The 54,991-nt window shown below is 71.8% G+C and carries 25 protein-coding genes; 16 read left to right on the top strand and 9 right to left on the bottom strand.

The window, feature by feature from the left end; translation table 11 throughout:
• On the bottom strand, nt 1-811 hold an 811-nt coding region (locus tag D7X12_RS04945; RefSeq protein WP_439329350.1), incomplete at its 3' end, for a FadR/GntR family transcriptional regulator.
• 353 nt (nt 812-1,164) lie between these two features.
• On the opposite strand from D7X12_RS04945, the gene D7X12_RS04940 reads away from it, so the two are divergent.
• Nucleotides 1,165-3,057, top strand: coding sequence for a glycoside hydrolase family 18 protein (locus tag D7X12_RS04940; protein WP_120624113.1), 1,893 nt, complete (start codon nt 1,165-1,167; stop codon nt 3,055-3,057).
• A gap of 21 nt (nt 3,058-3,078) precedes the next feature.
• Here the strand turns inward: D7X12_RS04940 and purL are convergent, their stop codons facing one another.
• Nucleotides 3,079-6,975 carry a phosphoribosylformylglycinamidine synthase gene (gene purL, locus D7X12_RS04935; RefSeq protein ID WP_120624112.1) on the bottom strand — a complete coding sequence of 1,299 codons (3,897 nt, stop codon included), beginning with the start codon at nt 6,973-6,975 and terminating at the stop codon, nt 3,079-3,081.
• Nucleotides 6,976-7,218: 243 nt separating this feature from the next.
• On the opposite strand from purL, the gene D7X12_RS04930 reads away from it, so the two are divergent.
• The 3 genes from D7X12_RS04930 (at nt 7,219) to D7X12_RS04920 (ending at nt 10,941) form a co-directional block, all read left to right on the top strand.
• Nucleotides 7,219-9,126 carry a M4 family metallopeptidase gene (locus tag D7X12_RS04930; RefSeq protein WP_120624111.1) on the top strand — a complete coding sequence of 636 codons (1,908 nt, stop codon included), beginning with the start codon at nt 7,219-7,221 and terminating at the stop codon, nt 9,124-9,126.
• A gap of 150 nt (nt 9,127-9,276) precedes the next feature.
• On the top strand, nt 9,277-9,834 hold the full coding sequence (locus D7X12_RS04925; RefSeq protein ID WP_120624110.1) for a DUF2378 family protein: 558 nt from the start codon (nt 9,277-9,279) through the stop codon (nt 9,832-9,834).
• 12 nt (nt 9,835-9,846) lie between these two features.
• On the top strand, nt 9,847-10,941 hold the full coding sequence (locus D7X12_RS04920; protein WP_120624109.1) for a hypothetical protein: 1,095 nt from the start codon (nt 9,847-9,849) through the stop codon (nt 10,939-10,941).
• 16 nt (nt 10,942-10,957) lie between these two features.
• Here D7X12_RS04920 and D7X12_RS04915 read toward each other — a convergent pair whose 3' ends face one another.
• Both D7X12_RS04915 and D7X12_RS04910 read right to left on the bottom strand, forming a co-directional pair.
• Nucleotides 10,958-11,788 carry a hypothetical protein gene (locus D7X12_RS04915; protein WP_120624108.1) on the bottom strand — a complete coding sequence of 277 codons (831 nt, stop codon included), beginning with the start codon at nt 11,786-11,788 and terminating at the stop codon, nt 10,958-10,960.
• 169 nt (nt 11,789-11,957) lie between these two features.
• The gene (locus tag D7X12_RS04910; protein WP_120624107.1) at nt 11,958-12,401 is read right to left on the bottom strand and encodes a DUF2383 domain-containing protein; all 444 of its coding nucleotides are present in this window, start codon (nt 12,399-12,401) and stop codon (nt 11,958-11,960) included.
• A 288-nt stretch (nt 12,402-12,689) separates the two neighbouring features.
• Here D7X12_RS04910 and xdhC point away from each other — a divergent pair, with 288 nt between their 5' ends.
• The 4 genes from xdhC (at nt 12,690) to D7X12_RS04890 (ending at nt 19,456) form a co-directional block, all read left to right on the top strand.
• Nucleotides 12,690-13,508: a xanthine dehydrogenase accessory protein XdhC gene (xdhC, locus tag D7X12_RS04905; RefSeq protein ID WP_120624106.1), complete on the top strand. Its 819-nt coding sequence runs from the start codon at nt 12,690-12,692 to the stop codon at nt 13,506-13,508.
• Nucleotides 13,505-17,350, top strand: a complete 3,846-nt coding sequence (gene xdhB, locus D7X12_RS04900) for a xanthine dehydrogenase molybdopterin binding subunit (RefSeq protein WP_120624105.1) — start codon at nt 13,505-13,507, stop codon at nt 17,348-17,350. The genes xdhC and xdhB overlap by 4 nt, the downstream gene beginning before the upstream one ends.
• Nucleotides 17,351-17,431: 81 nt before the next feature.
• A complete protein-coding gene (locus tag D7X12_RS04895; protein ID WP_120624104.1) occupies nt 17,432-18,298 on the top strand; it encodes an MbnP family copper-binding protein in 867 nt (288 codons plus the stop codon).
• A gap of 12 nt (nt 18,299-18,310) precedes the next feature.
• Nucleotides 18,311-19,456 carry a methanobactin export MATE transporter MbnM gene (locus D7X12_RS04890; RefSeq protein ID WP_120624103.1) on the top strand — a complete coding sequence of 382 codons (1,146 nt, stop codon included), beginning with the start codon at nt 18,311-18,313 and terminating at the stop codon, nt 19,454-19,456.
• Nucleotides 19,457-19,469: 13 nt separating this feature from the next.
• Here the strand turns inward: D7X12_RS04890 and D7X12_RS42280 are convergent, their stop codons facing one another.
• Both D7X12_RS42280 and D7X12_RS04885 read right to left on the bottom strand, forming a co-directional pair.
• Complete coding sequence (locus D7X12_RS42280; protein WP_147443529.1) at nt 19,470-19,655, bottom strand: hypothetical protein; 186 nt, start codon at nt 19,653-19,655, stop codon at nt 19,470-19,472.
• Nucleotides 19,656-19,675: 20 nt separating this feature from the next.
• The gene (locus D7X12_RS04885) at nt 19,676-20,392 is read right to left on the bottom strand and encodes a YcnI family copper-binding membrane protein (protein WP_120624102.1); all 717 of its coding nucleotides are present in this window, start codon (nt 20,390-20,392) and stop codon (nt 19,676-19,678) included.
• A gap of 694 nt (nt 20,393-21,086) precedes the next feature.
• Here D7X12_RS04885 and D7X12_RS44930 point away from each other — a divergent pair.
• The 8 genes from D7X12_RS44930 to D7X12_RS04845 all read left to right on the top strand — a co-directional run bounded on the left by D7X12_RS44930 (nt 21,087) and on the right by D7X12_RS04845 (nt 50,200).
• Entirely contained in the window at nt 21,087-26,552 is a 5,466-nt protein-coding gene (locus tag D7X12_RS44930; RefSeq protein ID WP_158619966.1) for a non-ribosomal peptide synthetase, read from the top strand.
• 36 nt (nt 26,553-26,588) lie between these two features.
• A complete protein-coding gene (locus tag D7X12_RS04875) occupies nt 26,589-31,277 on the top strand; it encodes a type I polyketide synthase (protein ID WP_120624100.1) in 4,689 nt (1,562 codons plus the stop codon).
• A gap of 38 nt (nt 31,278-31,315) precedes the next feature.
• Nucleotides 31,316-37,297 (top strand): type I polyketide synthase, encoded by a 5,982-nt coding sequence (locus tag D7X12_RS04870; protein ID WP_120624099.1) that lies wholly within the window; start codon nt 31,316-31,318, stop codon nt 37,295-37,297.
• A gap of 1 nt (nt 37,298) precedes the next feature.
• On the top strand, nt 37,299-40,634 hold the full coding sequence (locus tag D7X12_RS04865; protein WP_244224349.1) for a non-ribosomal peptide synthetase: 3,336 nt from the start codon (nt 37,299-37,301) through the stop codon (nt 40,632-40,634).
• Nucleotides 40,627-45,171 carry a type I polyketide synthase gene (locus D7X12_RS04860; RefSeq protein WP_158619965.1) on the top strand — a complete coding sequence of 1,515 codons (4,545 nt, stop codon included), beginning with the start codon at nt 40,627-40,629 and terminating at the stop codon, nt 45,169-45,171. The genes D7X12_RS04865 and D7X12_RS04860 overlap by 8 nt, the downstream gene beginning before the upstream one ends.
• A gap of 94 nt (nt 45,172-45,265) precedes the next feature.
• A complete protein-coding gene (locus D7X12_RS04855) occupies nt 45,266-46,675 on the top strand; it encodes an MFS transporter (RefSeq protein WP_120624097.1) in 1,410 nt (469 codons plus the stop codon).
• The gene (locus D7X12_RS04850) at nt 46,672-49,104 is read left to right on the top strand and encodes a penicillin acylase family protein (RefSeq protein ID WP_120624096.1); all 2,433 of its coding nucleotides are present in this window, start codon (nt 46,672-46,674) and stop codon (nt 49,102-49,104) included. The genes D7X12_RS04855 and D7X12_RS04850 overlap by 4 nt, the downstream gene beginning before the upstream one ends.
• Nucleotides 49,105-49,519: 415 nt before the next feature.
• A complete protein-coding gene (locus D7X12_RS04845; RefSeq protein WP_120624095.1) occupies nt 49,520-50,200 on the top strand; it encodes a Crp/Fnr family transcriptional regulator in 681 nt (226 codons plus the stop codon).
• 12 nt (nt 50,201-50,212) lie between these two features.
• Here the strand turns inward: D7X12_RS04845 and D7X12_RS04840 are convergent, their stop codons facing one another.
• From D7X12_RS04840 to D7X12_RS04830, 3 genes are all read right to left on the bottom strand, one after another.
• Nucleotides 50,213-51,769: an adenylate/guanylate cyclase domain-containing protein gene (locus D7X12_RS04840; protein WP_120624094.1), complete on the bottom strand. Its 1,557-nt coding sequence runs from the start codon at nt 51,767-51,769 to the stop codon at nt 50,213-50,215.
• A gap of 10 nt (nt 51,770-51,779) precedes the next feature.
• Nucleotides 51,780-53,786: a protein kinase domain-containing protein gene (locus tag D7X12_RS04835; protein ID WP_120624093.1), complete on the bottom strand. Its 2,007-nt coding sequence runs from the start codon at nt 53,784-53,786 to the stop codon at nt 51,780-51,782.
• A gap of 142 nt (nt 53,787-53,928) precedes the next feature.
• On the bottom strand, nt 53,929-54,795 hold the full coding sequence (locus tag D7X12_RS04830) for an NAD-dependent protein deacetylase (protein WP_120624092.1): 867 nt from the start codon (nt 54,793-54,795) through the stop codon (nt 53,929-53,931).
• Nucleotides 54,796-54,991: the final 196 nt, after the last annotated feature.

Below are 54,991 nucleotides of genomic sequence, written 5' to 3'. Positions count from 1 at the left end.
GTGCAGCCCCGGGCACCTCGACACAGGGCCGTGCCGCCAGCGCCTCTTCCTGCTGGGGGGCTGACGCGGGGTCGCCGAGGGGGCACTCCTGGGCGCGATGGGCTTCTGGGGCGAAGTTGTCGAGCACGCGCTCATCGCAGGTCCTCAGCAGCGCCAGCACCTGGAGTTGGAGCGCCCGCGTGTCGCGTACCCGCAGGGCCTCCATCGCACAGCCGGCCCACTGGCGCAGCGGCTCACCGCCCATGAAGGACAGGAGCCTCGCCGCGCCACCGTGCAAGGCCCGCTGCAGCGATTGAATGAGGAGCAGGTGACCGGGACGGGCCGCCGCCTGGCCTGCCAACCGCAGCAAGTCGAATTCCAACTGTGCGCACCGGGCCCCCGACTCCCAGCGCGCCGCGTCCCACAGCCTGAAGCAGGCTTCTTCCAGCTTGCCCAAAGCCGCCTGGGAAGCGCGCTCACAGCAGTCGGCCAGCAGGTCCACCAGCACCTGCCGCTTGAGGCAGAAGTAGCCCTCAAGCAGCCAACGGCCTTCCGGGGAGAGCTCCTCGTGAAGCGCCAGGCCCAGGTTCTCCAGCGTCAGCGGTTCGTTCAACGCCACCACACGCGCCATGCGTCCGGGGTGCTGCACCACCAGCCCCCGCGCCGCCAGCCGTCGCAGCGCCTCGCGCACGGTGCCCCGGCACACCCCGTAGCGACGTGCCAGCTTCTGCTCCGAGCCCAGCTGCCCGCTCTCCGGCAGCCTCCCCAGCGAAATCTCACGCTCGAGTTGCTCCTCCACGTACGCCACCAGCCCGACCCGCTCCATCGCCACCGCCCTCGTCGCCCCAGCCTCTCCCACCAAGCCACAGGGGTCTGACATGGACGCGAGGGCCACCCGTCCTCGTCATTTCCCGCCGGGCCGGCGCAGCCTGCGGCCCCATGTGGCACGAACCTGTCCGACAGTCGGACAGGTTGGGCGCGAAGTGCGCGCGGCGGGCGCCTCTACGTGCGGACCGCAACATGGGCGTCCGATCCAGCACTCCGTCGCGCCCTGACCTTGCGCTGCGCAAAGCGCGTCCTTGCGCGCGAACTTCGGGTCACAGGCGTTGTCGACGAACTTCTGACGACCTGCCCAGTCTCCCGAGGCAGGACGCGCCTCCGCTTCCTCTGCGAGGATGGGAGGCCATGCGACGACCTCCGGCCGGACTCCGGGTGCTGCTCACCGCGCTGTTGATGGGCGGTGTTTCCCAGGGGGCCCCGCCCTCGAAAGCCGCACCGCCCACGCCCCCTCAGGTGACGTGGCTCTACCAGGACCGGCTGGCGTCGCCCTGGGAGGACCTGACGTGGGCTGGCGCGCACGCGATGAGCGCCACCGCGCCAGGGGCCTCGGGCAGCCGCGCGATCTCCGTGACGATGGGGCCGTGGGAGGCGCTGTACTTCGGCCACCCGGGCTTCGACGTGTCACCGGAGGACACGCTGGTCCTCAAGGTGAACGGCGGGAAGGACGGCGCGAACGCGGCGGTGCGCGCGCGCGTCGTCATCGGCCCCGAGCAGCCCGTGGGCGTGCCCCTGGGCCCGACCTGCGAGGGCGGCGCCATCCCGGCCGGCAGGTGGACGACGTGCCGCGTGTCGCTGGCGAAGCTGCTGCCCGAAGGCCGCACGCGCATCACCGGCCTGTGGCTCCAGGAGGACAGCGGCAGGACGCTGCCGCCCCTCTTCTTCGACGACATCAGCATCGAGCAGGGCCCCAGGACGGTGAGCGTCACACTGGAGACGCCCGCGGTCTTCCTGGCTCCGGGCGCCACGCACGCCTTCCGCGCCACCGTGACGAACAGCACGGATACGGAAGTGACGTGGAGCGTGGAGCCCGGAAACGAGCGCGGCACCCTCAGCGCCACCGGCGTCTACACCGCGCCCCGCAAGCCGGGCACGTACCGGGTGATGGCCCGGAGCAAGGCCGACCCGAGCCAGATGGCCGTGGCCAGCGTGGTGGTGGGCGCGGCCCAGGCCGTGAGGGGTCCCCCGGGCCAGGGCGGCAGGTGGGTGTCGGGCTACTACACGGGCTGGAACGCGGACGACTATCCACCGGAGAAGGTGGACTTCAGCGCGCTCACGCACATCCTCGTGGGCCGCGTCACGCCGAAAGCGGACGGCACGCTGAGCACGAAGTTCGACAACGACCGGGGGCCGGAGATCGCCCGCACGCTGTCGAAGCGCGCGCACGCCGCGGGCCGCAAGGCGCTCATCATGGTGGGCGGCTCCGGTGAGCACGACGGCTGGGTGGGCGCGGCGTCCGACGCGAACCGCGCGAAGTTCGTCCGCTCGCTGCTGAAGGCGATGGATGACTTCGGCTACGACGGGCTCGACCTGGACTGGGAGCCCGTGGAGAAGGACGACCGGCCGAAGCTGCTGGCCCTGGTGAAGGCCCTGCGCGAGGCGCGGCCGAAGATGCTCCTCACCTTCCCGCTCCATTGGATCAACACCAACTTCCCCACCGACGCCGACCCCTGGTTCGCGGAGCTGGCGACGCACCTCGACCAGTTGAACCTCATGTCCTACGAGATGATTGGTCCGTGGGACGGCTGGAAGTCCTGGCACACGTCCGCGCTGAAGGGCGAACAGGGGCTGCACCCCACGTCCATCGCCTCCAGCCTGGAGCTGTGGGTGAAGGCGGGCATCCCCAAGGCGAAGCTGGGCCTCGGCATCCCCTTCTACGGCCTCGCGTGGCGCCACATCACCGGCCCCTACCAGCCCTTCACCCACTGGTCCGACTACGTGGGCGGGGACAACTCGTTCACCTACAAGAAGATCCTCCGCTATTCGAAGCAGGGCACGTACCACTGGGACGAGAAGGCCCAGGCCAGCTACGTGACGTTCGCTCCGGACAAGCTCGTGGAGGACGGCACGGTGACGTGGATCTCCTACGACAGCCCCCAGGCCATCGCCGCCAAGGGAGCCTTCGTGAAGCAGGAGGGCTACGGCGGAACCATCATCTGGACCCTGAACCAGGGCTGCGTCGACCCCGCCACCGGCGCCAACCCACTGCTGGACGCGGTGAAGGGGGCCTTCCTCCCGTAGCGGGAAGGCCCCGGCGTCCGCCTACCCCAACGCGGCGCGGGCGTTGCGGAACATGCGCATCCACGGGCCGTCCTCACCCCAGGCCGTCGGGGCCCAGGAGTGCTGCACGGTGCGGTGCACGCGCTCCGGGTGCGGCATGGTGATGGTGAAGCGCCCATCCTTCGTGGTGAGCCCCGCGATGCCATGCGGCGAGCCGTTGGGGTTGGCCGGGTACTTCGTCGCCACCTGCCCGCGGTTGTCCACCCAGCGCGTCGTAACGAGGCCCAGCCCGTTCACGCGCGCGGCCTCTTCGGCGCTGGAGAACTCCGCGCGCCCCTCGCCGTGCGACACGACGATGAGCATCCGGCTGCCCTCCATGCCCCGGTAGAACAGCGAGGGCGACGGGGAGATCTCCACCGTGCCCAGGCGCGCCTCGAACTGCTCGGATGCGTTGCGCACGAAGCGCGGCCACGCGTCCGCGCCGGGGATGAGGTCGCGCAGCTGCGCGAACATCTGGCAGCCGTTGCACGCACCCAGGCCGAAGCTGTCCGGCCGCGCGAAGAATTCAGAGAACGCGTCGCGCGTGCGCGGGTTGAAGAGGATGGACTTCGCCCAGCCGCCGCCCGCGCCCAGCACGTCGCCGTAGCTGAAGCCGCCGCACGCCAGCACGCCGTGGAAGTCTTTCAGCGACACGCGGCCCGCCAACAGGTCGCTCATGTGCACGTCCACCGCGGTGAAGCCCGCGCGGGTGAACGCCGCCGCCATCTCCTGCTGGCTGTTGACGCCCTGCTCGCGCAGCACCGCCACGCGGGGCCGCGCCCCCTTCCCGATGAAGGGCGCCGCCACGTCCACCGTGAGGTCGAACGTGAGCACCGGCGACAGGCCCGGATCCCCCGCGTCGCACTTCGCCGCGTACTCCTGCTCCGCGCAGGTGGGGTTGTCGCGCAGCTTCTGCATCTCGTAGCTGACGCGCGACCAGGTGCGCTTGAGCGCCACGGTGTCCTCGGCGAGCAGCTTCTTCTTGCCGTGCCGCACGCGCACCGTCTGCGCCACCGTCGGCCGGCCCAGTTCGTGGACGTGCGCGCCCAGGCCGTGCCGCGCGAAGACCTCCCGCACCCGGGCCACGTCGGCCGCGCGCACCTGCACCACCGCGCCCAGCTCCTCGTTGAAGAGGGCCGCCACGGCGTCACCGCCCAGGGGCGTCAGGTCCACGTCCACGCCGCAGTGGCCCGCGAAGGCCATCTCCGCGAGCGTGGCCCAGAGCCCGCCGTCGGAGCGGTCGTGGTAGGCGAGCAGCACGCCCGCCGCCTGGAGGTCCTGCACGCCGGTGAAGAAGCCCTTCAGGCGCGCCGGGTCGTCCACGTCCGGGCACTCGGGGCCCACCTGCTGGTGGCACTGCGCCAGCACGGAGGCGCCCAGGCGCTGCCGGCCCGCGGCCACGTCCACCAGCACGAGCCGCGTGTCGCCCGCCACGTCCACCGGCTGCGGCGTCAGCGCTCGGCGCGCGTCCAGCACCGGCGCGAACGCGGTGATGATGAGCGACAGCGGCGACGTCACCGCCTTCTTCGCGCCGTCGTCCTGCCACTGCGTGCGCATGGACATGGAGTCCTTGCCCACCGGGATGGCGATGCCCAGCGCGGGGCACAGCTCCATGCCCACCGCGTGCACCGCGGCGTAGAGGTTCGCGTCCTCGCCGGGGCTGCCCGCCGCCGCCATCCAGTTGGCGGACAGCTTCACGTCCGACAGCTTGTCGATGCGCGCCGCCGCCAGGTTGGTGAGCGCCTCGCCCACCGCCATCCGCGCGGAGGCCGCCGCGTCGATGAGCGCCACCGGCGTGCGCTCGCCCAGGGCCATGGCCTCACCGGTGGTGGAGAGGATGGACGACAGCGTCACCGCGCAGTCGGCCACCGGCACCTGCCACGGGCCCACCATCTGGTCGCGCGCGGTGAGGCCGCCCACGGTGCGGTCGCCAATGGTGATGAGGAACGACTTGTCCGCCACCGTCGGGTGCGCGAGCACGGCATGCGCCAGGGCCTTGAGGTCCCCGGGGAGGGCGAGCGGCGCGTGCTTCAGCGGGCGCGACACGTGCTCGCGGTGCATGCGCGGCGCCTTGCCGAAGAGCACGTCCATGGGCAGCGCGATGGGCGTGTCCCCCAGCTCGCGGTCGCTGAGCGTGAGCACCTCTTCCTGCGTGGCCTCGCCCAGCACGGCGAAGGGCGCGCGCTCGCGCTCGCACAGGGCGGCGAAGCGCGGCAGATCCTCCGGCGCCACGCCCAGCACGTAGCGCTCCTGCGCCTCATTGCACCAGATCTCCACCGGAGACATGCCCGGCTCATCGTTGGGCACGAGCCGCAGCTCCAGCCGGCCGCCCAGGCCGTTGTCGTGCGCCAGCTCCGGCAGCGCGTTGGACAGGCCGCCCGCGCCCACGTCGTGGATGGAGCGCACGGGGTTCGCGTCGCCCAGCATCCAGCACTGGTCGATGACCTCCTGACACCGGCGCTCCATCTCCGCGTTGTCACGCTGCACGGAGGCGAAGTCGAGGTCCGCCGCGCTCGTGCCCTGCGCCATGGAGGACGCCGCGCCGCCGCCCAGACCGATGAGCATCGCCGGGCCGCCCAGCACGATGAGCTTGTCGCCCGCGCGCAGCGGGGCCTTCTTCACGTGGCCCGCGCGGATGTTGCCCAGGCCGCCCGCCAGCATGATGGGCTTGTGGTAGCCGCGCACCTCCACGCCGTCCGGCGTGGGCACCTGCTGCTCGAAGCTGCGGAAGTAGCCGCACAGGTTGGGCCGGCCGAACTCGTTGTTGAACGCCGCGCCGCCCAGCGGTCCGTCCAGCATGATGTCCAGCGCGGACACGATGCGGTCCGGCTTGCCGTACGGCACCTCCCACGGCTGCTCGCAGCCGGGGATGCGCAGGTGGCTGACGGAGAAGCCCGTGAGCCCCGCCTTGGGCTTCGCGCCGCGCCCGGTGGCGCCCTCGTCGCGAATCTCGCCGCCCGCGCCCGTGGCCGCGCCCGGGTATGGGGAGATGGCGGTGGGATGGTTGTGCGTCTCCACCTTCATCATGATGTGCGCGGGCTCGCGCACGGCGCCCCACTCGCGCGCCGTCCCCTGCGGGAAGAAGCGCTCCACCTCGAAGCCCTCGATGACGGCGGAGTTGTCCTTGTACGCGGACAGCACGCCGCCGGGGCTCACGGCGAAGGTGTTCTTGATGGCCTGGAAGAGCGAGCGCTCCTGGGGCTTTCCATCCAGCGTCCACGACGCGTTGAAGATTTTATGCCGGCAGTGCTCGCTGTTGGCCTGCGCGAACATCATGAGTTCAACGTCGGTGGGGTTGCGCTGAAGCTCCGTGAAGCGCGCGACCAGGTAGTCGATCTCATCCTCCGCCAGCGCCAGGCCCAGCTCGCCGTTGGCCTTCACCAGCGCGGCGCGGCCTCCGCCCAGCACGTCCACGCGCGTGAGCGGCCGGGGCGCGTGCGTGGTGAAGAGCACCGCCGCGTCATCCAGCCGGGGCAGCACCGCCTGCGTCATCCGGTCGTGCAGCACCGCCTCCACGCCCGCGGCCTCGTCCGCCTCCAGCGCGCGGCCACCGGGGCCGGTGAGGAAGAACGCGATGCCGCGCTCCATGCGGCGCACCTTCTCCAGGCCGCAGTGGTGCGCGATGTCCGTCGCCTTCGACGACCAGGGGGACACCGTGCCCGGACGCGGCACGACGAGCAGCAGCGTGCCCATGCGCTCGCGCTTCGCCGCGTGGGGGCCGTACTCCAGCAGGCGCGAGAGCCGCTCCCCTTCCGCGTCCGTCAGCGGCGCCGACGTGTCCGCGAAGTGGACGTACTCCGAATAGAGGGTGGCCACCGTGGGCACCCGTTCCCGACAGCGGACGAGCAGCTTGGCGAGCCTGAATTCGGAGAGGGCCGGAGCCCCGCGCAGCGTGAGCATGGAGGACCTTGCGAACGGGTGACGGGAGGTAACAGCGGGGCCGTCCTTATCACTGCGCCCCGCGTCACAAGGCCCGGACTTCGCGTCTGGATGGCTGCCCCCCGGCCGGGGTGGGTGCAACGCCGCCGACGTGGGCGTGTTTCCGCCCCATCACTCTATGTACTTCCCGCATCGCGCGGGCAGTGCGTCATCCATGCTTTGCTTGGAAGGCTTCACAGAGCCGTTTTTCACAAGGGATGGTCCATGACGCGCAGTCACCGTTGGTTGCTGGCTGGCCTGACGCTCACGTTGTCCGCCTGCGGTGCGGGAGGGCCGGACGCGGAGGCACCCGCCTCCCCGCCGTCCCAGGGCGACGGGGTGTACCGCCTTGGGGACGTGGAGGCGGCACTTGGCGCGCTGCCCGGCGCCCGGGTGTTGGACGTCCATGCGGACGGAGTTCCGGCCTTGCTGAAGGGGGAGCTGGGGGCCACGGGTCGTCCCATCTCCGGAGCCTCGGCCTGGCAGGCGCATGCGCTGCTGGAGCCCACGCTCGCGCGCGTGCTGCCGGCCTTGCGGTTGAAGGCGCGGGACGTGGTGCCGGTGGGGATCCGCCGGGACGGGCTGGGCCACAGCCACGTGCGCTACGCGCAGACGAAGGCGGGCCTGCCCGTGGTGGGCGAGGCGCTGCTGGTGCACCTGGACGAGGCCGGCCGGGTGTACCTGGTGAACGGCACCGCGCGGGACGGCGAGCCCGTTCCGGAGGCGGCCCGCATCTCACCGGAGGTGGCGCGGCAGGCGGCCCTGGCGGCGACGCGTGGGGGCCGCGCGGCGGAGGCGCCCCGGGAGGTGTTCGTGCGCCCGACGCCGGACGCGGCCCTGGTGCGGGCCTTCGAAGTCGTGGTGTCGGGCGAGGACGCGGACGGCACGCCCGTGCGCGACCATGTCTTCCTCCATGCGGCGGACGGCACGGAGGTGCTGCGGACGTCGGACATCCGCCACGCGCGCAACCGCAAGGTGTGTTCGGTGGGGGGCCCGACCAGCGGCACGTGCCGGGTGGAGGGCCAGCTTCCCACGGGGGACTCGGGCATCGACACGGCGTACGACAACCTGGGCCTGTTCTACGACTGCTTCCAGCAGAACTTCGCCCGCGACTCGTTCAACGGCGCGGGTGCGCAGCTCCGGGCGGACGTGCACTACGGCTCGCAGTACGCGAACGCCTTCTGGAACGGCTCCACGATGGTCTGCGGCGACGGCGACGGCACCTCCATGGGTCCGCCGTGCTCGGATCCGGACATCGTGGTGCACGAGTTCTCCCACGCCGTGACGGAGTACGACTCCGACCTCATCTACTCAGGGCAGTCGGGCGCGCTCAACGAGTCCCTGTCGGACATCTTCGCCGCGACGTGCGGAAGCTGGGCGACGGGCACCTGGAGCACCGCGACGGGCATCTGGCGCATCGGTGACCTGTTCTGGACGCCGAACACGCCCGGGGACGCGCTGCGGTACATGGACGACCCCTCGCTCGACGGCGCGTCCCTGGACTACTACACCCAGCTCACGCCCGGCACGGACGTGCACTACGCCTCCGGGATCCCGAACCTCGCGTTCAAGCTCCTGTCCACCGGCGGCACGCACCCGCGGGGCAAGTCCGCGGTGAACGTGACGGGCATCGGCGTGCAGGCGGCCGGGCGCATCTTCTATTACGCCAACGCCAACCTCTTCCTCCCCAGCACCACGCTGGAGCAGGCGAAGGCGATGACGAAGCAGGCCGCGCAGAACCTGGGCTACAGCGCCGCCATCCAGGCCTCCGTGGAGGACGCGTGGACCGCCGTGGGCGTGGGCCTCCCGACGCCGCCCCCGCCGTGCACCCTGCTCCCGAACAACACCACCGTCTCGAGCCTCGCCGGGGCGTCGGGTTCGGCGCAGTACTACTGCCTGGACGTGCCCGCGAGCACGGCGTCCACCGTCACCCTCTCCGGCGGCACCGGGGACGTGGACCTCTACACGCGCTTCGGCAGCGCGCCCACCGCGTCGTCGTTCAACTGCCGGCCCTACCTGGGCGGCAACAACGAGACCTGCAACCTGGCCGCGCAGCCGGCGGCGAGCCGGGTGTGGATCCTCCTGAAGGGCTTCTCCGCCTACAGCGGCGTGTCCCTCTCCGTGCACTACTGAAGCGCCCGGGCCCTGCCTCCACCGCGTGTCGCGGCAGTGGAGGCGGGGCCTGATTCCCGGCAGGGGGGCCATCGGGGACTGGCCTCTTTCCGCCCGCTGGGCGAAGAATGCGCGCCTGGGCGACTTCGGCCCCCAGGGGGACACGAGGCCATGCGGGACGAGCGCGTCATCTTCGGCAACACGGTGGACAGCCTGTACCGCAAGACGCTGATGCCGGACCTGCCGGCCGCGTTGCTGGAGCGGCTGCGCGGCCGGGGGTTGGACCTCAAGGCCCCGCTGCTCGCCGCGTATCCGCTGGCGACGTGGGTGGAGTGTCTGGATGACGTGGCCCGCACGCTCCATCCGGACCGGCCCCTGGACGTGGCCCGGCGCCTGCTGGGCAAGCGGATGATGGAGGGCTACGCGGAGACGTTGATGGGCGGCGCGGTGCTCGCCCTGGCGCGCGTGGTGGGGCCCGTGCGGTCGCTGGAGCGGATGCAGCACAACTTCCGCAGCGGCAACAACTTCACGGAGACCCGCCTCACGGTGCTGGGGCCCACGGCCGCGGACCTCTGGTTCAACGAGCCGGAGGTGATGGAGGGCTTCGCGGAAGGGGTGCTGGAAGAAGGGCTGTTGCGCATCGGCGTGCACGGCCTCAACCTGCACCGCACCCGCCACTCGCCGGAAGCCGTCACCTATCACCTGGAATGGACCGCCCGGCCCTCCTGACTTCGCCACGCCATGTCCTCCATCCTCTCGACCCTGCCCGCGCTCTACCGGGACCTGCTCCCGTCCTTCTTCCAGCAGGAGGCGCCCACGGAGACGAAGGCCACGTGCGCGAAGTGCGCCATGAGCCGCACGTCCGCGCAGTCCACCGTGGAGTCGGTGGACGGGGTGGAGCACCTGTTCCGGCCGGACACCAAGTGCTGCACGTACTACCCGCGCCTGCCCAACTACCTCATTGGAGCGCTGCTGTCGGATGACTCGCCGGAGATGGCGGAGGGGCGCCGGCGCATCGAGCAGAAGATCGACAGCCGCATCGGCGTGAGCCCCATGTGGGTGAAGCCGCCGGCGAAGTTCAACCACCTGTACAAGAACTCGCACCAGTTCTTCGGCCGGGCCGCGACGATGCGGTGCCCGTACTACGCGCTGGACACCGGCGGCTGCACCATCTGGGCGTACCGCGAGTCGGTGTGCTCCACGTTCTTCTGCAAGTACGTGGCGGGCGCGGACGGCCGGCGCTTCTGGATGTCGCTGAAGACGTACCTGACGCTGGCGGAGTTCCAGCTGTCGCGCCACGCGCTGTTGCAGCTCATGCCGGAGTTCCTCCTGGACGGCCGCGACAAGGCGGAGGTCGCGACCGGCCCCCTGTCCGTGGAGGACCTGGACGACACGGCGCCGCCCCCCAAGGTATACGCGGCGCTCTGGAAGGAGCACGCGGGCCGGGAGCGCGACTTCTACCGCGCCTGCTACGACGTGGTGCGCACCGTGCCCGGGGACGGCCTGGAGCGGCTGCTGGGCATGGATGGCACCGTCGAGTTGAAGGTGCTGGAGAAGCTGCACACCCAGGCCACCGCGCCCCAGCTGCCGCGCGTGCTGCGCTTCAACCCGGATGCGACGGTGAAGTGGCTGCCGGATGGCAGCGTCGCGCTGGGCTCCTACAGCGAGTTCGACGCGGTGGCACTCCCCGGCGAGGCGTACGCGCTGCTGGTGGAGTTCACCGGCCAGAAGCCGGTGGAGGCGGTGCGCCAGCACCTGCGCGACCACAAGCAGGCGGACCTGGACGCGGACATCCTGCTGGAGCTGTACCGGCACCGCATCCTCGTGGAGCCGTAGGCCTCGCGCAGGCGGATCAGGGCTGCCCCGCGAAGGCGCCCACCTCGCGCAGCCAGCGCGCCGTGGCCTGGGTGCGCTCCCACGCGGGCGCGGACGCGACCAGGTGCTCCGCGAGCCAGGCGCTGAAGGCCGGGTCGCCCGCGCGCAGCCACGCGGCGGACTCGGCCAGCTCGTGGGCGGCGGACTCCCAGGCGCGGCGCACCGCGCTGGCGAAGGCCATCAGCTCCGCGATGCAGCGGGTGAAGGCCTCCACGCCCGTGCTCAGCTCGGTGGTGCTGGAGCCTCCAGCCAGGGACAGCGCACGCAGGCGGCCCAGGTCCTTGAGCAGCCCCTGCTCCAGCGCGGCGGCGGTGCCCAGCCGGGCCTGCGCGGCCCGCTGGAGCAGCTCCACGTCCTCGCTCAGGTGGCGCCAGGCCTCGTCGTCCCCCACGGGGAAGCCGCCGCGGCGGCGCAGCCGGACGCCCACGGCCTGCCAGAGGTTGCCGAAGACGAACACCTCGTCGACGCTCCGGCGCACGTGCGGAGGGATGTGGTCGAGGAAGTCCACCACGCACGCCCGCGCCTCGCGGAGGAACGCGTCCCCTCGCGGGGCCGCGTCCACCACGCCCCGGGCGAGCTGCAGCACGCGCCACGCCCACTGGAGGGCGCGCTCGGACGCGGTGAAGAGACACTCCAGGCCGGTGCCCAGGGCCCCCGCGGCGTGGCTGGTGTCGGCGAGCGTGGGGGAAGGGATGGAAGGCAGGCCGGAGCTGGGGCGCACTTCGGGCGTGCGGGGAGACGTCGTCCCCACGTCCTCGCTGTCGCGGGGAGACCCGTGTGGTCCTGGCGCCGTGTCCTCACGCCCCATGCACTCTTCTCCAAACCCTTGCTTCGCCGGCGGAAGTCCGCTTCCGAGTATCGCACGCCCCATCCCGACCTCCAGGCCTGGATGAGGGGACGTGCGCTGCACCACAAGGCGTCCCTCCCTGGAGCAGGAGGGGCGCCTCGCGGTGTCCGGCACCGCGCATCCGACACGCTCAGTGCAGGTTCGGGTTGTGCTTCAGGCGACTGAGCCGGCTGTGCGTCTGCTTCTGCGCCGGCAGCAGCTGCATGCGCACGAAGGTGCGCGCCTCGCCGTGGAGCTTCTCCACGTCGCGGTTGTAGTCCGCCAGGCCGTGGTCCTCGCCCTCTTCCAGCGCGTCGATGGCCCGCTTCTCTCCCAGCAGGTCCGCGCCCGCCTGGACGACCTTGGCGAAGATGCCCCAGACGCCGGAGCCCGAAGCGGGGCTGCCGCCCAGCTTCTCGATGCGCTCCTTGAGGGACGCCACGCGCGCCTCATGGTCGTGGAGGCAGGCCTCCACCTCCGTCTTCGCCACGGGGGTTTCAATGTGCTTCGCCGCGAGGCGGTAGGTCTCCACGGCGGAGATCTCACCGCGAAGGAAGGAGTTCAGCGTTTCGATTTCGGCGGCGGCTTGAGCCATGGGTTCTTCTCCTTGAGGAAGTTGAACGGAGTGCGTCCTGGCGCAAAGGTGGTGACCCTCGCCCCTCCGACAACGAAAGCCCCTCTCCTCGTCCGCCAGGCAGACGGCCGGCCGAGCCCCCGGGATGAAGCGGAAGGCGTCCCGGGTCAGCAGCCGGAGCGGCAATCCGACGAACAGCTCCTGGGCGAGAAGACAGGGATTCAATGCAAAACGGTTGATACATGCCCAGCCTCCCCCACCGACCGGACGACGGCGGGGCGACACTTCCGTGGCAAGCTGCGGTCCTTCATGTGGAACTGGGTGCACCAGCTGGCGGAGTGGGGACGGGCGGACGTTCCATTCGCCGTCGTCACGGTGACGGAGTGCAAGGGCAGCACGCCCGCGGCTCCCGGCGCGAAGCTGCTGGTGCGCGCGGACGGCACCTTCCACGGCACCATTGGCGGAGGCCATCTGGAGCAGTTGGTGCTCCAGGACGCGCGTGGGTGCCTGGATCGGGGCGAGGCGCGTACGTTCCGCTATCCGCTGGGTGCGAAGCTGGGCCAGTGCTGTGGAGGGGTCGTGGACGTGTTCGTCGAGCCCGTGAACCACGGGCCCCAGCTCTACCTCTTTGGCGCGGGCCACGTGGGCCAGGCCCTGTGCCGCATCCTTGAAGGCACCCCGTTCCGCGTCCACCTGGTGGACGAGCGCGCGGAGTGGGTCCAGTCCCCCCAGGTGCCGGCCTCCGTGGTGCGCCACGAGGAGCCCTGGGACGAGTTCGCCACGAGCGCCCCCTGGGATGACGTGCGCACCTACGTGGCGGTGATGACGCACCGGCACGACGTGGACCAGGACATCATCGACTTCGCCATCCAGAAGCCGGCCCGCTATATCGGCCTCATCGGCAGCGACACGAAGTGGGCCCGCTTCCGGCAGCGCCTGGAGGCGAAGGGCCTGCCCGCCCGGCAGGTGGGCCGTGTCCAGTGCCCCATGGGGCTGCCCATCGGGGGAAAGTCGCCTCAAGAGGTGGCGGTCAGCATCGCGGCGGGGCTGCTCCAGCTCCACCACGGGCTGGCGCCGGAGCCAGGGCCTCAGCCGTCGCCCGCGCCCCTGCTATCCTCCGGGGAATGAGCACCCCTTTCGAGTTCCGGCTCAACGGCCAGACCGTCCGGGTCGACGACGCGTCGCCCAACACCACCCTGCTGGATCACCTGCGCGCGCGCGGACTGACGGGCACCAAGCAGGGCTGCGCCGAGGGGGACTGCGGCGCGTGCACCGTGGCGATGGTGGACCAGGACCACCGGGGCCAGAAGAACCTGCGCGCCTTCAACAGCTGCATCGCGCTGTTGCCCATGGTGGCCGGCCGCGAGCTCGTCACCGTGGAGGGCGTGGGTCAGCGCGATTCGCCCCACCCCGTGCAGCAGGCCCTGGTGAAGCACTACGGCTCGCAGTGCGGCTTCTGCACCCCGGGCTTCGTCGTCTCCATGGTGGAGGCGTACTGCCGCAAGGATGCGGGCTCGCCGGAGGCCGTGGCGGACCAGCTCTGCGGCAACCTCTGCCGCTGCACCGGCTACCGCCCCATCCGCGACGCGATGATGGACGCGCTCGCCACCCGCGACGCGACGGGCGCCGCGCCCGCGCTCCCGGGCGTCTCGCTGGAGGGGCCACCCTCCCCCGTTCCCTCCTTGCGCTACGAGGCGCGGGACGGGCTGTTCCTGCGGCCCGGCACGTTCGAGGACCTGCTCGCGCTGCGCGCCCTGCACCCGGAGGCGATGCTCGTGGCCGGGGCCACCGAGCTGGGCGTGGACATCACCAAGAAGTCGCGCCGCTACCCCTTCCTCCTCTCCACCGAGGGCGTGGAGTCCCTGCGCGCCATCCGCCGGGAAGCAGACGGCTGGTACGTGGGCGGCGCCGCGTCGCTGGTGGACGTGGAGGACGCGCTGGGCGCGGAGGTGCCGGAGCTCGCGAAGATGCTCAACGTCTTCGCCTCCCGGCAGATCCGCCACCGCGCCACGCTGTCAGGCAACCTCGTCACGGCCTCGCCCATTGGAGACCTGGCGCCGGTGCTGCTCGCGCTGGACGCCCGGCTCGTCCTCGCCTCCGTGCGCGAGGAGCGGACGGTGGCGCTCCGTGACTTCTTCCTCGCCTACCGCAAGACGGCGCTCCAGCCGGACGAGGTCGTCCGCTTCATCGTCATCCCCCACGCGCCCGCGAAGGACAGCGGGCTCACCCGCCACGCGGACAGCTTCAAGGTGTCCAAGCGCCGCGAGCTGGACATCAGCATCGTCGCGGCGGGCTTCTGCATCGAAACGGACCCCCTGGGCATCGTGCGCACCGCGAGGCTCGCCTACGGCGGCGTGGCGGCCACCCCCGTGCGCGCGCGCGACACCGAGGCCCTGCTCGTGGGCCACCCGTGGAACGTCGAAGCCGTGGCCCGCGTGCGCACGACGCTGGTGAGCGAGTTCTCCCCCATCACCGACCTGCGCGGCAGCGCGGACTACCGGCGCGGGCTGGTGGTGTCGCTCCTGGAGAAGTTCGCCTCCGGCGAGCGCAGCCCCGTGCTGGACGCGCGCCCCCGCTTCGTCACCGGAGCGCCCGCGTCCACTCCAGAGCCCGCGGCGGACACGGGGCGGGAGCTGCGCCACGAGAGCGCGCTGGGCCACGTGACGGGCAGCGCGCAGTACGTGGACGACCTCGCTCAGCGCCGCCCCATGCTGACGGTGTGGCCGGTGATGTCCCCGCACGCGCACGCACGCATCCTCCGCCGGGACGCGAGCCCCGCGCTGAAGGTGCCCGGCGTGGTGAAGGTGCTGCTCGCGGAGGACATCCCGGGCATGAACGACACCGGGCCCATCCGCCACGACGAGCCGCTGCTCGCGAAGGACGAGGTCCTCTTCCACGCCCAGGTGGTGGCGCTCGTCGTCGGAGAGACGCCCGAGGCCTGCCGCGAGGGCGCCCGCCAGGTGGTCGTGGACTACGAGCCGCTGCCGGCCGTGCTCACGCTGGACGAAGCCCGCGCGCAGGGCAGCTACCACACCGAGCCCCACGTCATCCGCCGGGGCGACGTGGACAGCGCGCTCGCGTCCAGCCCCCACCGGCTGGGCGGCCAGTTCGAGATGGGCGGCCAGGAGCACTTCTACCTGGAGACGCACGCCGCCTTCGCGGAGCCGGGCGAGGACGGCGACGTCACCGTGACGTCCTCCACCCAGCACCCGTCGGAGGTGCAGGCCGTCATCGCGCACGTGCTGCACCTGCCGCGCAGCCGCGTCGTGGTGAAGGCGCCTCGCATGGGCGGCGGCTTCGGCGGCAAGGAGACGCAAGGCAACGCGCCCGCCGCGCTGGTGGCGCTGGCCGCGGTGCTCACGGGCCGCGCGGTGAAGTGGATGCTGGACCGGGACGTGGACATGGTCGTCACCGGCAAGCGCCACCCGTTCCACGCGGACTGGGAGGTGGGCTTCGACGCCACGGGCCGGCTGCTCGCGCTGCGCGCGGACCTCGTGTCCAACGGCGGCTGGTCGCTGGACCTGTCCGAGTCCATCACCGACCGGGCCCTCTTCCACCTGGACAACAGCTACTACGTGCCGTCGGTGCGCTACACCGGCCGCGTGGCGAAGACGCACCTGGTCTCCAACACCGCCTTCCGGGGCTTCGGCGGGCCGCAGGGCATGCTGGTGATGGAGGACCTCCTGGGCCGCATCGCGCGCGTGCTGGGGCTCGCGCCGGAGGCCGTGCGCCAGCGCAACCTCTACGACGGCACCGGCGACACCAACACCACGCACTACGGCCAGGAGCTGGAGGACAACCGGCTGCCGAAGCTGTGGAGCGACCTGATGGAGTCGTCCGACTTCGCGAATCGCCGCGCGCAGGTGGATGACTTCAACGCGAAGAGCCCCCGCATCAAGCGCGGCCTCGCCATCACACCGATGAAGTTCGGCATCTCCTTCACCGCCACCTTCCTCAACCAGGCGGGCGCGCTGGTGCACGTGTACCGCGACGGCTCCGTGCTGCTGTCGCACGGCGGCACGGAGATGGGCCAGGGGCTGCACACGAAAATCCAGGGTGTGGCCATGCGCGAATTGGGCCTGTCCGCGGACCGCGTGCGCGTGGCGCAGACGGCCACCGACAAGGTGCCCAACACGTCCGCGACGGCGGCCTCCAGCGGCTCGGACCTCAACGGCGCGGCGGTGCGCGAGGCGTGCATCATCCTGCGCGAGCGGCTGGCGCCGGTGGCGGCGCGGATGCTCGTGCAGCGGCACGGGCAGGCGGTGTCCCCGGACGCGCTGGTGTTCCAGGACGGGTGCATCGCGGCGGCGTCTCGGCCCGGCCAGGGGCTGCCCTTCGCGGACGTGGTGGAGGAGGCCTACCGCGACCGCGTGGGCCTGTCCGTCACGGGCTACTACCGCACGCCGGGCATCGGCTACGACCGGGTGAAGGGGCGGGGCAAGCCCTTCCTCTACTTCGCCTACGGCGCGGCGGTGAGCGAGGTGGAGGTGGACGGTGACACGGGCATGAAGCGCGTGGTGCGCTCGGACCTGCTGGAGGACGTGGGCGACTCGCTCAACCCCGGCGTGGACCGGGGCCAGGTGGAGGGCGCCTTCGTGCAGGGCCTGGGCTGGCTCACCGGCGAGGAGCTGAAGTGGGACGCGAAGGGGCGGCTGCTCACGCACTCGGCCAGCACCTACGCGGTGCCCGCCTTCAGCGACGCGCCCATCGACCTGCGCGTGGCGTTCCTGGAGCGGGCGGAGCAGGCGGGCACCATCCACGGCAGCAAGGCCGTGGGAGAACCCCCGCTGATGCTGGCCCTGTCCGTGCGGGAGGCGCTGCGCGACGCGGTGGCTGCCTTCGGGCAGCCGGGCGGCGACGTGGAGCTGCCCTCGCCCGCCACGCACGAGGCGCTCTTCCTCTCCATCCAGAAGCGGCGCGCCCGGGACGTCAGCGTTCCGGTCCTGGACGCTGCGCGCGAGGTGGCGTGAACCCGGCCCGGGTGCGGCAACATGCCACGGCATGTCCCCTCGGACCGTGCGTTACACGGGAGCACCTTTCAAGGAAGCCCCATGACCTCCGTGCTCCGCTCCCGCGTCCTCGTTCCGCTGGCCCTCGTCGGTGTCCTCGGCTGTGGTGAGGACACGCCTCCTGACACCCTGACGGTGGACATCCCCGTCGCCGCGCGCGTGGGCCTCCTGCCCTTCGAGTGCGGAGGCGTCTACACGAACGTCGGGACGACGCAGACGACCTACGAGCCGATGGACTTCCGCGTCTACGTCCACGACGTGCGGCTGGTGACGTCGGGCGGCCAGGAGGTGCCCGTCGCCCTGACGGACGACGGCGTGTGGCAGCACGAGGGCGTGGTGCTGCTGGACTTCGCGAACAAGGACGGCATGTGCACCCAGGGCACGGCGGGGATGAACACGTCCATCCGGGGCACGGTGCCCGCGGACACCTACGCGGGCCTGCGCTTCCGGCTCGGCGTGCCGGAGTCGTTGAATCACCGCAACGTGACCACTTCGCCCCCGCCGCTGGATGACCAGGGCCTGTTCTGGAGCTGGCAGTTCGGCTACCTCTTCACCCGCATCGAGGGCCGCACCTCCGGCCTGCCGACCCACGTCATGCACCTGGGCAGCACCGACTGCGCGCCGCCCCCCACGGGCCAGACGAGCGGTACCGCGGGGTGCACGTACAACAACCGTCCGGAGGTGGACCTGGAAGGCTTCACCGTCGGGGCGAACCAGTTGGTGATGGACCTGGGCGCGCTCTTCGCCGGCTCCGACCTGAACGTGAACGCCAGCGGGCCCAACACGGCCGTGGGCTGCATGGCGTCCCAGGGCGACGTGGACTGCGCGCCCATCTTCGAGCGCCTGGGGCTCGCGTTCGGAGCGCAGGCCGCGAACCCCACCGCGCAGTCCTTCATCCGGGTCGAATAGGAGCACTCCACCGTGGCACGACGACGATGGCAGCCGTGGAAGCGTCTGGCGGTGACGCTGCTGACCGTGGGCTGCGGAGAGCCCGCGCCCATCCCCGCCGGACCCGCCCCGTATGACTGGAAGTTGCCGAAGGGCTTCCCCACACCGCGCGTGCCGGAGGACAACCCGATGTCGGAGGCGAAGGTCCAGCTGGGCCGGAGCCTCTTCTACGACAAGCGACTGTCGCTCAACGGCACGCAGTCGTGCGGCTCCTGTCACGAACAGGCCCGGGCCTTCACCGATGGGCGCATGCACTCGGTGGGCAGCACGGGCCAGACGCACCGCCGCAACGGGCAGGGGCTGGCCAACGTGGCGTATGCGACGAGCCTGACATGGGCCAACTCCGCGCTCCTCACGTTGGAGGCGCAGGCGCTGACGCCGCTGTTCGGCAAGGAGCCGGTGGAGCTGGGGTTCGCGGATCAGCAGGAGGTGATGCTCGAGCGGCTCCGGTCGGATCCGGAGCTGTCGGCGCGCTTCGCGGAGGCGTTCCCCGCCGCGTCCCCGCCGGTGTCGCTCGCCACGCTGACGCAGGCGCTGTCGGCCTTCCAGCGGACCCTGCTCTCCGGCACGTCTCCGTATGATCGCTATCTGGAGGGCGGCGTGGTGGACGCGCTGAGCCCCGCCGCCAAGCGAGGCCTGGCGCTGTTCCTGTCCGAGCGCATGGAGTGCGACCACTGCCACTCCGGCTTCAACTTCCAGGACGCGACGGCGCACGAAGCCACCCCGGAGCCCATCCTCCCGTTCCACAACACGGGCCTCTACAACGAGGACGGCCGGGGCGCGTACCCGGCCACGGACCCGGGCCTCATCGAGCTGACGGGCCGGCCGGACGACATGGGGCGCTTCCGAGCCCCGTCCCTGCGCAACGTGGCCGTCACGGCGCCCTACATGCACGACGGCAGCCTGGTGACGCTCTCCGACGTGTTGGATCACTACGCGGCCGGAGGCCTCGCGCGGGCCCGGAACGGCGGCGCGGCCAGCCCCCTGCAGAGCGCCTTCGTGCGCGGCTTCACGCTGACGCCCGCGGAGAAGGCGGACGTCCTCGCGTTCCTGGAGTCGCTCACGGACGCGGAGTTCCTGGCCGACCCGCGCTTCGCGGATCCGAACGCCGCGCCGTGAGCGCCCATCGCCGCTAGCGAGCGGGCGGCTTCAGGTCCTCCGGCAGCCGGTCACCCGGGGGACGCTCCAACGTCCCGGGCTGCTCCACGCCAGAGGGGGCCTGCACGCCCGCGTCGGAGGTGGGCGGAGGTGAAACGGGGGGCTTGTCCGAACAGGCGGCAGTCACCCCGACAATCATCACGAAGAGTAGGTGGCGCATGGTCGCTGTCCCCGGCCGCGTCAGTACTTCACCCAGATGACCGTGCCCGGATGGAGTTCCTTGAGCGGCTGCATGCCGGGCTCCTTCTCGATGAGCGCCTGCGTGACGGGGTTGAAGCTGTAGGCCTGCGCGCCGGACCAGACGATGAGCGCGTCCTTGAACACGGTGAGGTCATGCACGTGCTCCTGCACCGTGTACTGGTTCCAGCCCGGAAGCCGCGCGGGCAGCACGTAGAGTGACGGGGCCGGGTTCTCCACAGGCGTCGTGCCCGCGTCCGCGCCGTGCTGGTGCTCGCCGGACGTGCCCGTCCACGCCACCGTCGTCTCCACCCCCGCGGGCGTGCGACACGTCTGCTCGGTGGGGAAGAACACCGTGGCGAAGGGCCGGGAGGGCAGCTTCGCGCGCAGGCCGAAGTGGTAGGAGTGCGAGTCCGCTGGCTTCACGTCCCCCGGGGCCTTCGTCCACGTCACCGCCGTCACGTTGCCGGTGCCGTCCTTCTCCACCTCCGCCTTGCCAAACGTGGAGTCCACCGGACGCACCGCCGTGACGCCCTCCGGGATGCGCACCTTCACCCGGTACGTGTCGGCGCCGTCACATCCGTGGCTCACGGTGAAGTCCGCATCGAAGGACGCGCCCGCATACGGCGGCGTCGGCCCCGCCACCGTCGCGTGCGCGAAGGCGACCGTGGAGAACAGCGAACCCGCGACGAGACACACCGGACCCAAGCGAAGCTTCATCGGCCGACTCCAGACGGCAAGAGAGGGCTCGCAGATAGCAGCCCTCCACCCGGGTCCCCGGTGCGGTCAATTGCCGCAGCGTCCACGCCCGATATCGCGGGCCCCGCCCATGTCGGACGCTTCCCCTATCCTCCGCGTTGAGGACACCTCCAGATGAATGCGTGGAATCCATTTCTCACAGGCAATTCACAGTCGCTTCGTCCGTGAGGAGGGAAGAAGCCTGGACGCCAGGCAGGTCCGCAGGCGTGGACCCACACACACAGCGTGTTCCCGCGACACGATCCGATGTGTCACGTTTCCAGTGAATCAGAGATTTGTTCCGCGTGCAGGGGATGTCCCCGCATTCCGACCTTGGGGGTTATGTGAATGTTCCCCTGTTCGCGGCAGAAGAGTCTGGCGGCCTCCCGACGCTCCCCGAATTCCGTCACCATGAAATCAGCACCCTGCTCCAGGCCCCTGAAACGCGACTGCCGCCCGTGCGCGAAGCCGGGGGGTGCTTCATGGGGTGGGGGGGATTGCTCACACGCGCGCCAGGCGATACATGCGCGACACATCGCCTTCACGGTCGGTGCAGCTTGAGACCGACCTTCTGACCCCCTGTTTCGCCGGGCGGGAGCTGCCCCCGGCCCCTGAATCCGCAGCGCCGTGCTCCCCGTGCACGGAAAGCCCCCGTCGCATCCCAGGAGTCGCGTCCATGCCCAGCGGCACGTCGTCCGGCCCATCCCCGGCCTCCGCCCTTTCGTTTTCCACGCTGGTGGAATTGCTGCGCGTCCGAGCCCAGACCCAGGGGGACCGGCGCGGCTTTACGTTCCTGCTGGACGGCGAGACGGACGAAGCGCACCTGACGTACGCGGAGCTGGACCAGAAGGCCCGCGCCATCGCGGCGGCGCTCCAGGCGCGAGGTGCCCAGGGGCAGCGGGCGCTGCTCTTGTATCCGCCTGGACTGGACTACATCGCCGGGTTCTTCGGCTGTCTGTACGCGGGCGTCATCGCGGTCCCCATCTATCCACCCGACCCCATGCGTCTGGCGCGCACGCTGCCGCGCCTGCTGGCCATCAGCCAGGACGCGCAGGCCACCGTCGCCCTCACCACCGACTTCATCTACGGCATGGGGGAGATGCTCTTCGAGCAGGCGCCGGAGCTGCGGGAGCTGCACTGGATTGCCACCGACACGCTGGACGCGGAGGTCGCCGAAGGCTGGCGCGACCCCGGCGTGGCCACCGACACGCGGGTGTTCCTCCAGTACACGTCCGGCTCCACGTCGTCGCCCAAGGGCGTGGTGCTGACGCACGGCAACCTGCTGCACAACTCGAAGCTGATCCACTCCTGCTTCGGGCACTCCACGCAGAGCCAGGGCGTCATCTGGCTGCCGCCGTACCACGACATGGGCCTCATCGGCGGCATCCTCCAGCCGCTGTACGGCGGCTTCCCGGTGACGCTCTTCTCGCCGGTGGACTTCCTGAAGCGCCCCATGCGCTGGCTGGAGGCCATCTCCCGCTACAAGGCCACGACGAGCGGCGGGCCCAACTTCGCGTTCGACCTGTGCGTGCGCAAGTCCACGCCGGAGGAGCGCGCGAAGCTGGACCTGGGCCACTGGGACCTGGCCTTCAACGGCGCGGAGCCCATCATGCCGGACACGCTCCGGCGCTTCGCGGAGGCGTTCGGTCCGCAGGGCTTCCGCTCGGAGGCCATCTATCCCTGCTACGGGCTCGCGGAGGGCACGCTCATCGCCTCCGGCGGTGACAAGCGCGAGCTGCCCATCCAGCGCACCGTGGACGCGGGCGCGCTGAAGGACAACCGCGTGGTGGCGGCGCAGCCCACGCACAAGGGCGCCCAGACGCTGGTGGGCTCCGGCCGCAACCTCACGGACCAGCGGCTGGTCATCGCGCACCCGGAGACGGGCCGGCCGCTGCCCGCGGGCCAGGTGGGTGAGATCCGCGTCGCGGGGCCGAGCATCGCCCAGGGCTACTGGGGCCGCCCGGAGCAGACGCAGGCCACGTTCCAGCAGCCGCTCACCGGCACGGACGATGCGACGACGTTCCTGCGCACGGGCGACCTGGGCTTCCTGGACGGCGGCGAGCTGTTCGTCACCGGGCGCCTGAAGGACCTCATCATCATCCGCGGGCGCAACCACTACCCGCAGGACATCGAGCGCACGGTGGAGTCCAGCCACCCCGCCATCCGCCCCGGCTGCACGGCGGCGTTCTCCATCGAGCAGGACGACGAGGAGCGCCTCATCGTCGTGACGGAGGTGGACCGCCGCGCGGTGGAGCGCGACGGCGTGGACCTGGAGGCGCTGACCCAGGGCATCCGGCAGGCCGTCGCGGCCGGGCATGACCTGCAGGCCCAGGGCGTGGTGCTGCTCGGGCCGGGCGCCATCCCGAAGACGTCCAGCGGGAAGATCCAGCGCTTCGCCACCCGCGCGGAGTACACCGCGGACACGCTGGAGGCGCTGCACAAGAGCATCCTCGCCGCGCCCGTGGCCCCCGTGGCACAGGCCCCGACACCCGAGGCCGTGACGGAGGCGCCCGCCGCGCCGGTGGGCCCGGACGTCAGCCTGCTTTTGAAGATGCTGGCGGTGGTGCAGGAGCCCACCGCGCGCCGCGCGATGGTGGCCGTGTTCCTCCAGGAGCAGGCCGCGCAGGTGCTGCGGCTGCCCACCGCGCAGGTGGACGTGCAGAAGCCGCTGCATGCCTACGGCGTGGACTCGCTGATGGCGGTGGACTTCAAGAGCGCAGTGGACGCGGGGCTGGGCATCGACCTGCCGCTGTCGGACGTGCTCCAGGGCGTGTCGCTGTCGAAGCTGGCGGAGGCCGTGGTGACGCTGCTGTCGGCGCCCCGCTCGGAGCAGGCGTCGGGCCCGGTGGCGGCGGCCTCGGCCACGGGGGACGCGCCCCTGTCCGGCGGCCAGCAGGCCCTGTGGTTCATGCACCAGCTGGCGCCGGAGAGCGCGGCCTACCACGTGCCCGTCGCGGTGCGCGTGCGCGCCGGGCTGGACGCGAACGCCCTGAAGGGCGCCTTCGAGGCGCTGGTGGCCCGCCACCCTGCCCTGCGCACCACGTTCGTCATGGCGGCCACCGGCCCCGTGCAGCGCGTACACGCGGAGCTGCCGCTGGACTTCGTCGCCACCGACGCGAAGGGCTGGAGCGAGGCCCAGGTGACGGAGCACCTGGCCGCCGAGGCCCGCCGCCCGTTCGACCTGGAGAAGGGGCCGCTCCTGCGCGTGCGCCTGGTGTCGCGCGCGGCGGAGGACCACGCGCTGCTCATCGCCATGCACCACATCGTCACCGACTTCTGGTCGCTGGCGGTGATGGCGGAGGAGCTGGACGCGCTCTACCCCGCGCTGCGGCTGGGCAAGCGGCCCACGCTCGCTGCTCCCGCGCGCACCTACGCGGACTACGCGCGCTGGCAGACGGAGATGCTCGCCGGGGCGCGCGGCCAGGCGCTGGAGAAGTACTGGCGCGAGCAGCTGTCCGGGACGCTGCCGGTGCTGGACCTGCCCACGGACCACCCGCGTCCCCCGGCGCAGACGTTCAACGGCCGGGTGCACACCACGCGGCTGGATGCGGGCATCACCGCCGCGGTGAAGTCGCTGGCGCGCGACCACGGCGCCACGCCCAACATGGTGCTCCAGACGGCCTTCCAGGCCCTGCTGCACCGCTACACCGGGCAGCAGGACTTCACGCTCGGCGTGGTGAGCGCGGGCCGCGGACGCGCGGAGCTGGCGGGCATCACCGGCTACTTCGTCAACCCGCTGGTGGTGCGCACGCGCCCGTCCCCCATGCTGTCCTTCACGGACTACCTGGCACAGACGCGCCAGACGATGCTGGGCGCGCTGGAGCACCAGGACTACCCCTTCAGCGCGCTCGTGGACCGGCTGCAGCCGGTGCGCGACCAGAGCCGCTCGCCGCTGTTCCAGGTGATGTTCGTCTACCAGCGCGCGTCCAAGCTGGATGAGCGCGGCCTCACGCCCTTCGCGCTGGACATCCCGGGCGCACGCTCCACCGTGGCGGGCCTGCCCATTGAATCGCTGGTGCTGGAGCACGGCGGCGCGCAGTTCGACCTCACGCTCACCATGGGCGAGGCGGACGGCGAGCTCGTCGCGTCGTTTGAATACAACACCGACCTCTTCGAGGCCGGCACCATCGAGCGGATGGCGGGGCACCTGCGCACGCTTTTGGCCGGCATCGCGGCCCAGCCCCGCTCCACGCTCGCGCGGCTGCCGCTGCTCACGGGCACGGAACAGCAGCAGCTGCTCGAAGGCTGGCGCGGCCCTCGCATCGCGCTCGGCGACGCGGACATGTTGCCCGCGCTCTTCGCGGCGCAGGTGGCGCGCACGCCGGACCACGTGGCGGTCCTCTTCAAGGACGCGCAGCTCACCTACCGCGAGCTGGGTGAACGCTCCGCGCAGCTGGCCGCGTGGCTCAAGTCCGCGGGCGTGAAGCCGGGCGACATCGTGGGCCTCTGCCTGGAGCGGTCCGTGGAGACGCTGGTGTCGGTGCTGGCCGTGATGGCCGCGGGCGCCGCCTACGTCCCCATCGACCCCGCCTACCCCTCCGAGCGCGTGGCCTTCATCATGGCCGACACGCAGGCGCAGGTGCTGCTCACCCAGTCCTGGCTCCAGCGCACGCTGCCCACGGGGACGACGGCGCGCACGCTGTTCGTGGATCAGCCGCTGGAGGGCACACTTTCGACCAAGGCCGCCACTCCCGCCGCGACGGTGCGGGCCGGGGACCTGGCGTGCCTCGTCTACACCTCCGGCTCCACCGGTCAGCCCAAGGGCGTGATGCTGGAGCACGGGGGCCTGGCGAACCTGGTGCGCTCGTTCGTGGAGTCGTACGCGCCCACGGCGAAGGACCGGATGCTGCCGCTCACGTCGGTGGCCTCCGCGAGCTTCGTGGGCGAAATCCTGCCGCTGCTGTGCACGGGCGGCGCGCTGGTGCTGCCCACCGAGGATGAGATCCTCGACCAGGAGAAGCTCTTCCAGCTCATCACCCGCCACACCGTCACCATCGTGAGCACGGTGCCCGCGGTCATCGCGGGGCTCAACGCGCGCCTGGACGAGCTGCCGCCCCTGCGGCTCGTGCTCTCCGGCGGCGAGGCGCTGGTGGCCAGCGACGTGGAGAAGCTGCTCGCCACCACGCCGGTGGTGAACGGCTACGGCCTCACGGAGACGACGGTGTGCACGACCTACCACCGCATGGCGGTGGAGGACCTCCAGGGCCACGCGTGGGTGCCCATCGGCCGGCCCATCATCAACACGGACGTGTACGTGCTGGACGCGGAGCGCAACCTGCTCCCCGTGGGCGCCACCGGCGAGCTGTACGTCGGCGGCCTGGGGCTCGCGCGCGGCTACTGGAACCGGCCGGAGCTGACCTCCGAGCGCTTCATCGCGCATCCGTTCCGCGCAGGCGAGCGCCTGTACCGCACCGGCGACCGCGCGCGCTGGCTGCCGGACGGGGTGCTGACGTTCCTGTCCCGCGCGGATGATCAGGTGAAGATCCGCGGCTTCCGCATCGAACTGGGGGAGGTGGAGGCCGCCGTGCGCCGCCACCCCGCCGTGCGCGACGCGTTCCTGATGGCGCGCGAGGACTCGCCCGGAGACAAGCGGCTGGCCGCGTACCTCGTGTTCTCCGAGCCTGGGGCAGACACGCAGCCCGTGCCCACGCACACGGACCTCAACGCCTTCCTCGCGGAGGCGCTGCCGCCGTACATGCTGCCGTCCGCGTACGTGCCGCTGGCCGCGCTGCCCCTGTCCCCCAACGGCAAGGTGGACACGAAGGCGCTGCCCGCGCCGGAGGGGGCCCGGCTGGCCTCCGCCGCGGCCTACGCACAGCCGCAGAGCGCGGTGGAGCGCAGCGTGGCCGCCATCTGGCAGGCGGTGCTGAAGGTGGACCGCGTGGGCCTGAACGACAACTTCTTCGAGCTGGGCGGCAACTCGCTGCTCATCGCGCAGGCGCACCGCCGGCTGCGTGAGGAATTGGGCGCGGACCTCGCGTTGGTGGACATGTTCAAGTTCACCACCGTGAGCGCGCTGGCCCAGCACCTCGCCAACAAGGGCGAGGACTCCGGCGCGGCGTCGCAGAAGATCAAGGACGAGGCGGAGCGTCGCCGGGCCGCCCAGGCGCGGCGTCAGCAGACGCGCGGCCGTGGCAAGTAACGACTCTCTGGCATCTCGGTTTCGAAGGACGGCTCCATGAGCACTGACACCCTCTCCGAAGTGGAAGGCATCGCGGTCATCGGCCTGGGCGGACGCCTGCCCGGCGCGAAGACCATCGCCGAGTTCTGGAAGAACCTCACCGGCGGCGTGGAGAGCATCACCTTCTTCACCGACGAGGAGCTCATCGCCGAGGGCGCGGACCCGGCGATGGTGCGCGCGCCCAACTACGTGAAGGCGCGCGGCACGTTGGGCGACACGGACCAGTTCGACGCGGCCTTCTTCGGGATGAACCCCCGCGAGGCGGCGCTGATGGACCCCCAGCACCGCGTCTTCCTGGAGTGCGCATGGGAGGCGATGGAGAGCTCCGGCTACAGCCCGGACCGCCAGCCCGGCCGCGTGGGCGTGTTCGGCGGCATGAGCATGAACACGTACCTGCTCTCCAACCTGTACTCGCACCTGGCGCACGTCGCGTCGGTGGAGAGCCTCCAGGCGTCCATCGGCAACGACAAGGACAGCCTGACGACGGAGGTGGCGTACCGGATGGACCTGAAGGGGCCCGCCGTCACGGTGCAGTCCTCGTCCTCCACGTCGCTCACCTGCATCCACTACGCCTGCCAGAGCCTGCTGTCGTTCGAGTGCGACATGGCCCTGGCCGGGGGCGTGTCCATCCACTTCCCGGAGAAGGCGGGCTACCTCTACCACGAGGGTGGCACCACGGCGCCGGACGGCCACTGCCACACCTTCGACGCGGAGGCCGAAGGCTTCGTCGCCGGCCATGGCGCGGCGGTGGTGGCGCTCAAGCGCCTGTCGGATGCGCTCAAGGACGGCGACACCGTGTACGCCGTCGTGCGCGGCTCGGCGGTGAACAACGACGGCTCGCAGAAGGTCAGCTACATGGCCCCGGCCGTCGCCGGGCAGGCGGAGGTCATCGCGCTGGCGCAGGCGGTGGCGAACGTGGAGCCGGACACCATCGGCTACGTGGAGGCCCACGGCACCGCGACCAAGGTGGGCGACCCCATCGAGGTGGCGGCGCTCACGCAGGCCTTCCGCCAGGGCACGGACAAGAAGAACTTCTGCGCGCTGGGCTCGGTGAAGAGCAACATCGGCCACCTGGACTCGGCCGCGGGCGCGGTGGGCTTCATCAAGGCGGCGCTGTCGCTGCACCACAAGAAGATCGTCCCCAGCCTCAACTTCAAGACGCCCAACCCGGCGTGCGACTTCCCCAACAGCCCGTTCTACGTGAACACGGAGCTGCGCGACTTCCCGAAGGGCGCCACGCCGCGCCGCGCGGGCGTCACGTCGCTGGGCATGGGCGGCACCAACGCGCACGCCATCCTGGAGGAGGCCCCGGAGCTCCCCGCCACCGACAAGCCCCGGCGCCCCGCGCAGGTGGTGCTGCTGTCGGCGCGCACGGAGGCCTCGCTGGAGGTGGCCACGGACCGGCTGGCGGCCCACCTGCGCGAGCACCCGGACACGGACCTGGCAGACGTGGCGTACACGCTCCAGCTGGGGCGCAAGCGCTTCGGCAAGCGCCGCGCGGTGGTGGCGCGCACGACGGCGGACCTGGCGGCGGCGCTCGCGGAGCGCACCCCGGGCCGCGTGTTCAGCGGCAGCGCGGAGAACAGCGGCCGTCCGGTGATGTTCCTCTTCTCCGGACAGGGCTCGCAGTACGTGGACATGGGCAAGGGCCTGTACGCGCAGGAGCCCGTCTTCAAGGCCCAGGTGGACACCTGCGCGGAGAAGCTCAAGCCGCACCTGGGCCTGGACCTGCGCACGGTGCTCTACCCGTCCGCGGAGTCGCGCGAGATGGCCTCGGAGCGCCTCAAGCAGACGGGCCTCACCCAGCCCGCGCTGTTCGTCATCGAGTACGCGCTCGCGAAGCTGTGGGAGTCGTGGGGTGTGACGCCGCACGCGATGCTGGGTCACAGCATCGGTGAGTACGTGGCCGCGTGCCTCGCGGGCGTCTTCACCCTGGACGACGCGCTGGCGCTGGTCGCCGCGCGCGGCCGGCTGATGCAGTCGCTGCCCGCGGGGAGCATGCTCGCGGTGTCGCTGCCGGAAGAGCACGTGACGCCCATGCTGCCCGCGGGCCTGTCCGTGGCGGCGGTGAACAGCCCGTCCACCTGCGTCGTCGCCGGCCCCACGCCGCTCGTGGACGCGTTCGTGGAGACGCTCACCCTGCAGGGCCTGAACAGCTCGCGGCTGCACACGTCGCACGCGTTCCACTCCGCGATGATGGACCCCATCCTGGACGCCTTCCGCGAGGCGGTGCGCAAGGTGGCCCGGCAGACGCCGAAGAAGCCCTACCTCTCCAACGTCACCGGCACCTGGGTGACGTCCGAGCAGGCCACCAGCCCGGACTACTGGGCGAAGCACCTGCGCGGCGCGGTGCGCTTCGCGGACGGCGTGGCGGAGCTGATGAAGGAGTCGGACGCCATCCTGCTGGAGGTCGGCCCGGGCAACACGCTGGCCACCCTGGCGCGGCAGCACCCCGACAAGGGCGCGCGGCACGCGCTGCTCAACTCGCTGCGCCACCCGAAGGAGCAGCACGACGACCTGGACCACGGCCTGGGCACGCTGGGCCGGCTGTGGCTGGAGGGCGTGGAGCCGGACTGGGACGCGTTCCGGGGCGAGGAGCGCCGCCGTCGCATCGCGCTGCCCACCTCGCCGTTCGAGCGGCAGCGCCACTGGGTGGATCCGCGCAAGGACACCGCCGCCGTGGACGGCGAGCGCGCCGAGTGGGTGTCCGCGGATCAGAAGCAGCCCGTGGCCCGCTGGTTCTACCTACCGTCGTGGCAGCGCGCCCTGCCTCCCCCGAAGAGCGCCTGGAGCGAGAAGAGGGCCACCTGGTGGCTGTTCCTCCCGGACGAGAACGCCGGGGGCTCCGGCGAAGGGATTGGCGCGCGGCTCGCGCTCAAGCTGGGCGAGGCCGGTCAGGACGTCGTGCGCATCACGCCGGGCATCGCCACGGCGAAGCGCGACGAGCACCACTGGACGCTCGCGCTGGGGGGTGAGGGCACGCTGCTGGAGGCGCTCACGACGCAGGGCCGCGCGCCGGACCACGTCCTGCACCTGGGCACCCTGGGTGTCGGCGACGCGCAGGGCGAGGCGGGCTTCGAGTCCGCGCTCGGCAAGGGCTTCCTGGGGCTGATGGGGCTGGCGCAGGCGCTGGGGCGTCAGCCCGGCACGCGGCCGGTGTCGCTGGTCGCCGTGACGAACCGCATGCAGTCGTTGGGGGAAGAGGCGCCCCACCCGGAGCTGGCCACGGTGCTGGGCCCGGTGCGCGTGATTCCGCAGGAGTACGGGCACCTGTCCGCCAAGGCCGTGGACCTGCGCCTGCCGCCCTCGGGCAGCTGGCAGGAGACGGCGCTGGTGGAGGCGCTGCTGTCCGAGGGCGCGACGCCGTCCCGGCTGGAGAACGTCATCGCCTACCGTGGCGGCGCCCGCTGGGTGCAGACGTTCGAGTCCATTCCGGCGGACGCGCCCCGCGCCGCGCAGATTCCGCTGCGCGACGGCGGCGTGTACCTGCTCATCGGCGGGTTCGGCACGCTGGGCTTCGCGCATGCGAAGTCCCTGGCGAAGCGGGTGAAGGCGAAGCTCGTCATCGCCGGTCGCACGGGCCTGCCGGAGCGGGCGCAGTGGGACGCGCACCTCGCGGCGAACCCGGAGCACAACCCGGTGGCCCGCCGCATCCAGCAGGTGCTGGAATTGGAGGCGCTGGGCGCGGAGGTCCTCGTCGTCAGCGCGGACGCGGCCAACAAGGTCCAGGTGCAGGCGGCGGTGGACGCGGCCCTGTCGCGCTTCAACGCGCTGCACGGCGTGGTGTTCGCGGCGGGTGACGTGGGCCAGGCCCTCTTCCGGGCCATCCCGGACACCCGGCCGGAGGACGTGCGCGACACCTTCCACGGCCGCGTGCGCGGGCTGTACGCGCTGGAGGAGGCGCTGCGCGGACGCTCGCTGGACTTCTGCCTGCTGTCGTCGTCGCTGGCGGCGGTGCTGGGCGGCCTGGGGCTGGCGTCGTACGCGGCGGCCACGTCGTTCATGGACGCCTTCGCCACGAAGCAGTCCCAGACGACGCCGGTGCCGTGGATGAGCGTGGGCTGGGACGCGTGGAAGTTCGAGTCCCGCGCCGAGGGCACGCAGAGCCCGTTCGGCGCGCTGGCCATCACGCTCTCCGAGGGCGAGGACGCCTTCGAGCAGCTCTTCCAGCTGGGCGCCGTGTCGCACGTGGCGGTGTCCACGAGCAACCTGCGCGCCCGCTCTCGCAAGTGGGCGCAGCCGGCGGCCACGGCGGAGTCGGAGGCGGCCGCGGCGGCGAAGCAGGATGCGGGCTCGTCCCTGGGCACCACGCCCCGGCCCACGCTCCAGAACGCCTACGTGCCGCCGCGCGACGCGCTGGAGGAGAAGATTGCCCACCTCTGGGAGACGACGCTGGGCATCGACCAGGTGGGCGTGCACGACAACTTCTTCGAGCTGGGGGGCAACTCGCTCGTGGGCGTGAAGCTGATTGCCCGCGTGCGCGAGCAGTTTGGCGTCGCGCTGCCCGCGGTCACCCTCTACGAAGGCCCCACCGTGGGCGCGCTGGCGAAGCTGCTCAAGGCCGCCAGCGGCACCGAGGACGCGGACGCCGTCCCTGAAGACACCGAGGCGCTCAGCCGCGGGGAGCGCCGCCGCGCCCGCCGCGCGAACCGCCAGGGCGACGGCGCCTCCGACGAGGAGCCGTAGTCCCCCTCCCGCACCCCTTTCGCTGACGAGCACACCCCATGTCCGCTGATACGAACATCGACGCGCAGGCCATCGCCATTGTCGGCATGGCCGGGCGCTTCCCCGGCGCCCCCGACCTGGACACCTTCTGGCGCAACCTGCGCGAAGGCGTGGAGTCCATCCATCCCGTGCCCGACGCGGAGCTGGAGAAGCGGGGCGTGGACCCCGTCCTGCGCAAGGACCCGCGCCACGTGAAGGCCAGCGCGGCGCTGGAGGGCATGGAGCTGTTCGACGCGGGCTTCTTCGGCTTCACGCCCCGCGAGGCGGAGCTGATGGACCCGCAGCACCGCGTCTTCCTGGAGTGCGCGTGGGAGGCGCTGGAGAAGGCGGGCCACACGCCGGAGGGCTTCGACGGCTCCATCGGCGTGTTCGCGGGCGCGTCCACGAACACGTACCTCGTGTTCCACCTGGTGCCCAACTTCGACCAGCTGAGCGGCATGGACCAGGTGCAGGTGGACGTGAGCAACGGCGGCGACTTCCTCGCCACCCGCGTCGCGTACAAGCTCAACCTGCGCGGGCCCAGCTACTCCATCACCAGCGCGTGCTCCACGTCGCTCGTGGCCACGCACGCGGCCTGCCAGAGCCTGCTCAATGAAGAGTGCGACGTCGCGCTCGCGGGCGGCGTCTCCGTGCACGTGAAGCACCCGGAGGGCTACCCCTACGTGCCCGGCGGCATCGTGTCGCCGGACGGCCACTGCCGCGCGTTCGACGCGAAGGCGGAGGGCACGGTGTTCGGCAGCGGCGTGGGCGTGGTGGTGCTCAAGCGGCTGGCGGACGCGCTCGCGGACGGCGACCACATCCACGCCATCATCAAGGGCTCCGCCATCAACAACGACGGCGCCATGAAGGTGGGCTTCACCGCCCCCAGCGTGGAGGGGCAGGCCACCGTCATCAGCGAGGCCCTGGGCGCCGCGGGCGTGGCGCCGGAGAGCATCGGATACCTGGAGGCGCACGGCACCGGCACGAAGATGGGGGACCCCATCGAGGTGCGCGCGCTCAACAAGGCGTTCAAGTTCCGCTCCGCCGCCGCCAAGGCGAACCCTCCGAAGATTCCGGTGGGCTCGCTCAAGAGCAACATCGGGCACCTGGCCAACGCGGCCGGCGTCTCCAGCCTCATCAAGGCCGTGCTGACGCTGGAGCACCGCCAGATTCCGCCCAGCCTCCACGTGACGGAGGTGAACCCGGAGATTCCCTTCGCGGGCGGCCCCTTCTTCGTCAACACGAAGCTCACCGACTGGCAGGCGAACCCCAAGCACCCGCGCCGCGCGGGCGTCAGCTCCTTCGGCGTGGGCGGCACCAACGCGCACGTCGTGCTGGAGGAGGCCCCCGCGCTTTCCCCGTCCGGCGCCTCGCGGCCCGCGCAACTGCTGGTGCTGTCCGCCAAGAGCGACGCGGCGCTGGACGCGGCCACGCGCAACCTCGCCGCGCACCTGAAGGCGCACCCCGCGCAGGCGCTGGCGGACGTGGCCTTCACGCTCCAGACGGGCCGGCAGGCGATGGCGAAGCGGCGCGTGCTCATCTGCCGCGACCGGGACGACGCGCTCGCCGCGCTGGAGGTGGAGGGCAGCCCGCGCCTGTGGACGCAGGCGCCCGACGTGCAGGAGCGGCCGGTGGCCTTCCTGTTCCCCGGCCAGGGCTCGCAGTACGTGGGCATGGCGCGCGACCTGTACGCGTCCGAGCCCACGTTCAAGAAGCACCTGGACGCGTGCGCGGAGAAGCTGACGCCGCACCTGGGCCTGGACCTGCGCACGGTGCTCTTCCCGGAGGCATCCAAGGCGGAGGCCGCGACGCAGGCGCTGGCGCGCACGGAGTTGACGCAGCCCGCGCTCTTCGTCGTCGAGTACGCGCTCGCGAAGCTGTGGATGGCCTGGGGAGTGAAGCCCTCCGCGATGCTGGGACACAGCATCGGTGAGTACGTGGCCGCGTGCCTCGCGGGCGTGTTCTCGCTGGAGGACGCGCTGGCGCTGGTCGCCGCGCGCGGCAAGCTGATGCAGGGGCTGCCCGCGGGCGCGATGCTGTCCGCGCGCATGGAGGAGTCCGCGCTGAAGCCGCTGCTCACCGGCGGGCTCGCCGTGGCGGCCGTCAACGCGCCGGGATTCACCGTCGTGGCCGGCCCCACCGACGCGGTGGACGCGCTCCAGACGAAGCTTACGGCGCAGGGCGTGGAGGTGTCGCGGCTGCACACGTCGCACGCGTTCCACTCCGCGATGATGGACCCCATCCTCGCGCCCTTCACCGAGCGCGTGCGGCAGGTGAAGCTCAACGCCCCCACCCTGCCCTTCCTGTCCAACGTGACGGGCACGTGGATTGAAGCCGGGCAGGCGACCGACCCGGGCTACTGGGCCACGCACCTGCGTCAGGCGGTGCGCTTCTCCGCGGGCCTCCAGGAGCTGGGACGCAAGTGGCCGCAGGCGGCCTTCCTGGAAGTGGGCCCGGGCACGGTGCTGGCGACGCTGGCGAAGCAGCAGCCCGGCGCGGAGGCGCGCGTCATCGTCAGCACCACGCGCCACCCGCGCGAGCAGACGCCGGACCTCGCGGTGCTCCTGGGCGCGCTGGGCCGGCTGTGGCTGGGCGGCGTGTCGGTGGACTGGAAGGGCTTCGCGGGGAACGAGCAGCGCCGCCGCGTGCCGCTGCCCACCTACCCGTTCCAGCGCGAGCGCTACTGGATTGAAGCGAAGCCGCTGGGCTCGGCGGGTGGAGCCGCCCGCACGGATGCGCCCGCGTCGCTGACGAAGCGCACGGACGTGGCGGACTGGTTCTACGCGCCGTCGTGGAAGCTTTCGCCGCTGCCTCGCGCGAAGGCGCAGGACGCGGAAGAAGGCGGCTGGCTGGTGTTCGCGGACGACACCGGCGTGGCGGACGCGCTCGCGCCGAAGCTGGGCGGCTCCGTCTACCGCGTGGTGCCGGGCGCGAAGTTCGAGCAGCGCCCGGACGGCACGTACGCGGTGGATCCGAAGCACCTCCAGGACTACTGCTCGCTGCTGGACGCGCTGAAGAAGCAGGGCCGCGCGTTCGCGAACGTGGTGCACCTGTGGAGCCTGTCGCCCAAGCCCGCCTCGCAGGAGGCGACGCTGGAGCTCGGCTTCCACAGCCAGCTCTTCCTCGCCCGCGCGCTGGGAGAGTCGGGCCACCTCGAGCCGCTCACCTGGTCCGTGGTGACGAGCCGCTCGGCGCGCGTGGAGCAGTCAGACGTGCAGTTGCCGGCGCAGGCGCTGCTCGTCGGCCCCACGCGCGTGCTGCCGCAGGAGTACCCGCATCTTTCCTGCCGCTTCGTGGACGTGGTGCCCGGCGACGCGGGCGCGGTGGCGGACCGGCTCGCGGCGGAGCTGCGCGCGGAGGTGCGCGAGGCGGTGGTGGCCCTGCGCGGCCGTCAGCGCTGGGTGCAGACCTTCGAGCCCCTGCGCCTGGAGGCCGGCGCGGACGTGCTGCGCGACGGCGGCGTGTACCTCATCACCGACGGCCTCACCGGCATCGGCCATGCGCTGGCGTCCGAGCTGGCGACGGTGCACCGCGCGAAGCTGACGCTGGTGGAGACGACGGACTTCCCCAGCCGGGGCCAGTGGTCCGCGTGGGTGGAGAAGCACGGCGTGGAGGACGCGGTGAGCCGCCGCATCCAGCGCGCGCTCGCCCTGGAGCGCACGGGCGTGGAGATGCTGGTGCTGCCCGCGGCCCTCACCGAGCTGGAGTCCATGCGCGGCGTGGTGGAGGCGACGACGGCGCGCTTCGGCCGCATCGACGGCGTCATCCACGCGGCGGGCGGCATGCAGGGCGCCACCCTGGGCACCATCGCGGAGACGGGGCCGGACAAGGTGGACTGGCACTTCCGCCCGCAGGTGGACGGCGTGCGCGTGCTGCAGCAGGTGCTGCCCGCGCAAGGCCCCGCCTTCTGCCTCCTCGTCTCGTCGCTGTCGTCGGTGCTGGGCGGGCTGGGGCAGGTCGCGCAGGCGTCCGCCAGCGCCTTCATGGACTCCTTCGCGGAAGTGCTCAGCGAGACGTCCGCCTACCCGTGGCTCAGCGTGGACTGGGACGCGTGGCAGTTCGCGGATGAGCGCGCCATGGAGGAGCTCAGCCCCGCGCTGGCCCGCTTCGCCATCCAGCCCGCGGAGGGCCTGGAGGCGCTGCACCGCGCGCTCGCGCACGGCGAGGGCGGCCGGCTCGCGGTCTCCACCGGCGACCTCACCGCGCGCCGCCGTCAGGGGCCTCGGCCCACGAAGGCGGACGCGAAGGGGAAGAAGGACGCCTCGCGCGGCAAGCACGCGCGGCCGTCCATCCTCACGCCCTACCTGGCGCCTCGCACGGAGCTGGAGAAGACCGTGGCGGGCATCTGGGAGCAGGTGCTGGGCATCGACGGCATCGGCATCCACGACAACTTCTTCGAGCTGGGCGGCCACTCGCTGCTGGCCACGCAGCTGCGCAATCACATCCACGCGGTGCTCAAGGTGGACCTGTCGCTGCGCGGCCTCTTCGAGACGCCCACCGTGGCGGGCGTCGCCGGGCGCGTGGAGCAGGAGCTGGGCAAGCGCTCCACCGCGACGGAGAAGCCCATCGCGGAGCGCCTGCGCACCGCGTTCCCCACGGAGCGCCCCGCCCTGCTGACGGAGTACCTGCGCCACCACATCTCGGAAGGGCTGCGCATCCCGCAGGAGCAGCTCCCCGCGGACGGCAGCCTCAAGGGCTATGACTTGCACGCCCTGGGCGCGGAGCTGGAGTACGACCTGCGGCAGGACTTCAAGTTCCAGCTCTACCCGCACGAGGTGCAGGCGCACCCGTCCATCCCGGAGCTGTCGAAGTACCTGCTGGTGGAGATGGACCGGCTGTCGGATCCGCAGCGCTTCGCGGAAGGCAAGCCGCTGTCGGCCTACCCGCTCAAGCCGTACCGCACCCAGGGCACCGGCAAGGCGCGCACCGACACGGCGAAGAAGAACCCGCCGATGGTGTTCGTGCACTCCAGCCCCCGCGCGGGCTCCACGCTGTTCCGCGTGATGCTCGCGGGGCACCCCCGGCTGTTCTGCCCGCCGGAAGTGAACCTGCTGTTCTTCGAGAGCATGCGCGAGTGGCGCGAGAACATCGGCTTCGGCAGCGAGATGGAGTGGACCACGGGCGGTCTGCAGTGGGCCTTCATGGAGCTGGAGAAGCTGGACTCGGCCGCCGGCGCGGGACTGGTGGACCGGCTGGTCGCGGATGACGTCTCCGCGCAGGAGGTCTACCGCCGCCTGCAGGAGAGGTCCGCGCCCCGGCTGCTCGTGGACAAGACGCCCACGTACGCCATGGACGTGGAGACGCTCCAGCGCGCGGAGCAGATGTTCGACGGCAACAAGTACATCTACCTCTACCGGCACCCGCTCCCGGTGATGGAGTCCATCCTCCGGATGCGGTTTGACCGCCTCTTCGCCGCCGGCCTCTTCGGCGACGCGGACGTGGACCCCTACGTGGTGGCGGAGACGGTGTGGGCGCTGTCCAACCGCAACCTGCTCAACTTCTTCGACGGCATCGGCCGGGAGCGCTGCCACTGGGTGGCGTACGAGGACCTGGTCGCGGACCCCACGAAGGTGATGACGGGCGTGTGCGACTTCCTGGGCCTGCCCTTCGACGAGCGCATGGTGCAGCCGTACGACGGCAAGAAGGAGCGGATGATGGGGGGCCTGGGCGACCCCAACATCCTCCAGCACCAGGGCATCGAGAAGAAGCTGGGCGAGTCGTGGAAGCGCATCAAGTGGCCGCGCGCCTTCGACGCGTCCACCCACGCGGTGATTGAGCGCCTGGGCTACTCCGTGGAGGGCGCGACGCCCGCCGCGGCGCCGGCTGGCGCGACGCTGACGGCCCCCGCGCCGAAGCAGAAGCTCACGCCCGCGGAGGCGGAGAAGCTGCTGGAGAACATGGACCAGCTTTCGGACGAGCAGGTGGCGGAGCTGCTCGCGGTGATGGAAGACGCGGGCGGCGAGGGTGGCGGTGGCGGCAGCAGTGACGAGGAAGCAGCCTGACATGTCGTTGACGCCCGAAGAGAAGCGAGCCCGGCTGGCGCAGCTGCTGAAGGACAAGACGCGCCCCGCCGCGAAGCAGGCGCCCCTGTCCTTCGCGCAGGAGCGGATGTGGTTCCTGGACAAGTGGAGCCCCGGCAGCGCGGCGTTCCACATGCCCACCGCGGTGCGCCTGTCCGGCACCGTGGACGTGGAGGCGCTGCGCCGCGCCCTCGCCGTGCTGGTGGAGCGGCACGACACGCTGCGCACCACCTTCCAGGAGCGCGAAGGCCGCGCGATGCAGATCATCGCGCCCACCGGAGAAGTGTCGCTGGAGGTGATGGACCTCCAGGAGCTGCCGGAGTCCGAGCGCGAGGCGGAGGCCCAGCGGCGCGTCGTCTCGCTCGCGCAGCAGCCCTTCCAGCTGGAGCAGGGCCCGCTGCTGCGCACGGTGCTGATGCTCCTGGGCGGCGGTGAGCAGGTGTTGCTGGTGGATTCACACCACATCGTCTCCGACGGCTGGTCCATGGGCGTGCTGGTGCACGAGCTGGCCATGTCGTACCGGGCGTGCATGGAAGGCCAACCCCCGCCGCTGAACCCGCTGCCGTTGCAGTACGCGGACTGGGCGGCGTGGCAGCGCGACTGGCTCCAGGGCGCGGAGCTGGAGCGCCAGCTTGCGTACTGGAAGGGCCGGCTCAACCCGCACGCGCTGCTGGAGCTGCCCGCGGACAAGCCGCGGCCGGCGCTGATGAGCTCCAGGGGCGCGCGCCAGGTGATGCACCTGTCCCCTGCCCTCACCCAGGCGCTCAAGGCGCTGGGCCAGCGCGAGGGGCGCACGCTCTTCGTCACCCTGCTGTCCGCCTTCAACGTGCTCCTGTCGCGCTACACCGGCCAGGAGGACGTGGTGGTGGGCACGCCCATCGCGGGCCGTCCGCGCGCGGAGGTGGAAGGGCTCATCGGCCTGTTCGTGAACATGCTGGCGCTGCGCTCGGACCTGTCCGGCCGGCCGTCCTTCCGCGAGCTGATGGGCCGCGTACACGAGTCCACGCTGGACGCGTACGCGCACCAGGACATCCCCTTCGAGCGGCTGGTGGACGCGCTCAAGCCGGAGCGCCACCTCAGCCACACGCCCATCTTCCAGGTGATGTTCGTCCTGCAGAACGCGCCCATGCCGGCCCTGGAGGCCCCGGGCGTGGTGATGGAGGCGAAGCCGGTGGACACCGGCACGACGAAGTATGACCTGTCCCTGCTGCTGGTGGACCTGCCGCAGGGCCTGCGCGTCATCGCCGAGTACAGCACCGACCTCTTCGAAGCGGCCACCGCGGAGCGGCTGCTCGGGCACTACCAGACGCTGCTGGAAGGCATCGTCGCGCAGCCGGACCTGTCCATCTCCCGCCTGCCGCTCCTGCCCGAGGGCGAGCGCCACCGCGTGCTGAAGGCGTGGAATGACACTGGCGTCACCCACCCGGCGGAGGCCACGCTGACGTCGCTCATGGAAGCGCAGGTGGCGCGCACGCCGGACGCAGTGGCCCTGGAGTTCGAGGGCACGCGCCTGACCTACCGGGAGCTGGACGCTCGCGCGAACCAGCTGGCGCACGCGCTGCGAAAGCACGGCGTGGGGCCGGAGGTCCGGGTGGGCCTCTGCGTGGAGCGCTCGCTGGAGATGGTGGTGGGCCTGCTGGGCACGCTCAAGGCCGGCGGCGCCTACGTGCCCCTGGACCCGGGCTATCCGCAGGAGCGCCTGGGCTGGATGTTGGAGGACGCGCGTCCTCCCGTGCTGCTGGTGCAGGAGCGGCTGTTGTCGCGCCTGCCGCCGTCCCCGGGCACGCGGGTGGTGTCGCTGGACACGGGCTGGGAGGAGATCGCCCGCGAGCCCACCACCGCGCCCGCGCCGCTCGCGACGCCGGATGCGCTGGCGTACATCATCTTCACGTCCGGCAGCACCGGTCGTCCCAAGGGCGCGATGAACGCGCACGGCCCGGTGGTCAACCGCCTGCTGTGGATGCAGTCCGCGTACAAGCTCACGCCCGACGACGTGGTGCTCCAGAAGACGCCGTTCAGCTTCGACGTGTCGGTGTGGGAGTTCTTCTGGCCGCTGATGACGGGCGCGAAGCTGGTGGTCGCGAAGCCGGGCGGGCACCAGGACCCGGCGTACCTTGCTGGGCTGATCAACTCCGCGGCCGTGACGACGCTGCACTTCGTGCCCTCCATGCTCCAGGCGTTCCTGGACGAGCCGGGCGTGGAGCGCTGCACGTCGCTCCAGCGCGTGGTGTGCAGCGGTGAGGCGCTGCCCCTGGAGCTGAAGGAGCTGTGCCTGCGCAAGCTGCCGGGCGCCGGGCTGCACAACCTGTACGGCCCCACCGAGGCCGCGGTGGACGTGACGTTCCACGCGTGCCAGCCGAATGACGGACGCCGCTCGGTGCCCATCGGGCGGCCGGTGGACAACACGCAGATCCGCATCCTGGACGCGGAGCTGCAGCCGGTGCCGCAGGGCGCGGCGGGCGAGCTGTACATCGGCGGCGTGCAGGTGGGGCGCGGCTACCTGGCGCGGCCCTCGCTCACCGCCGAGCGCTTCATCCCCGACCCTTATGCAGCGACGTCGGGCGCGCGCCTGTACCGCACGGGCGACGTGGCGCGGTGGCTGCCGGACGGTGAAATCGAGTACCTGGGCCGCGCGGACTTCCAGGTGAAGATCCGCGGCCTGCGCATCGAGCTGGGCGAAATCGAGGCCTCGCTGGAGAAGCACCCGTCGGTGCGGCAGGCGGTGGTGCTCGCGCGCGAGGACCGGCCGGGCCAGAAGCGACTGGTGGCGTACGTCACCGGCAGGGAGTCCGTGCCGGAGGCGGGCGTGCTGCGCGCCTTCCTGCTGGAGCGGCTGCCCGAGTACATGGTGCCGTCCAACGTGGTGGTGCTGGAGCGCATGCCGCTCAGCCCCAACGGCAAGGCGGACCGGAAGGCGCTGCCGGCGCCGGAGTCAGGCGGCGCGGATCCGTCCCGGCCCTTCGTGGCGCCGGGGACGGCCATCGAGCAGCAGATCGCCCAGGCGTGGAAGGACCTGCTGCACGTGGAGCGGGTGGGCCTGGACGACCCCTTCTTCGAATTGGGTGGCAACTCGCTGCTCGCCCTCCAGCTCCACCGGCGGCTGACCGCGGAGCTGGGCGTGCAGCTGGCGCTCACGGACCTCTTCCAGTACCCCACCGTGCGGGCGCTGGCGACGCGGCTGTCGCGTCGGGAGGAGCAGCCCTCGGAGGACGCGGCGCAGTCGGGCCGTTCCCGGGCCGAGGCACGACGCACGGTGAACCGCCGCGCGGCGGGTTCGCGCGGCCGGGTGGAGACGACGGACGGAGATGCAGATGAGTGACGCAGTGGGTGGTGGCGAAGAGCGCATCGCAATCGTCGGCCTGTCCGGCCGCTTTCCGGGGGCCCGGGACCTGGAGGGGTTCTGGGAGATGCTGAGGCGCGGAGGCGACGCGCGCCGCGTGCCCACGGACGCGGAGCTGGACGAGGCGGGCGTGCCCCCCGCCCTGCGTGCGCACCCCCAGTGGGTGCGCTCCAGCTACGTGCTGGACGGCGCGACGGACTTCGACGCGGGCCTCTTCGGCTACAGCCCGCGCGAGGCGGAGCTGATGGACCCCCAGCAGCGCATCTTCATGGAGTGCGCGTGGGAGTCGCTCGACAACGCCGGCTATGACCCCGGCCGCTTCAAGGGCGCGGTGGCCGTCTACGCCAGCGTGAGCCTGAGTTCGTACCTGCTGCGCGCGCTGATGCGGCAGCCGGACCTGATGGATGCGACGGGCTCGTTCGGCCTGATGCTGGCCAACGACAAGGACTACGTGGCGACGCGCGTGTCCCACCGGCTGGGCCTCCGGGGCCCCTCGGCGACGGTGCAGACGGCGTGCTCCAGCTCGCTCGTGGCGCTCCACCTGGCGTGCCAGAGCCTGCTGTCGGGCGAGAGCGACATGGCGCTCGCGGGCGGCAGCTCCGTGTCCTTCCCGCAGACGGCGGGCTACCTCTACCAGGAGGGGATGATCTTCTCGCCGGACGGCTACTGCCGCGCGTTCGACGCGAAGGCCCACGGCACCGTGCGCGGCGCGGGCGCGGCGGTGGTGGTGCTCAAGCGGCTGTCGGATGCGCTGAAGGACGGCGACACCATCCACGGCGTGCTCCTGGGCACGGCGGTGAACAACGACGGCGCGGGCAAGGTGGGCTTCACCGCCCCCAGCGTGGAGGGCCAGGCCGCCGTCATCGCGGAGGCGCTCGCCATCGCCGGAGTCACGCCCGGAGACATCCAGTACGTGGAGGCCCACGCGACGGGCACCCCGCTGGGCGACCCGATTGAAGTGGCCGCGCTGAACCAGGCCTTCGGCGGCAAGGAGACGGGCGCGAAGCGCGTGGCGCTGGGCTCGCTCAAGGCGGCCATCGGCCACCTGGACGCGGCGGCCGGCGTCGCGGGCGTCGTGAAGACGGTGCTCGCGCTGAAGCACGGCGAGCTCCCGGCAAGCCCGCATTTCCGCGAGGCGAACCCCGTCATCGACTTCGACGGGGGTCCCTTCTTCGTGCCCTCGGAGCCCCGGCCGTGGAAGTCCCCGGACGGGCCGCGCCGCGCGGGCGTGAGCGCCTTTGGCATTGGCGGCACCAACGCGCACGTCGTGCTGGAGGAGGCCCCCCAGGCGCCGGCCCCCGCGCCGTCACGTCGTGCGTGGCATGTGCTGCCGCTGTCCGGCCGCACGCCCGCCGCGCTCGAAGAGGCGACGACGCGGCTGGCCTCGTACCTGGACGCGAACCCCACGCTGCCGTTGGCGGACGTGGCCTACACGCTCCAGGTGGGCCGCCACGCGCACGAGCACCGCCGGGCCGTGGTGTGCCGCGACACCGCGGACGCCCGGACCGCGCTGCGGGACGCGCGCCGGTTGCTCGGAGGCTCGGGCACCAACACGCGCCGGCCGGTGGTGTTCCTCTTCTCCGGCCAGGGGTCGCAGTACGTGGACATGGGCCGGGGCCTCTACGAGCAGGAGCCCGCCTTCCGCGCGGAGGTGGACGCCTGCGCGCAGAAGCTCCAGCCGCACCTGGGGTTGGATCTGCGCACCGTGCTCTACCCGTCCGCGGACGCGCGCGAGCAGGCCACCGAGCAGCTGCGCAAGACGTCCCTGACGCAGCCCGCGCTGTTCGTCATCGAGTACGCGCTGGCGAAGCTGTGGGCGTCGTGGGGCGTGACGCCGCAGGCGATGGTGGGCCACAGCATCGGCGAGTACGTGGCCGCGTGCCTCGCGGGCGTGTTCTCACTGGACGATGCGCTGGCGCTCGTCGCCACGCGCGGCAAGCTGATGCAGTCGCTGCCTCCGGGCGCGATGCTGTCGGTGCGGATGACGCCCGAGGCCGTGAGGCCGCTGATGGACGCTCGCATGTCCGTGGCCGCCATCAACGCGCCGGGCTTCACCGTCGTCGCCGGTCCCACGGACGCGGTGGACGCGCTCCAGGCGAAGCTCGCTGCGCAGGGCGTGGAGGTGTCGCGGCTGCACACGTCGCACGCCTTCCACTCCACGATGATGGACCCCATCGTGGAGGAGTTCCGGCAGGCGGTGGCGAAGGTGGCTCGCAAGGAGCCGAAGGACCTCTACCTGTCCAACGTCACCGGCACGCACGTCACCGCCGAGGACGCGGTCAGCCCCGCGTACTGGGCCCGCCACCTGCGGGACGCCGTGCGCTTCCAGGACTCCGCGACGCAGCTGCTCGCGGACCCCGAGCACGTCTTCCTGGAGGTCGGCCCAGGCAACGCGCTGGCGACGCTGGTGCGCAGGAACGCCCCGGAGGGCACCTTCCCGGCGATCCTCACGTCGCTGCCGGCGCCGCGCGACGCCCAGCAGGACGCGCTCGCGCACGCCACGGACGCCGCCGCGCGGCTGTGGCTCGCGGGCGCGAAGACGAACCTCTCCCGCGTCTACAAGGGCGAGGCCCGCCGCCGCATCCCCCTGCCCGCCTACCCCTTCCAGCGCGAGCGCTATGATCTGCTCAAGGGGCCGCCGCCCGCGCTGCCCCGCGCCTCCGCACCCGCGTTGAGCACGACGGCCCAGGGCGTGGAGCTGTCCGTGCCCACCTGGCCGCGCACGCAGGCGTCGTCCCAGGTCCCGTCGCTCACGGGCCAGCGCTGGCTGGTGCTGGAGTCGGACGCGCCGGTGGCCGCGCGCGTGTCGGAGCGCCTGCGGCTCGCGGGCGCGGACGTGGTGTCGCTCGTCGCCGGAACGGGAACGGGCACGTCGGATCCGGTGACGCGGCGCTTCGCCGTGGATCCGTCCCAGCCCGACGCCGTGAGCGAACACCTGGAGCGCCTGCGCGGCGAGGACTGGACGCCGGGCCACGTCGCATACCTGTGGCCACTCGTGAAGGAACACCGCGCCCTGGACGCGGGCCTCGTGACGTCCTTCCACGGCCTGCTCGCGCTGGCGAAGGCGCTGGGCCCGGGCGCCGCGAAGACGCCGGTGACGCTGGACGTGGTGACGACGGGCGCGCAGGACGTCACGGGCGAGGAGCCCCTGGTGCCCTGGCAGGCCGCTGGCGTGGGCGCCAGCCGCGTGCTGCCGCAGGAGTACCCCGGCCTGACGGTGCGCACCGTCGACGTCACCTGGCCCGCGGCGGACGCGTCCGCCTCCGGTCCGTGGCTGGAGCGGCTGGTGACGGAGCTGTCCTCCGGCCGTGAGCCGGGGGTCGCGCTGCGCGGCCCGTACCGCCACGTGGAGTCGTTCGAACCCGTGGCAGTGCCCGCGACCGAGCCGTCGGCAGGGCTGAAGGACGGCGGGGTCTACGTCATCGTCGGAGGCCTGGGCCGCGTGGGCTTCGCGCTCGCGGAGCAGCTCACCCAGGCGGTGAAGCCGAAGCTCGTGCTGCTGTCGCGCCGTGCGTTGCCCGCTCCGGGTGAGTGGGACGCGTGGCGCGCGGGTCATGACGCCCAGGACGCCACGTCCCGGGTCATCGAGCGCGTGCGCGCGCTGGAGCAGGCGGGCGCGCAGGTGCTGGCGCTGCGCGCGGACGCGGGCGTGGCGGGGCAGCTCGACAAGGCGCTCCAGCTCGCGGAGTCGAAGTTCGGCCGCATCGACGGCGTCTTCTACGCGGCGGGTGACGGTGGCATGGCCACGCGCATCACCGTGGCCGAGTCCACGCCGGAGGCCGCCGCGCCCCTGCTGTCGGGCCGGCTGGGAGGGCTGTCGCAGCTCGCGGACGCACTGGCGTCGCGGCGCCCGGACTTCGTCGTGGTGCAGTCGTCGCTCACCGTCGTGCTGGGCGGCATGGCGGTCAGCGCGGTGGCGGCGGCCCACGCCGGCATGGACGCGGTGGTCGCGCGACAGGCCCGCACCAGCGGCACCCGGTGGTACGCCGTGGACTGGGACGTGTGGGGCGTGGGCGAGGGCTTCCGTCCTGACGCCGTCATCTCCCCCGCGGAGGGCTTCCGCCTCCTGCGCGCGCTGATTTCGCAGCCCACCGGTGGGCGCTATCTCGCGACGCTCGGCTCGCTGGCCGCGCGGCTCCAGGTGGCGCGCGACGGCGTGGCGGCCCCGGGCGCTGGCGCGAAGTCCGGCGGCAAGCATCCCCGCCCGCCGCTGGCCAACGCCTTCGTCGCCCCGCGCGACGAGACGGAGCAGCGCGTCGCGGGCCTCTGGCAGGAGCTGCTGGGCCTGGAGACCGTCGGCATCACCGACAACTTCTTCGAACTGGGAGGCCACTCGCTCCTGGGCGTGCAGCTGTTGTCGCGCATCCGGGAGGCCTTCCAGGTGGAGCTGTCCATGCGCGCCCTCTTCGAGTCCCCCACCGTGGAGGTGATGACGGTGGCCATCCTCGAAGCGAGCGCCAGCCAGCTTGATCCGGAAGCCCTGGAAGCCATGCTCTCGGAGCTGGAGCAGGGCTGAAGTCCGCCATTGGAATGCCCGGGCCCGCGCGCCCTCCCGTAGTACCCTGCGCGGGCCCCTGACTCTCCTGCCCCCAGGAGAAAAGAGACGTGGAATGAGCCTCACTCAACGCCTGACCATCACCCAGCCCATGCGGGTCTTCTGGCTCACCTGGTTCGGTCAGCTCATCTCGCTCATCGGCTCCGGGCTCACCGCCTTTGGCGTGGGCGCGAAGATCTTCCTCGACACGCGCTCCACCACCCAGTTCGCGCTGCTGTCCTTCTTCGCCGTCGCGCCCATGCTGGTGCTGTCGCCGCTCGCGGGCGCGCTGGTGGACCGGTGGGACCGCCGCCGCGCCATGCTGCTCGCGGACCTGGGCAACGGCTTCAGCACCCTGCTCATCTTCGGCATGGTGCTCGCGAGCAACCGGGGCATGTTCGAGCTCGAGCCCTGGCACTTCTACCTGCCCGTCTCCATCGGCTCGTGCTTCGGCGCCTTCCGCTGGCCGGCCTTCTTCGCCACGGTGTCGCTGCTGGTGCCCAAGCAGCACCTGGGCCGCGCCAACGCGATGGCGGAGGTGGCCAGCGGCGCCAGCCAGATCCTCTCCCCCATCGTCGCGGGCGCGCTCATCGAGTCGGTGGGCCTCATCGGCGTGCTGACGGTGGACGTCTTCAGCTTCAGCTTCGCCGTCATCACGCTCTTGATGGTCCGCTTCCCCCGCCCCACCGTCTCCGCCGAGGGCCAGCAGGGCAAGGGGTCGCTGAAGGATGAAGTCAGACAGGGATGGACCTTCATCCGCACGCGGCCGGGCCTGCTGAGCCTGCTCGCCTTCACCGTGGTCGCCACGCTGTGCATGGACCTGGTGATGCTGCTCATCACCCCGCTGGTGCTGGCCTTCACGGACATCTCCACGCTGGGCATCATCGCGTCGGTGGCGGGCGCGGGCGCGCTCGTGGGCGCCGTCTTCATGGGCGTGTGGGGCGGGCCCAAGAACCAGCTCCACGGCATCCTCGGCTTCCAGGTGCTGTCGGGCCTGGTGCTCTTCATGGCCGCGCCCGTGCCCAGCGTCCCGCTGGTGGCCACCGCCGCCGCGCTCTACCTGTTCACCATGCCGCCCATGCTGGCCGCCAGCCAGTCCATCTGGCAGCGCAAGATTCCGGCGGACCTCCAGGGCCGCGCCTCCGCGGTGAAGCGCATGGCGCTCCTGAGCGTGCCGCCCGTGGTGGCGCTGATGGCGGGCCCGCTCGCGGACGGCCTCTTCGAGCCGGCCATGGCGCCGGGCGGCGCGCTCGCCGGCAGCATGGGGCTGCTGCTGGGCGTGGGCCCGGGCCGCGGCATCGCGGTCATCTTCATCGTCCTGGGCCTGCTGACGCTCGCCAACGTGGCGGTCGCGTGGATGAACCCGCGCCTGCGCAACCTGGACCGCGAGCTGCCGGACGCCCTGCCGGACGTGCCCACGAACGCGGTGGATGCCACTGGCAACACCGTCCCGAACGCCCCCACTGCTGGAGCCTCCGCCTCATGAGTGCCTTCTCCCAGGTCCTGCGCATGTTGCGCATGCTGCCGTCCGCCATGGCCGTGGCCACGCCCGGCCTGGGCCCGTGGCTCGCCCGTCGCCGGTGGCCTCGCGCCGACGGCACCCTCACGCTGCCCGGACTGCACGGCCAGGTGGAGGTGGTGCGCGACACGTGGGGCGTGCCGCACCTCTACGCGCAGGACGATCACGACCTGTTCTTCGCCCAGGGCTACGTGCACGGGCAGGACCGGATGTGGCAGCTGGAGATGGGCCGCCGGCTGGTGGACGGCCGGCTCGCGAGCGTGCTGGGGCCCGTCGTGGTGCCGGTGGACCAGATGCTGCTGACGCTGGGCCTGCGCCACATGGCGGAGAAGACCTGGCAGCAGGTGGACCCGGAGGCCCGCGCCATCCTGGAGGCCTACAGCGCGGGCATCAACGCGCGCATCGCCGCGGAGCCGCTGCCGTACGAGTTCACCGTCATGGACGTGAAGCCCGCGCCCTGGACGCCCATGGACACGCTCGTGCGCGGCAACCTGCTGGCGCTGATGCTGGGCGGCAACTACCGGCTGGAGCTGCTGCGCGCCCGGCTGGTGGAGACCGCCGGCGAGGAGGTGGCCAACGCGCTGCTGCCGCAGAACGCGCCCCAGACGCCGCTCATCGTCCCGAAGGAAGCGCGCCTGCCCGGCCTGAAGAACGTGAAGAACCTGTCCGGCCTGGACAGCATGGACGCGGTGCTGGGCGACCCGAACATCGTCTCCGGCAGCAACAACTGGGTGGTGCACGGCCAGCGCACCCAGAGCGGCAGGCCGCTGCTCGCCAACGACGTGCACATCGGCCTGGGGCTGCCGTCCACCTGGTACGAGAACGGCCTGCACGGCGGCCGCTTCAACCACGTGGGCTTCTCCCTGCCCGGCGTGCCGCTGCTCATCATCGGGCACAACGGGAAGATTGCCTGGGGCATGTCCAACCTGGGGCCGGACACCCAGGACTTCTACATCGAGAAGCTGGACGACCCGAAGGCGCCGAAGAAGTACCTCTTCCAGGGCACGTGGCACGACCTGGACGTGCGCCGCGAGGAGATCCCCGTCAAGGGCGGCAAGCCCGTGGTGCTGGAGGTGAAGAGCACGCGCCACGGCCCGCTGATGAACGCGGTGCTGGGCGACGAGCTGAAGGACGCGGAGCCCATGTCGCTGCGCTGGGCGCACGGCGAATGCCAGCCGCTCATCAACTCCGTGCTGCGCCTCAACCTGGCGACGGACTGGGAGTCCTTCCGCGGCGCGATGAAGCTGTGGGAGAGCCCGGGCCAGAACTTCGTGTACGCGGACACGGCCGGCAACATCGGCTACCAGTCGTCGGGGAAGATTCCCATCCGGCAGGGCCACCAGGGCCTGGTCCCCATGCCGGGCTGGACGGGCGAATCCGAGTGGACGTCCTTCATCCCCTTCGAGGAGCTGCCCGCCTCCTTCAACCCGCCCGCGGGCTACGCCGCCACCGCGAACAACAAAATCACCAGCGATGACTACCCGTACCTCATCGCGCACAACTGGTTCCCCGGCTATCGGGCCAAGCGCATCACCGACCTGATTGAGGCGGGCACGAAGCACACCGTGGAGGACATGCGGCGCATCCAGGCGGAGACGTACTCGCTGCCCGCGGAGGTGCTGCGTCCCTACTTCCTGTCGGTGGCCACGGGCGACGCGCAGCAGCAGCAGGCGGTGGCCGCGCTCCAGGCGTGGGACCTGCGCTTCGAGCCGGACCGCGTGGGCGCCACGGTGTTCCAGGCCTGGTACATCGAGGTGCTGCGCAAGCTGCTCCAGCACAAGCTGGGGCCGGAGCTGGTGCAGCGCTACCTGCTGGGCCAGTACGAGCGGCACGGCAGCCTCCACATGCCCTTCGTCATCGGCCTGATGTCCCAGCCGGAGAGTCCCTGGTGGGACGACCCGAAGACGCCCGCGAAGGAGACGCGCGACGACATCCTCCGCGCGGCGCTGGCGGACGCCACCGCGTGGCTTACGAAGACGTATGGCCCGGCGCCCGAGGGCTGGGCGTGGGGCAAGGTGCACACGCTGACGTACGTGCACCAGCCGCTGGGCGGGCCCGCGAGCCCCGGCCCGGTGCGCCGCGCCTTCAACACGCGCACGGTGCCGGCCCGGGGTGACAACTACTCCGTGGACGGCGCTTCGTTCCTGTGGAGCCACCCGTTCAACGTCGTCCACGGCACCGCGCTGCGGATGATTGTCGACCTGGCGGACGTGTCCCGCTCCGTGTCCGTGCACGCGCCGGGGCAGACGGAACACCTGTTCCACCCGCACCGTGACGACCTGCTGGACTTGAGCCGCGAGGTGAAGTTCCACCCGATGCTCTTCACGCGGGACGCGGTGGAGCAGCACCGCAAGGCGACGCTGACGTTGGCGCCGGCCGTCGCGCTCGCGAAATAAAACAACCCGGACAAGAAGGCCGTCACTCCCCCCGGAGCGACGGGCCTCCTGGCCCGGGTTCGTTGCTTCTGGCTCCAGCAAGAGCCGGCACTCGTGTTCGCGCCGAGTTCCCCCTCAGAAACTCGGCGCTTCCCCCTTCTATGTGCCGACCCCTGCTGACTCCCCCTGCTTCTCGTGCGTCCCCTGGTGGGCTAGAAAGTCCCCCGACTCCCTGACTCACCGTGTCGCTCGAGCGGGCCCCCCTGCTTCCCGTGCTGCGATGAAGAGACAGTACCGGGCCCCCCCTTTCCCGGCTGTGAAGCGGCCCACAAGCCAGGTGTGAAGGCGTTCACACCCACCGGACTTGTCCGCCCGTTCTGGATGGGAGCCTTCCCTACCTGTATCCAGGGAATCCAGGCACAATGGTGACCCCCCCATGTCCTACGCGCAGCTGCTGGCCGAAATCCCGATGTTCGAAAGCCTCGGCCGGGAGGACCTGGAGACCATGTCGTCGATGCTCCAGCCCCGCCGCTTCGCCCGGGGGGAGGTCATCTTCCACCGGGGGGATGTGGGGACGGCGCTCTTCATCATCCGGCGGGGCCAGGTGGCCATCCGGCTGAGCTCCAGCGAGGGGCGGGAGATCACCCTGGCGCTGTTGGACCGGGGGGACGCCTTCGGGGAGCTGTCGCTGCTGGACGGCGAGTCGCGCTCCACGGACGCGCTGGCGCGCGAGGAGGCGCACCTGCTCACGCTCCAGCGCGACGACTTCCGCCGCTACCTGGAGACGCGGCCGCAGGTGAGCCTGGCGCTCCTGGCGAACCTGAGCCGGCTGGTGCGGCGCACCACGCAGCATGTCTACGACTCGGCCTTCCTGGACGCGCGCTCGCGGCTGGTGCGGGTGCTGCTGGAGCTGGCGAAGTCGCAGGGGCGCCCGAGCCCCGAGGGGCTGGTCATCAGCCCGAAGCTCACCCAGTCGGAGCTGGCCAACCTCTGCGGCGTCACCCGCGAGAGCGTGAACAAGTGGCTGCGCTACTACGTGCGCGAGGGGATGCTGAGCTTCGAGGGCGGGCAGATCATCCTCCTCCAGCCGGAGCGGCTGGGGCAGGACGCGGAGTAGTCCCCTGCCCCGTCAGTGGGCGTCCGGCGGCTCCCACCGCGCGCGGAAGAGGGACAGGGGCTCCTCGCGGCCCTTCACCGCCACGGGGACGAGGGGCTCCAGCGCGAAGGCCTCCGGCGTCAGCAGGGCGCGCGTGGCGTCGGTGAGGAGCACCTCGTCCGGGCGCGCGACGCCGCACACGCGGCTGGCCACGTTGGTGGCGTCCCCCACGGTGGCGTACTGGAGGTAGCGCTCCGAGCCGATGTTGCCCGCGGCCACCGGGCCGGAGTTGAGGCCGATGTGGACGTGGATTTCCGGTGCGCCCTCCGCGCGCCAGCGGGCATTGAGCGCCTGGAGCGCGCGCTGCATCTCCACCGCCGCGCGCACGGCGCGGTCCGCGTCGTCGGGACGGGCGAAGGGGGCGCCCCACACCGCCATCAGCGCGTCGCCGATGTACTTCTCCAGCGTGCCTTCGTGGCGGAAGACGATGTCCGCCATCACCGGGAAGTACGCGTTGAGCATGTCCACCACCTGCCGGGGCTGGAGGCGGGAGGACATGGCGGTGAAGCCCGTGATGTCGGAGAAGAGGATGGTGACGTTCGCCTCGCGCACCTCCAGCGGCACGCCCCGCAGGGCCTTGAGCTGGCGCACGACGTCGGGCGGGAAGAAGCGCTGGTAGGCATTGCGCAGCACCGCCTCCTCCTCCAGCCGCCGGGCCAGGTGCGCGTGATCCAACGCGACGGCGGCCTGGTTGGCGAAGGCGGTGAGGAACTCCAGGTCCTCGTCGGTGAAGAGGCCGCCCTGCTTGAGGCTGTCCAGGTACAGCACGCCCAGCACCGAGTCGCGCGTGCGCAGGGGCACGCACAGCGAGGCGCGGATGGAGTGGCGGAAGACGGAGTCCGCGCCCACGAGCCGCGCGTCGTCGCGCGCGTCGGTGAAGAGGGCCGCCACGCCACGCGAGTGCACGTAGTCCACGATGTGCTGGCTGTAGAAGCGCTCCGGCAGCGTCCCGCCCTGCGCGCCCCGGGCCACGCGCGGCACCAATTCCCCGCTGTCCCGGTCCGTCAGCAGCACCGCCGCCCGGTCCACCGCCCAGATTTGGAAGACGAGCTGGACGACGCGCTCCAGCAGGCCGTCCACCGGGCCCGGCGAAGAGAGAATCTGCCCCACCTTGAGGAGCACCTGGAGCTTGTCGCGGGTGCGGTCCGGCGAGCGCGTGTCGAGCAGCGACTCCATGGGCCCGCCGGAGAAGCGCGTCTCCAGGGGCTGGGTGCGCAGCGGGCCCCAGCCGTCCGGCAGCGGCGTGTCCGACGACACGAGCTGGAAGGACACCTCACCGCAGCGGAAGGTCTGCCCGTGGCCCAGCTCCTGGCGCTTCACGCGGTGCGGGCCCACGAAGGTGCCGTTCTTGCTGTCCAGGTCCACCAGCACCACGCGCCCGCCCTGGCGCTCCAGCCGCGCGTGGCGCCGGGACAGGCTGGGGTGCGGCACGCGGATGCCGTTCTCCTCGGTGCGGCCGAGGGTGGTGGTGCCCTCCGGCAGCATCACCACCCGCTCGTCCACCTGCCCTGGGTTGAGGATGAGGCGCATGTGCCGCCGCTCAGGTGGACGTGGACCAGGAAGGTCCCTTGGCCGTGAAGGCGACCGGGGCCGTCACCTGCCGCGACGTGTCCTCCGAGGAGACCGAGGACGCGCTGGCGTGACGGGCCACCACCTCCCGCACGACGAGCGGGGGCGCGTCCTGCCCGGACAGGTGACGCTCGCCCGCGGGGCGGCAGTCGAACGCGTCCGCGAGCCGCGCGGCCAGCGCCTCGCTCACCAGCACCTGGTCCCGCGTGGCCACGGTGGCGAGCCTCGCCGCGGTGTTCACCACGTCGCCCAACACCGTGTGGTCCAGGCGTCCCCGGCCCGCCGCGCCCACGTTGCCGGACACCACCGGGCCGGTGTCCACGCCCATGCAGACGCCGTGCGCGTACGGGGACGTGTCCCCCCCGCCCCACGCGAGCGCCTGGAGCCGCTGCCTCACCGCGAGGCAGGCGTCCAGCGCGCGCGCCACGTGCGCCTCGCCCTGGAAGACGGCCATCACCGCGTCGCCGAGGAACTTGTCCACCACGCCGCCGCGCGTCTCCAGCTCCGGGAGGATGACCTCGAAGTTGGCGTTGAGCCTGCGCAGCGCGGACTCCGGCGGGTGCTGGCGGGTGACGGCGGTGAAGCCCGCCACGTCGAGGAAGGCCACCGTGGCGTCCACCTGCTCGCCCGCGAGCGCGCCGGGGCCGCGCACCAGGGGCAGCACGCGCTCCACGATGCCGCCGTGCACGAACATGCGCAAAAGCGCGTTCTCCTCCGTGGAGCGCACCGCGCGGCGCAGCTCCGCCACGTGGCGCACCGTCTTGGCGAGCGTGGACTCCAGGTCGTCCAGGTCCACCGGCTTCACGAGGAAGTCGAACGCGCCCCGGTTCATCGCCGTGCGCAGGTTGGGCAGGTCGCCGTACGCGGAGACGATGACGACCTTCACCAGCGGATCCACTTCTCCCACGCGCGACAGGAAGGTGAGTCCGTCCATGCGCGGCATGTTGATGTCGCACAGCACCGCGTGCGTGTCCGGGTGCTGGCGCAGCACCTCCAGCGCCTCTTCGCCATCGCGCGCGAAGACGAAGGTGTAGACGCCCTCGCGCACGTGCTTGCGGAAGCGCTGGCGCATCAGCAGCTCCACGTCCGGCTCGTCGTCCACCACCAGCACCTTCGCCGGCTGCGCGGCCCGTCCCGCGTCCACCAGCGAGACGAAGGCGGCGGCAAGCTCGCGCGCGGAGGTAAAGCGCTGCTCCGGACGGGGGTGCAGCGCGCGGAGGAAGAAGGCATCACCTGCGGCGCCCAGCTCCGGCACCAGCTGAGAGACGGCCACCGTGGGCGGGTGGAAGACGCCGCGCAGCAGGCCCCCCACGGACTCGGGGCCGTAGGGGAACTGGCCGGTGAGGGCGCGGTAGAGCACCACCGCGAACGACCAGAGGTCCGCTCGCGCGTCCAGGTCCGGATCCGCGCGCAGCTGCTCCGGGCTCATGTAGCGCAGCGTGCCGGTGAGGCCTTCCGCCTGCGCGTTCACGGGTTCGCCGGAGCGCACGAGCGCGCGCGCGAGCCCGAAGTCGAGCACCTTCACCACCTCCTCCCCGTCCACGTGAGCGAGGAAGAGGTTGGCGGGCTTCAAATCACGGTGCACGAGCCCCGCCGCGTGCGCCGCCGCCAGCGCGCGGGCCACCGGCGTGACGAGCGCGGCCACCGTGGCCGGGGACAGGCGCCCACGCTGCGTCAGGCGCGTCTCCAGGTCCTCGCCCTCCAGCAGCTCCATGACGATGTACGGGACGCCCGCGTCCACGCCGGAGTCATGCACCTGCACCACATGCGGGTGGCGCAGGCGGGCCACGGCCTGGGCCTCCTGTTCGAAGAGGCGGTGGGCCTCCGGCGTACGGGCCACCACCTCTGACGCGATGAGCTTGAGGGCCACGTGCCGCTGAAGTTGCAGGTCGACGGCCAGCCAGATGGCACCCATGCCACCGCCGCCAATCCTGCGCTCCAGCGCGTACCTGCCGCCCAGCGGGCGTCCGGTGTCCATCGGCCCTGTGTCTCCGTCCCGGGAGCGGCCGTCGCCACCCCTCGCGAAGTTGGAGATCATGGCACACCTGGGCCGGCCCTGAGGTGGCCATTGCGCCACGCTTAGGAAGCCGGCGGCACGCCGGGTGTGGGAGGGGGAGCTGTCAGCCGCCCGTCAGTCGCTGCGCGAGCCGGGGCAGCACGTCGCCCGCACGGGCCTCCACGCGCACGTCGGCGAGGCTGTCACCCCGGCTCTCCCCCAGGTTGAGGATGCCAATGGGCACGTGGCGCTCGGCGGCGCGGGTGACGAAGCGGTAGCCGGAGTAGACGGTGAGGGACGAGCCCACCACCAGCAGCGCGTCCCCCTCCTCCACCAGCGCGAACGCGTCCTGCACGAGCGGCGCCGCGACGTTGTCACCGAAGAACACCACGTCCGGCTTCAGCGTCCCGCCGCAGCGGGTGCACGCGGGCACGCGGAAGTCCGCCATGGCCTCCGGCGGCAGCTCCGCGTCGCCATCCGGGCGCAGCTCGACGGCGGTGTGCACGAAGTCCGGGTTGAGCCCCAGCATCCGCGCCTGCACCGACGCGCGGGGCTCCTGGGCCTGGCAGGACAGGCAGCGCACCCGCGACAGCGCGCCGTGCAATTCCAGCACGCGCTCGCTGCCCGCCGCGTGGTGCAGGCCGTCCACGTTCTGGGTGATGAGCCCCGGCACCACGCCGGCCTTCTCCAGCGCCGCCAGCGCGAAGTGGGCCTCGTTGGGCCGGGCGGAGGTGAAGCGCGGCCAGCCCAGCAGGCTGCGCGACCAGTAGCGCGCGCGCACCTCGGAGCGGTGGAGGAACTCGCGGTGCTGGATGGGGTTGCGCACCTTGTGGCGCGTCTCCGGGCCGCGGTAGTCGGGGATGCCGGACTCGGTGCTGCAGCCCGCGCCGGTGAGCACCACCACACGGCGGCCCTGGAGCAGCGAGGCCAGGGCTTCCACGCCCGCTTCGGGCGGAAGGGCGGCGACGGGAGGGGCCGGAAGGAGCGTCATCTTCCCCAGCGTATAACGCCGTCCCCCCACGCCCGCCCGGCGTCCCCTCCACCGCCTGATGGGGAGGGGGGCGACCGGGGCGGCCTGGCCTTCAGCGGATGAGCGACTCCTCGGAGGGGTCCGCGGCCCTGGGCGTGGCCATGGCGGCCTTGAGGGTCTTCCTCGCGGCCGGGGGCAGCCGTTCTATCCACCGGTC

This window comes from Corallococcus sicarius (assembly GCF_003611735.1).
GTDB lineage: Bacteria > Myxococcota > Myxococcia > Myxococcales > Myxococcaceae > Corallococcus > Corallococcus sicarius.
Note: the sequence above shows the minus strand (reverse complement) of the source record. Positions and strands in the feature narration are given on the sequence as shown.

Coding starts and splice junctions, on each gene's coding strand:
- D7X12_RS04830 (WP_120624092.1), bottom strand. CDS start 54,795: ATGACGCTCCTTCCGGCCCCTCCCGTCGCCGCCCTTCCGCCCGAAGCG.
- D7X12_RS44930 (WP_158619966.1), top strand. CDS start 21,087: ATGCCCAGCGGCACGTCGTCCGGCCCATCCCCGGCCTCCGCCCTTTCG.
- D7X12_RS04910 (WP_120624107.1), bottom strand. CDS start 12,401: ATGGCTCAAGCCGCCGCCGAAATCGAAACGCTGAACTCCTTCCTTCGC.
- D7X12_RS04850 (WP_120624096.1), top strand. CDS start 46,672: ATGAGTGCCTTCTCCCAGGTCCTGCGCATGTTGCGCATGCTGCCGTCC.
- xdhC (WP_120624106.1), top strand. CDS start 12,690: ATGTGGAACTGGGTGCACCAGCTGGCGGAGTGGGGACGGGCGGACGTT.
- D7X12_RS04860 (WP_158619965.1), top strand. CDS start 40,627: ATGAGTGACGCAGTGGGTGGTGGCGAAGAGCGCATCGCAATCGTCGGC.
- D7X12_RS04865 (WP_244224349.1), top strand. CDS start 37,299: ATGTCGTTGACGCCCGAAGAGAAGCGAGCCCGGCTGGCGCAGCTGCTG.
- D7X12_RS04855 (WP_120624097.1), top strand. CDS start 45,266: ATGAGCCTCACTCAACGCCTGACCATCACCCAGCCCATGCGGGTCTTC.
- D7X12_RS04845 (WP_120624095.1), top strand. CDS start 49,520: ATGTCCTACGCGCAGCTGCTGGCCGAAATCCCGATGTTCGAAAGCCTC.
- D7X12_RS04875 (WP_120624100.1), top strand. CDS start 26,589: ATGAGCACTGACACCCTCTCCGAAGTGGAAGGCATCGCGGTCATCGGC.
- D7X12_RS42280 (WP_147443529.1), bottom strand. CDS start 19,655: ATGCGCCACCTACTCTTCGTGATGATTGTCGGGGTGACTGCCGCCTGT.
- D7X12_RS04870 (WP_120624099.1), top strand. CDS start 31,316: ATGTCCGCTGATACGAACATCGACGCGCAGGCCATCGCCATTGTCGGC.
- D7X12_RS04925 (WP_120624110.1), top strand. CDS start 9,277: ATGCGGGACGAGCGCGTCATCTTCGGCAACACGGTGGACAGCCTGTAC.
- purL (WP_120624112.1), bottom strand. CDS start 6,975: ATGCTCACGCTGCGCGGGGCTCCGGCCCTCTCCGAATTCAGGCTCGCC.
- D7X12_RS04835 (WP_120624093.1), bottom strand. CDS start 53,786: ATGGACACCGGACGCCCGCTGGGCGGCAGGTACGCGCTGGAGCGCAGG.
- D7X12_RS04915 (WP_120624108.1), bottom strand. CDS start 11,788: ATGGGGCGTGAGGACACGGCGCCAGGACCACACGGGTCTCCCCGCGAC.
- D7X12_RS04940 (WP_120624113.1), top strand. CDS start 1,165: ATGCGACGACCTCCGGCCGGACTCCGGGTGCTGCTCACCGCGCTGTTG.
- D7X12_RS04930 (WP_120624111.1), top strand. CDS start 7,219: ATGACGCGCAGTCACCGTTGGTTGCTGGCTGGCCTGACGCTCACGTTG.
- D7X12_RS04840 (WP_120624094.1), bottom strand. CDS start 51,769: ATGCGCCTCATCCTCAACCCAGGGCAGGTGGACGAGCGGGTGGTGATG.
- D7X12_RS04920 (WP_120624109.1), top strand. CDS start 9,847: ATGTCCTCCATCCTCTCGACCCTGCCCGCGCTCTACCGGGACCTGCTC.
- xdhB (WP_120624105.1), top strand. CDS start 13,505: ATGAGCACCCCTTTCGAGTTCCGGCTCAACGGCCAGACCGTCCGGGTC.
- D7X12_RS04895 (WP_120624104.1), top strand. CDS start 17,432: ATGACCTCCGTGCTCCGCTCCCGCGTCCTCGTTCCGCTGGCCCTCGTC.
- D7X12_RS04885 (WP_120624102.1), bottom strand. CDS start 20,392: ATGAAGCTTCGCTTGGGTCCGGTGTGTCTCGTCGCGGGTTCGCTGTTC.